Source organism: Hydrogenophaga sp. BPS33 (assembly GCF_009859475.1).
GTDB lineage: Bacteria > Pseudomonadota > Gammaproteobacteria > Burkholderiales > Burkholderiaceae_C > Hydrogenophaga.
On record NZ_CP044549.1, the window covers coordinates 5,869,594 to 5,926,067 of the forward strand.

50 protein-coding genes (2 of these 50 only partly in view) are annotated in these 56,474 nt (G+C 66.6%); 29 read left to right on the forward strand and 21 right to left on the reverse strand.

Annotation, left to right across the window (positions count from 1 at the left end; genetic code table 11):
• A protein-coding gene (locus tag F9K07_RS27215; RefSeq protein ID WP_159596365.1) for an SGNH/GDSL hydrolase family protein crosses the window boundary here: on the reverse strand, positions 1 to 723 show its 5' portion. Its footprint begins 381 nt before the window's first position; the window shows 723 of its 1,104 coding nt (coding positions 1-723); its start codon is at positions 721 to 723; its stop codon lies off the left edge, out of view.
• Positions 724 to 963: 240 nt separating this feature from the next.
• Positions 964 to 2,499 carry a D-alanyl-D-alanine carboxypeptidase/D-alanyl-D-alanine endopeptidase gene (gene dacB, locus F9K07_RS27220; RefSeq protein WP_159596366.1) on the reverse strand — a complete coding sequence of 512 codons (1,536 nt, stop codon included), beginning with the start codon at positions 2,497 to 2,499 and terminating at the stop codon, positions 964 to 966.
• A 118-nt stretch (positions 2,500 to 2,617) separates the two neighbouring features.
• Here dacB and tsaB point away from each other — a divergent pair, with 118 nt between their 5' ends.
• The 4 genes from tsaB (at position 2,618) to F9K07_RS32115 (ending at position 5,016) form a co-directional block, all read left to right on the forward strand.
• A complete protein-coding gene (tsaB, locus tag F9K07_RS27225; protein WP_159596367.1) occupies positions 2,618 to 3,397 on the forward strand; it encodes a tRNA (adenosine(37)-N6)-threonylcarbamoyltransferase complex dimerization subunit type 1 TsaB in 780 nt (259 codons plus the stop codon).
• 116 nt (positions 3,398 to 3,513) lie between these two features.
• Complete coding sequence (gene rimI, locus F9K07_RS27230) at positions 3,514 to 4,014, forward strand: ribosomal protein S18-alanine N-acetyltransferase (RefSeq protein WP_236582075.1); 501 nt, start codon at positions 3,514 to 3,516, stop codon at positions 4,012 to 4,014.
• Positions 4,015 to 4,064: 50 nt separating this feature from the next.
• A complete protein-coding gene (locus F9K07_RS27235; protein WP_159597130.1) occupies positions 4,065 to 4,838 on the forward strand; it encodes a uracil-DNA glycosylase in 774 nt (257 codons plus the stop codon).
• Between the two features lie 55 nt (positions 4,839 to 4,893).
• On the forward strand, positions 4,894 to 5,016 hold the full coding sequence (locus F9K07_RS32115; RefSeq protein WP_268894731.1) for a hypothetical protein: 123 nt from the start codon (positions 4,894 to 4,896) through the stop codon (positions 5,014 to 5,016).
• Positions 5,017 to 6,095: 1,079 nt separating this feature from the next.
• On the opposite strand, the gene F9K07_RS27245 is transcribed toward F9K07_RS32115, so the two are convergent.
• Positions 6,096 to 6,989, reverse strand: coding sequence for a DMT family transporter (locus F9K07_RS27245; RefSeq protein WP_159596368.1), 894 nt, complete (start codon positions 6,987 to 6,989; stop codon positions 6,096 to 6,098).
• A gap of 58 nt (positions 6,990 to 7,047) precedes the next feature.
• Between F9K07_RS27245 and pyrF the strand changes: the two genes are divergently transcribed.
• The 3 genes from pyrF to F9K07_RS27260 all read left to right on the forward strand — a co-directional run bounded on the left by pyrF (position 7,048) and on the right by F9K07_RS27260 (position 9,304).
• Positions 7,048 to 7,887, forward strand: coding sequence for an orotidine-5'-phosphate decarboxylase (pyrF, locus tag F9K07_RS27250; RefSeq protein ID WP_201451486.1), 840 nt, complete (start codon positions 7,048 to 7,050; stop codon positions 7,885 to 7,887).
• 74 nt (positions 7,888 to 7,961) lie between these two features.
• A complete protein-coding gene (locus F9K07_RS27255; protein ID WP_159596369.1) occupies positions 7,962 to 8,690 on the forward strand; it encodes a glutathione S-transferase family protein in 729 nt (242 codons plus the stop codon).
• A complete protein-coding gene (locus tag F9K07_RS27260; RefSeq protein WP_159596370.1) occupies positions 8,687 to 9,304 on the forward strand; it encodes a glutathione S-transferase family protein in 618 nt (205 codons plus the stop codon). The genes F9K07_RS27255 and F9K07_RS27260 overlap by 4 nt, the downstream gene beginning before the upstream one ends.
• A 15-nt stretch (positions 9,305 to 9,319) precedes the next feature.
• On the opposite strand, the gene F9K07_RS27265 is transcribed toward F9K07_RS27260, so the two are convergent.
• Positions 9,320 to 10,876, reverse strand: a complete 1,557-nt coding sequence (locus F9K07_RS27265) for a CYTH and CHAD domain-containing protein (RefSeq protein WP_159596371.1) — start codon at positions 10,874 to 10,876, stop codon at positions 9,320 to 9,322.
• Positions 10,877 to 11,079: 203 nt separating this feature from the next.
• Between F9K07_RS27265 and F9K07_RS27270 the strand changes: the two genes are divergently transcribed.
• Positions 11,080 to 11,319: a hypothetical protein gene (locus F9K07_RS27270; protein WP_159596372.1), complete on the forward strand. Its 240-nt coding sequence runs from the start codon at positions 11,080 to 11,082 to the stop codon at positions 11,317 to 11,319.
• Positions 11,316 to 11,645 carry a hypothetical protein gene (locus tag F9K07_RS27275; protein WP_201451487.1) on the forward strand — a complete coding sequence of 110 codons (330 nt, stop codon included), beginning with the start codon at positions 11,316 to 11,318 and terminating at the stop codon, positions 11,643 to 11,645. The genes F9K07_RS27270 and F9K07_RS27275 overlap by 4 nt, the downstream gene beginning before the upstream one ends.
• 7 nt (positions 11,646 to 11,652) lie before the next feature.
• On the opposite strand, the gene uvrA is transcribed toward F9K07_RS27275, so the two are convergent.
• On the reverse strand, positions 11,653 to 14,808 hold the full coding sequence (gene uvrA / locus F9K07_RS27280) for an excinuclease ABC subunit UvrA (RefSeq protein ID WP_159596373.1): 3,156 nt from the start codon (positions 14,806 to 14,808) through the stop codon (positions 11,653 to 11,655).
• A 164-nt stretch (positions 14,809 to 14,972) separates the two neighbouring features.
• On the opposite strand from uvrA, the gene F9K07_RS27285 reads away from it, so the two are divergent.
• The 4 genes from F9K07_RS27285 (at position 14,973) to F9K07_RS27300 (ending at position 18,121) form a co-directional block, all read left to right on the forward strand.
• A complete protein-coding gene (locus F9K07_RS27285) occupies positions 14,973 to 16,163 on the forward strand; it encodes an MFS transporter (protein WP_159597132.1) in 1,191 nt (396 codons plus the stop codon).
• Between the two features lie 144 nt (positions 16,164 to 16,307).
• Positions 16,308 to 16,802, forward strand: a complete 495-nt coding sequence (ssb, locus tag F9K07_RS27290; protein ID WP_159596374.1) for a single-stranded DNA-binding protein — start codon at positions 16,308 to 16,310, stop codon at positions 16,800 to 16,802.
• Between the two features lie 83 nt (positions 16,803 to 16,885).
• A complete protein-coding gene (locus F9K07_RS27295) occupies positions 16,886 to 17,545 on the forward strand; it encodes a response regulator (protein ID WP_159596375.1) in 660 nt (219 codons plus the stop codon).
• 144 nt (positions 17,546 to 17,689) lie between these two features.
• Complete coding sequence (locus F9K07_RS27300) at positions 17,690 to 18,121, forward strand: hypothetical protein (RefSeq protein ID WP_159596376.1); 432 nt, start codon at positions 17,690 to 17,692, stop codon at positions 18,119 to 18,121.
• A gap of 32 nt (positions 18,122 to 18,153) precedes the next feature.
• On the opposite strand, the gene F9K07_RS27305 is transcribed toward F9K07_RS27300, so the two are convergent.
• Positions 18,154 to 18,870 (reverse strand): hypothetical protein, encoded by a 717-nt coding sequence (locus F9K07_RS27305; RefSeq protein WP_159596377.1) that lies wholly within the window; start codon positions 18,868 to 18,870, stop codon positions 18,154 to 18,156.
• 437 nt (positions 18,871 to 19,307) lie between these two features.
• On the opposite strand from F9K07_RS27305, the gene F9K07_RS27310 reads away from it, so the two are divergent.
• From F9K07_RS27310 to F9K07_RS27320, 3 genes are all read left to right on the forward strand, one after another.
• Positions 19,308 to 21,440 carry a PAS domain-containing hybrid sensor histidine kinase/response regulator gene (locus F9K07_RS27310; RefSeq protein ID WP_159596378.1) on the forward strand — a complete coding sequence of 711 codons (2,133 nt, stop codon included), beginning with the start codon at positions 19,308 to 19,310 and terminating at the stop codon, positions 21,438 to 21,440.
• On the forward strand, positions 21,437 to 23,731 hold the full coding sequence (locus F9K07_RS27315) for a PAS domain-containing hybrid sensor histidine kinase/response regulator (protein ID WP_159596379.1): 2,295 nt from the start codon (positions 21,437 to 21,439) through the stop codon (positions 23,729 to 23,731). The genes F9K07_RS27310 and F9K07_RS27315 overlap by 4 nt, the downstream gene beginning before the upstream one ends.
• Positions 23,732 to 23,798: 67 nt before the next feature.
• On the forward strand, positions 23,799 to 24,509 hold the full coding sequence (locus F9K07_RS27320) for a ProQ/FinO family protein (RefSeq protein WP_236581629.1): 711 nt from the start codon (positions 23,799 to 23,801) through the stop codon (positions 24,507 to 24,509).
• Here the strand turns inward: F9K07_RS27320 and F9K07_RS27325 are convergent.
• Together F9K07_RS27325 and F9K07_RS27330 are read right to left on the reverse strand one after the other, a co-directional pair.
• A complete protein-coding gene (locus F9K07_RS27325; RefSeq protein ID WP_159596381.1) occupies positions 24,496 to 25,791 on the reverse strand; it encodes an FIST signal transduction protein in 1,296 nt (431 codons plus the stop codon). The genes F9K07_RS27320 and F9K07_RS27325 overlap by 14 nt on opposite strands.
• Positions 25,792 to 25,809: 18 nt before the next feature.
• Complete coding sequence (locus tag F9K07_RS27330; protein WP_159596382.1) at positions 25,810 to 26,697, reverse strand: PhaM family polyhydroxyalkanoate granule multifunctional regulatory protein; 888 nt, start codon at positions 26,695 to 26,697, stop codon at positions 25,810 to 25,812.
• 152 nt (positions 26,698 to 26,849) lie between these two features.
• On the opposite strand from F9K07_RS27330, the gene F9K07_RS27335 reads away from it, so the two are divergent.
• Positions 26,850 to 27,293: a VOC family protein gene (locus F9K07_RS27335; protein WP_159596383.1), complete on the forward strand. Its 444-nt coding sequence runs from the start codon at positions 26,850 to 26,852 to the stop codon at positions 27,291 to 27,293.
• Here F9K07_RS27335 and F9K07_RS27340 read toward each other — a convergent pair.
• The 8 genes from F9K07_RS27340 to F9K07_RS27375 are packed head-to-tail and all read right to left on the reverse strand — an operon-like array spanning position 27,290 to position 36,230.
• Positions 27,290 to 28,294, reverse strand: coding sequence for a TauD/TfdA family dioxygenase (locus F9K07_RS27340; protein WP_159596384.1), 1,005 nt, complete (start codon positions 28,292 to 28,294; stop codon positions 27,290 to 27,292). The genes F9K07_RS27335 and F9K07_RS27340 overlap by 4 nt on opposite strands.
• 7 nt (positions 28,295 to 28,301) lie before the next feature.
• Entirely contained in the window at positions 28,302 to 29,306 is a 1,005-nt protein-coding gene (locus tag F9K07_RS27345; protein ID WP_159596385.1) for an ABC transporter substrate-binding protein, read from the reverse strand.
• A 40-nt stretch (positions 29,307 to 29,346) separates the two neighbouring features.
• The gene (locus F9K07_RS27350; protein ID WP_159596386.1) at positions 29,347 to 31,071 is read right to left on the reverse strand and encodes an ABC transporter permease; all 1,725 of its coding nucleotides are present in this window, start codon (positions 31,069 to 31,071) and stop codon (positions 29,347 to 29,349) included.
• A complete protein-coding gene (locus F9K07_RS27355; protein WP_159596387.1) occupies positions 31,056 to 32,153 on the reverse strand; it encodes an ABC transporter ATP-binding protein in 1,098 nt (365 codons plus the stop codon). Before F9K07_RS27355 ends, F9K07_RS27350 begins: the two co-directional genes overlap by 16 nt.
• Positions 32,154 to 32,167: 14 nt before the next feature.
• Entirely contained in the window at positions 32,168 to 33,355 is a 1,188-nt protein-coding gene (locus tag F9K07_RS27360) for a mandelate racemase/muconate lactonizing enzyme family protein (protein ID WP_159596388.1), read from the reverse strand.
• The gene (locus F9K07_RS27365) at positions 33,352 to 34,206 is read right to left on the reverse strand and encodes a TauD/TfdA dioxygenase family protein (protein WP_201451488.1); all 855 of its coding nucleotides are present in this window, start codon (positions 34,204 to 34,206) and stop codon (positions 33,352 to 33,354) included. The genes F9K07_RS27360 and F9K07_RS27365 overlap by 4 nt, the downstream gene beginning before the upstream one ends.
• Positions 34,203 to 35,216 carry a Bug family tripartite tricarboxylate transporter substrate binding protein gene (locus F9K07_RS27370; RefSeq protein WP_159596389.1) on the reverse strand — a complete coding sequence of 338 codons (1,014 nt, stop codon included), beginning with the start codon at positions 35,214 to 35,216 and terminating at the stop codon, positions 34,203 to 34,205. The genes F9K07_RS27365 and F9K07_RS27370 overlap by 4 nt, the downstream gene beginning before the upstream one ends.
• Before the next feature lie 54 nt (positions 35,217 to 35,270).
• Entirely contained in the window at positions 35,271 to 36,230 is a 960-nt protein-coding gene (locus F9K07_RS27375) for a D-2-hydroxyacid dehydrogenase (protein ID WP_159596390.1), read from the reverse strand.
• 141 nt (positions 36,231 to 36,371) lie between these two features.
• On the opposite strand from F9K07_RS27375, the gene F9K07_RS27380 reads away from it, so the two are divergent.
• Together F9K07_RS27380 and F9K07_RS27385 are read left to right on the forward strand one after the other, a co-directional pair.
• Positions 36,372 to 37,184, forward strand: a complete 813-nt coding sequence (locus tag F9K07_RS27380; RefSeq protein WP_159596391.1) for an IclR family transcriptional regulator — start codon at positions 36,372 to 36,374, stop codon at positions 37,182 to 37,184.
• A gap of 17 nt (positions 37,185 to 37,201) precedes the next feature.
• Positions 37,202 to 38,368, forward strand: a complete 1,167-nt coding sequence (locus F9K07_RS27385) for an enolase C-terminal domain-like protein (RefSeq protein WP_159596392.1) — start codon at positions 37,202 to 37,204, stop codon at positions 38,366 to 38,368.
• Here the strand turns inward: F9K07_RS27385 and F9K07_RS27390 are convergent, their stop codons facing one another.
• On the reverse strand, positions 38,369 to 39,376 hold the full coding sequence (locus F9K07_RS27390; RefSeq protein WP_159596393.1) for a fumarylacetoacetate hydrolase family protein: 1,008 nt from the start codon (positions 39,374 to 39,376) through the stop codon (positions 38,369 to 38,371).
• A 199-nt stretch (positions 39,377 to 39,575) separates the two neighbouring features.
• Between F9K07_RS27390 and F9K07_RS27395 the strand changes: the two genes are divergently transcribed.
• From F9K07_RS27395 to F9K07_RS27410, 4 genes are all read left to right on the forward strand, one after another.
• Positions 39,576 to 40,454: an IclR family transcriptional regulator gene (locus tag F9K07_RS27395; protein WP_159596394.1), complete on the forward strand. Its 879-nt coding sequence runs from the start codon at positions 39,576 to 39,578 to the stop codon at positions 40,452 to 40,454.
• Complete coding sequence (locus F9K07_RS27400) at positions 40,451 to 41,725, forward strand: DUF3108 domain-containing protein (protein ID WP_159596395.1); 1,275 nt, start codon at positions 40,451 to 40,453, stop codon at positions 41,723 to 41,725. Before F9K07_RS27395 ends, F9K07_RS27400 begins: the two co-directional genes overlap by 4 nt.
• Positions 41,726 to 41,876: 151 nt before the next feature.
• On the forward strand, positions 41,877 to 42,161 hold the full coding sequence (locus F9K07_RS27405; protein ID WP_159596396.1) for a BTH_I0359 family protein: 285 nt from the start codon (positions 41,877 to 41,879) through the stop codon (positions 42,159 to 42,161).
• Positions 42,162 to 42,274: 113 nt separating this feature from the next.
• Positions 42,275 to 43,081, forward strand: coding sequence for a ChaN family lipoprotein (locus F9K07_RS27410; RefSeq protein WP_159596397.1), 807 nt, complete (start codon positions 42,275 to 42,277; stop codon positions 43,079 to 43,081).
• A gap of 16 nt (positions 43,082 to 43,097) precedes the next feature.
• On the opposite strand, the gene F9K07_RS27415 is transcribed toward F9K07_RS27410, so the two are convergent.
• On the reverse strand, positions 43,098 to 44,438 hold the full coding sequence (locus tag F9K07_RS27415) for an aspartate aminotransferase family protein (protein ID WP_159596398.1): 1,341 nt from the start codon (positions 44,436 to 44,438) through the stop codon (positions 43,098 to 43,100).
• 127 nt (positions 44,439 to 44,565) lie between these two features.
• Between F9K07_RS27415 and purU the strand changes: the two genes are divergently transcribed.
• Both purU and F9K07_RS27425 read left to right on the forward strand, forming a co-directional pair.
• On the forward strand, positions 44,566 to 45,414 hold the full coding sequence (gene purU / locus F9K07_RS27420) for a formyltetrahydrofolate deformylase (protein ID WP_159596399.1): 849 nt from the start codon (positions 44,566 to 44,568) through the stop codon (positions 45,412 to 45,414).
• A 19-nt stretch (positions 45,415 to 45,433) separates the two neighbouring features.
• Positions 45,434 to 46,300, forward strand: a complete 867-nt coding sequence (locus F9K07_RS27425; protein WP_159596400.1) for a LysR substrate-binding domain-containing protein — start codon at positions 45,434 to 45,436, stop codon at positions 46,298 to 46,300.
• 7 nt (positions 46,301 to 46,307) lie between these two features.
• Here F9K07_RS27425 and F9K07_RS27430 read toward each other — a convergent pair whose 3' ends face one another.
• Complete coding sequence (locus tag F9K07_RS27430) at positions 46,308 to 46,730, reverse strand: Hsp20/alpha crystallin family protein (protein WP_159596401.1); 423 nt, start codon at positions 46,728 to 46,730, stop codon at positions 46,308 to 46,310.
• A 205-nt stretch (positions 46,731 to 46,935) separates the two neighbouring features.
• Here F9K07_RS27430 and F9K07_RS27435 point away from each other — a divergent pair, with 205 nt between their 5' ends.
• From F9K07_RS27435 to F9K07_RS27445, 3 genes are read left to right on the forward strand one after another with little or no spacing between them, the layout of a single operon-like run.
• Positions 46,936 to 48,438 carry an FAD-linked oxidase C-terminal domain-containing protein gene (locus F9K07_RS27435; protein ID WP_159596402.1) on the forward strand — a complete coding sequence of 501 codons (1,503 nt, stop codon included), beginning with the start codon at positions 46,936 to 46,938 and terminating at the stop codon, positions 48,436 to 48,438.
• A 52-nt stretch (positions 48,439 to 48,490) separates the two neighbouring features.
• The gene (locus tag F9K07_RS27440; RefSeq protein ID WP_159596403.1) at positions 48,491 to 51,952 is read left to right on the forward strand and encodes a PAS domain-containing sensor histidine kinase; all 3,462 of its coding nucleotides are present in this window, start codon (positions 48,491 to 48,493) and stop codon (positions 51,950 to 51,952) included.
• Positions 51,949 to 52,434 carry a response regulator gene (locus tag F9K07_RS27445; RefSeq protein ID WP_159596404.1) on the forward strand — a complete coding sequence of 162 codons (486 nt, stop codon included), beginning with the start codon at positions 51,949 to 51,951 and terminating at the stop codon, positions 52,432 to 52,434. Before F9K07_RS27440 ends, F9K07_RS27445 begins: the two co-directional genes overlap by 4 nt.
• Before the next feature lie 40 nt (positions 52,435 to 52,474).
• On the opposite strand, the gene F9K07_RS27450 is transcribed toward F9K07_RS27445, so the two are convergent.
• Entirely contained in the window at positions 52,475 to 52,732 is a 258-nt protein-coding gene (locus F9K07_RS27450; protein WP_236581631.1) for an RNA-binding protein, read from the reverse strand.
• A 291-nt stretch (positions 52,733 to 53,023) separates the two neighbouring features.
• Here F9K07_RS27450 and F9K07_RS27455 point away from each other — a divergent pair, with 291 nt between their 5' ends.
• Complete coding sequence (locus F9K07_RS27455; RefSeq protein ID WP_159596406.1) at positions 53,024 to 55,939, forward strand: sensor domain-containing protein; 2,916 nt, start codon at positions 53,024 to 53,026, stop codon at positions 55,937 to 55,939.
• Between the two features lie 18 nt (positions 55,940 to 55,957).
• On the opposite strand, the gene F9K07_RS27460 is transcribed toward F9K07_RS27455, so the two are convergent.
• Positions 55,958 to 56,474: the 3' portion of a cupin-like domain-containing protein gene (locus tag F9K07_RS27460; RefSeq protein WP_159596407.1), read on the reverse strand. Its footprint extends 527 nt past the window's final position; 517 of the gene's 1,044 nt are visible here — the last part of the coding sequence; the start codon falls outside the window, past its right edge; the stop codon is at positions 55,958 to 55,960.

Genomic DNA, 56,474 nt, shown 5'->3' on the forward strand with positions numbered 1-56,474 from the left:
GGCCATGGCCTGCTTGAACTTTGGCGTGCGGGTGATGTCCGGCACGGTCAGCACAACGATGCGCTGAGCACCGCGGTTCAGCGCCTCGGTCACAAGCGCATCGACCAGCAGGTTGGCCAGTCGAGTGGCGTACAAGTCCCCCACTTGGTCGCGCGGCAGGCCGATCTTGTCATCTGGCGGCACCAACTCGTCCGCCAGACTATCGAAGTTGGCGTAGTTGCCAAGGATCCGACCGGTGGCGTAGTCTGCGGCAAGATCTGCAAAGTCGTTGCCACCACCATCCACGAGCAGCAGCTCCTGCTCGCCAAATGGGCTTTGTGCCCGCAAGTCCTTGAGCTGCTGCACCACCGAAATGGGCGTTGTGTCCTTGATCGATCCCCGTGGATTAATCGCGGCGCTCCCCACACCGTAACTGGTGCATGCCGCCGCTCCCGGCTTCAGTGCCGGCGTGTCGCCCGGTGCAGCGCCATAACGCGAACACAGGGCGGGAGCCGCAAGCGCGGACGCGACCCGATCGGTCCAGATCGGGTATGCGGGCGTTCCCTGAACGGTGAACTTGATGCCGAACGTGCCACTGTCGCTGAGGCTGTCGCCGACCACCTTCACGGCTGTGGTGACCGGCCCCGAAGGCGGGTTGGAGGAGGTGCTGGAGGATCCGCCTCCGCCGCAAGCGCTCAGGATCACCACCGCCGCGGTCGCCGCCAGACCAATACGCATATGCATGGGAATTCTTCCTCGTTGTTGGACGAAACGAAGCGACGAATTTGCCCGAGAAAGACGCGCGCGCGGGCGGCTTAGGCCATCTGACCAGCCCTACTTCCAGTTGGCCTCCAGGGCATTCACGGCGAATCCGCCCATTCGCTCGTGGGCGTGCGGCGTGAAGTGAAGGTCATCGGCAAACCGGTAGGTGCGCCATCCATCGGGACTGCTTGCACCGGCCAGGAAGGCGGGACTGCGGGAACCTCAGTCGGGCAGCGCCGCTGTCCATGCCAACAGCGCATCCAGCGCGGGCCGCGCGGCGGGCGCACTGGGGTGGTTGACGAAGGCCACCACCACGTACTGCGACCCATTGAGCGCGTTGACGTAGCCGGCAATGCCGGTCACATCGCGCAGCGTGCCGGTCTTGACGTAGGCGTTTCCGCGCGCCGCGCTGTTGCCACCCCGCCCCAGCCGCTGCGCCGTGCCATTGACGCCGACGACCGACAGCGAATCGACAAAGGCCATGCCTTGCGGATGGCGCGCGGCGTGCCGCAACAAGGCCGCCAAGGCTTCGGGGGTGACGCGCTCGTCGCGCGAGAGACCCGATCCGTTTTCCAGCACTGGGCCGGGCACGCGCCGGCCGAAGGTGCGCTGCCACCAATCGGTGACCACCTCTCGCGAGTACTCGAAACGCGCGGGGCGTGAGGGCACCAGGCGGTCCGCCGCGGACCCGGCGGCCACCACCACGGATCGGGCCATGGTCGTCTGCGGCACCGCCAATTGCCCCAGGGTGAGAAACACCTGCTGCGCCATCACGTTGTTGCTCCAACGGTTCACGTCGACGATCACGTCGGAAAGCGGCAGGGAGCGCGTTTCGTGCAGCAGCACGACCTCGGCCGGCATGGTGCCGTCGCGCACGGAGCCGGTAATGGCGCCGCCGCTGGCGCGCCACAAACCCTCCATGGCGCGCGCGGCGTAGCTGGCCGGCTGCTGGTAGGCCACGGGCCACTTGAGCTCACCGCAGTTCTGCGGATAGCGCCCCTCGAAGCGGATGGCATCGGGGTCGTCGAACCGCGCCCGCACGGTGCTGCGCCAGTCGCCGCAGGCCCCTCGCGAGAGCGGTACGGTGGCGTCGATCGCCAGCCCGGCCAGCGGTGGCTCGCTGATCACGGTGGCCACGCCGCTGGCCACGTCGGGCACGAAGGTGAGGATGACCGACTTGAAGTTGACCAGCAGGGCATCGGGCGTGGCGTTGTAGGGGCGCAGGGCCTCGCCATCGAAGGCACCGGGGTCGGTGAACGGCAGTTCGAAGGCGCTGTGGTCCAGCACCATGTCGCCCAGGATCACACGCACGCCTTTGGCCTGCAGCGCAAGATAGGCCTCCTGGATGCGCTCGAGCACCAGCTTGGGATCGCCTCCACCGCGCACGTACAGATTGCCGCGCAGGATGCCGTTGTCGACCACGCCATCGGTGTAGAAGCGCGTGTTCCAGGTGAAGTCGGGGCCGAGCATGTCCAGCGCGGCATAGGTGGTCACCAATTTCATGACCGACGCCGGGTTCACGGGTGCGCTGGCCAGGTGGCGCAAACGCTCGTGCGCATCGGGGGCCACCGACACCACCAGCGCCGAAAGCGCGCTGGCGGGCACCTGGGCCTGCTTCAATGCCTCGGCCACGGCCGGCGGCAGACCGGCACCCCGTCCCGGCATCTGCGCGCAGGCGGGCAAGGCGCAGGCGAGCAGCCACAGCGCGAACAGGCGCGCGAGGAAGGGGAATCGCAATGGCAGGAAACGTGTCGACATAGGCGTTTCATTATGAAACGCGCGGCTGCCCGCCGGGCCATGGCGAGGCCAATGGTGCGTCGACAGGACGGGCGGCTACCGCCAGAGCCGATGTCCACGGTCGCCGATAATCCACCCCATGCCTTCCGCTTCGCGCTTCCTCGCCATCGAAACCAGCACCGACACCCTGTCGGTGGCACTGGGCAGCGGCGCGGCCGATGCGCCGGCATGGCACCACGCAGGGCCCGGGGGCGCCATGGCGTCCACCACCCTGCTGCCGTTGGTGAGGCAACTGCTCGACGCCTCTGGCTGGGCGCTGAACAGCTTGGACGCGGTGGTGTTTGGCCGCGGCCCGGGGTCGTTCACCGGCCTTCGCACCGCCTGTGCCGTGGCGCAGGGCCTGGCCTACGGCGCGCAAGACGCCACACGCCCGGGTGGCCTGCCGGTGCTGCCGGTCGACACCTTGCTGGCGCTGGCCGAGGAAGCCCGCCACGCGCACGAACAGGCCGGGGAGCCCGCGCCGGACACGGTGGTCGCGCTGCTGGACGCCCGCATGAGCGAGCTGTACGTGGCGCCCTATGCCCTCGGCCCCGCCGGCTTATCGCCCCTGGCGCCACCGCGCCTGTGCGCACCCAAGGACCTCGCCGCGCATCTCGAAGAGACGGTGACCGGCCGCAGCCTGCTGGCCGGCAACGTGTTCGAAACCTACGCCGCCGACATGGCGCCCGTCGTGGGCCAGCGCCGACCGGCCCTGCCCACCGCCACCGCCTTGCTGCGCCTGGCGCCGCCCCTGTTCGCGCAAGGCGCTGCGGTGGCCGCGCGCGACGCCCTTCCGCTGTATGTGCGCGACAAGGTGGCTCAGACGACCGATGAACGCGAGCGCCTCCGCATGGCGGCCCAGGCGGCGGCGCACGGATGATCGCCACCATGGACCCTGCCGCGAAAAATGCGCCTGCGCCACCCACACGGGTCTGGCCGGCAACAGGTGAGGTGGCACCCACCCCCCGCAACGAACGCCGCATCGCCTTCGAGCCCATGACCGAAGCCGACCTGGAACAGGTGCACGTGCTGGAATCCGCCACATATGCCCATCCGTGGTCGCGCAAGCACTTCCACGACTCGCTGCAAGCGGGCTACCCGGCCGTGCTGCTGCTGGGTGAAGCACTGCCGCACGAACGGCAACCCCACGCGGCCCGCGCCGATGGCCGTTTGCTGCTGGGCTATCTGGTGGCCATGCCCGGCGTCGACGAAGTGCATCTGCTCAACGTCACCGTGGCCGCGGCGCACCAACGCCAGGGCTGGGCGCGCTTCATGCTCGATGCCTTGGCGCTGTGGTCGCGCGGACAGGGCGCGCATTGGCTGTGGCTCGAAGTGCGCGAGAGCAACACGCCCGCGCGCCGCCTCTATGAGCGCCATGGCTTTTCGCAGGTGGGACTGCGCAAGGCGTACTACCCGGCGGGCCACCAGCGCCGCGAAGACGCGGTGGTGATGAGCCTGAACCTGGCGCGTGCGACCATGGCGGAGGATCCTGCTTGAACACCGACAGCACCTCCTTCGTGCCCCAGCTCGACGCCCGCCAGCGCGCCATGCTGGCCGAAATGGGCGTGCGCGTCTGGGCACCGCGCCCTGCGCCGCCACCGTCGGCCGCCGAGCCGGTTGCCGCGCAGCCTCCCGCGCGAGCCCCGGCCCCCAGTGCCCCCCCGCGCCCAGCGCCTGCAGCCCCGGTAGCGGCCCCGCCCATCGCAAGCCCGGTGGCGGTGCGCCCACTCCCCAGCCCGGTGGACACGATGGACTGGCCCGCGCTGCGCGAGGCCGTGGCCGGGTGCGAGGACTGCGGGCTGTGCAAGAGCCGCAGGAACACCGTGTTCGGCGTGGGGGACACGCAGGCCGACTGGATGATCGTGGGCGAAGCCCCCGGCGAGCAGGAAGACCGGCAGGGCGAGCCTTTCGTGGGTGCAGCCGGCCAGTTGCTCGACAACATGCTGCGCGCCGTGGGCCGCAGCCGCACGGGCGAAGGCGCACAAGGCGCGTTCATCGCCAACGTGCTCAAATGCCGCCCACCCGCCAACCGCAATCCGCAGCCAGAAGAAGTCGCGCGCTGCGAACCCTACCTGGTGCGCCAGGTGAAGCTGGTGCAACCCAAGGTCATCGTCGCCATGGGGCGCTTTGCGGTGCAGTCGCTGCTCAAGACGACCGAACCGATCGGCCGACTGCGCGGCAAGGTGCACCGCTACGAAGGGGTGCCCGTGATCGTCACGTACCACCCGGCCTACCTGCTGCGCACGCCCGGTGACAAAGGCAAGGCCTGGGCCGATCTGTGCCTGGCGATGCACACGCTGGAAACAACCCCGGCCGCGTGAGCGGGTAAACAAGGACAGCGCGGCCCAAGCCGCGCGACCCCGTTAGACTCCAGCCATGCCTGCCACCACGACCTTTGCCACGTTCGCCCATGCCGGCGCGCGCCAGACGGTCGTTCGCCCGCTCCAGGCCCTCCCATGGGCCCGCTGCCGCCACCTGACCCTGGCCGCAGATTCCTGAGCCCGGCGATCCCCACCCCACGCACCTCCATCGCCGGGCCCCTCTTGGGTGCCATTGCACAACCCGCACGACCCGCGCGCTCCTCGTGAGCAGCGCCCACGCCTGGAAGCACGCCCGAGCACCGAGCGCGCGTGTTCCTGGCCACGACCCGCCCGCCGGTCCGCAGGACCGTGTTGCGGCCCTTGTCCGAACCCACGCCAGCGCCGCGCCAATGCAGCGGTGCGGCCACTCCAGCAGGAGTCACTCCATGGAACTCTCCAAATCCTTCATCAAGGCCAAGAACCCGTGCGCCAACGGCTTTCGCTGGTTCTTGCGCCACCACCCCGACGGCAACGACTACCAGCCCATGCTCGATGCGCTCGTGGCCGAGGGCCGCGTCGACGACGCCTGCTGGCTGCTGGCGCAGTTCGGCCCGACGCAGGCCACACTCCGGCTGGAGCGCCTGGATGTGGAAGCGATCGTGTTCGCGGGCTCGATCGAAGTCGCGCGCGACATCGACGTCGGCAGCGTGTTGCGCGCGGGTGGCCGCATCCACGCGGGCGGAAGCATCCGCGCGGGCCACGGGGTGACGGCCGGCAAAGCCGTGGTGGCCGGGGGCGCGCTGGAGACCACGACCCTGGACGCTGGCGATGACGTGCATGCGCGCGCCATCGAGATCCTGGGTGACCTGCGCATCGGCGGCCAGTTGCGCTGCACGCGCGACCTGGTGTGCGGACGCGATCTGCGCGTCGACCAACAGGTCCAGGTCGGCGGTGTGATGGTCGTGGCCGGTGCGCTGCAGGTCGGCCGCAACCTGCAGGTGCGCGGCGAGTTGCGCACCGGCGCGGCGATCCAGGTCGCCGGTGGCTTGCTGGCCAGCGAATCGGTCAGTTGCGGCTCGCACCTGGAGGTGGGCCTGGGCATCAAGGTCGGTGGTTCGCTCGTCGCCGGTGGTGCGATCCGGGCCGGCGAAAGCATTTCAGCGGTGGGCGACATCACCGCCGGTGGCGGCTACGGCGTGTTTGCCGGTCTGTGCGTGCAGCGCGAAGATTGGGAGACATCCGCCTTCGTCAGCGCGAGCACGGTGCCCGCGCAGTTGCTCAGCGGCCACTGGGTGGGCTCCTCCTGGGCCACAGCACCGCCGCTATCGCCACCAGCACCAGCAGCACCGCGGCCCAGTCCTGCCAATGCAGAACCTCGCCCAGCCACCACGCCCCGCTGAACACGCTGAGCACGGGAATGAACATCACCGACAGCGTGGAGGCGATCGGCGGCAGGTCGCGCGCGAGCGCCAGCCACACCACCTGGGCAAAGGCAAAGATGCCCAAGGCGTTGTAGACGATGGCGCCCCACACCCCGGCGCCGGGCCAACCCCAGACCTCGCGCTCGAACAGCAGCGCCAGGGCGGCCATCCACACCGTGGTCACGGCGGTGAGCCAGAAGGCAATGGCCAAGGTCGGCTGCGGCATCGACGTGTGGCGCAGCATCTGCGTGCCCACCGCCCACGAGGCCGCCGCCGCCAGCATCATCACCACGCCCACCGGGCTGCCCGCCATGTTCGTGAGTTCGTGCCACAACAACAGCGCCACCCCCGCGCCGGCAGCCGCCACGCCCACCCAGGCGCGGCCTGTCAGGCGCTGACCAAACCACCAGCCACCCAGCACCGCCGAGAACACGGGCATGGTGTAGCCCAGGATGGCCGCGCGCCCGCTGGACAACGTGGGGATCGCCAGGATCATCAAGGTGTGCCAGATGAGCATGTTGAACACCGTGAGGCGGGCCAGCTCGGGCCAGTGCCCGCGCCCGATGCGCAAGGGCACGCTGCGCCACCACAGGAAAAGCCCCAGCACCGGCAGGCCGATCCCCATGCTGATGGCGCGGAACGTGAGCGGGGGAAAGCCCGTCACGCCGAACTTCATGATCGGCCAGTTGAAGCCCCATACCAAGGTGATGAGAACCAGCAGGACAGCTTGTTGTCGGGTCAGCGTGTGCATGGCCGCAATCTTAGGAGTTCGCAGCGTCGCGCCGCAGTCGGCCCACTAAAATCGCCCGATGACTTTTCTCGACATGCTGCGCGACGCCGAGCGCCAGAACCGTTCCCTGTTGTGCGTCGGCCTGGACCCGGACCCCGCCCGCTTCCCCGCCCATCTGAAGAACGACGCGAGCCGCATCTACGATTTCTGCGCCGCCATCGTCGAGGCCACGGCCGACACCGCCATTGCCTTCAAACCCCAGATCGCCTACTTCGCCGCGCACCGCGCCGAAGAACAGCTGGAACGCCTGATGGCCCACACGCGCCGCGTCGCGCCACACGTGCCCGTCATCCTGGATGCCAAACGCGGCGACATCGGCAGCACCGCGCAGCAATACGCCATCGAAGCCTTCGAGCGCTACGGCGCCGATGCGGTCACGCTCTCGCCCTTCATGGGCTTCGACTCGGTCGAGCCTTACTTGCAGTACCACGGCAAGGGCGCGTTCCTGCTCTGTCGCACGTCCAACCCCGGCGGCGATGATCTGCAGAACCAACGCCTGGCCTCGATTGGCGGCGAGCCCCTGCTGTACGAACACGTGGCCCGTCTGGCGCAAGGGCCCTGGAATCTCAATGGCCAGCTCGGCCTGGTGGTGGGCGCCACGTACCCGGCCGAAATCGAACGTGTGCGCGAGATCGCGCCGACCTTGCCGCTGCTGATTCCGGGCGTGGGCGCGCAAGGCGGCGACGCAGTCGCCACCGTCAAGGCGGGCCTGCGCGCGCAAGGCGAAAACACCACCGGCCCGATCATCGTGAACTCGTCGCGCGCGATTCTGTACGCCTCGGCAGACGCCGACTTCGCCGACGCCGCGCGCCGCGTGGCGCTGAAAACGCGGGACGAACTCCACGCCGCTCGCACGTAGCCTGCGCGACAGGCGGCGTGCCGCAGAGGGCGCTAGGATGCCGGAGCCCGCTTGCATCAATGGGACCGCCGCGCATGATCGACCTCTACACCGCCGCCACGCCCAACGGACACAAGGTGTCCATCGCGCTCGAAGAACTGGCATTGCCGTATGCGCTGCGCGTGCTCAACCTGAGCCAGGGCGAACAGCGCCACCCCGTCTACCTGAAGATCAACCCCAACGGCCGCATCCCGGCCATCGTCGACCACGACGCCGGTGGCTTCGCGGTCTTCGAGTCCGGCGCCATCCTGATCTACCTGGCCGAGAAGACCGGCCGCCTCATGCCAGGCGACGCGCAAGGCCGCTCGCGCGTGCTGCAGTGGCTGATGTTCCAGATGGGCGGCATCGGCCCGATGATGGGACAGGCCAATGTGTTCTTCCGCTATTTCCCCGAGAAGATTCCAGCCGCCATCGAGCGCTACCAGGGCGAATGCAAGCGACTGTTCCGCGTGCTCGACGGCCACCTGGCGCAGCACGAGTACCTCGCGGGCGACTACTCCATCGCCGACATCGCCAACTGGGCCTGGGTGCGCACCCACCGCTGGTCGGGCGTGGACATCGACGACCTGCCGCATCTCAAGCGTTGGCGCAACGCGATCCGCGCCCGGCCGGCGGTGCAGCGCGGCATCGAACAACCCGCGGCCACGATGGACCTTGAGCGCGATGGCGATGCCGGTGCGCAACGCTTTGCCGAGGAAGCGCGGCGCATGGTGGAAACCGGCGCGAGCCTTCAGGCCGGCACGGGCGCAAAGGGCGCGGCATGAGGCTGTATGTATCGCCGCGCGCACCCAACCCTCGCCGGGTGTTGATGTTCCTGGTGGAGAAAGACATCAACGGCCTGGAACTCATCAACGTCGACCTGAACGCACAGGAACACAAGACCGCCGACTACCGCGCCAAGAGCCCGTTGGCGCGCGTGCCCGCGCTGGAGCTCGATGACGGCCGGGTGCTCACCGAGACGCGCGCCATCTGCACCTGGCTCGAGGGCCGCTACCCGCAGCCCAACCTGATGGGCCGCAACGCCGACGAGCGCGCCTTCATCGAGATGGCCGACCGCCGCGTGGAGTGGTATCTCATGCTGCCGATGGCGAACGCGATCCGCCACACGCACCCCGGGCTGGCGCCGCTGGAGCAACCGCAATTCCCGGACTTCGGACAATCGCAATTGCCCAAGGCGCGCGAGACCGCCGCCTGGTTCGATGGTGAGCTGCAACGCCAGCCCTGGGTGGCGGGCGAGCGCTTCACCATTGCCGACATCACCGCCTTCTGCGCCGTGGAGTTCGCACGGCTGGCGCGCTTTCGGCCCGGCGATGAAGGTTTGCACGCGCTTCAGGCCTGGCGCGATCGCGTGGCCGAACGGGCGAGCGCAAGAGCTTGATGGCCCTGGCGCCCGTCAACGGTCGCCGCACCGCCTTTCAGTGCGCTCCAAGGCGCGCTCCATGGCCGGCAGCTTGGGCAACTCGAGCCGAAGCTCCTCGGCGAGAGCCTCCTGCCAGCGCTGCACCCAGGCACCTGCAAGCCTGGGTGGCAAGGCCGCCAACAGCGCCTGTGCGGTGCTGAGGTCGTTCAGGTGGCCCAGCAGCGCTTGCGCATCGGTCAGCATCGCCGTGCTGCGCGCGACCTCCTTGGACGGCAACACACTGGCCAGCAGTTCCTGCGCATAGCGCAGCTTCTTCAACACGATGCGCAGCGCGTGCCGGCCTTCCGGACCGGCCCGTCGTGCGACGCGTGCGGCCTTCGCCAGGGCAAGGTGGCGTTCGCGCACAGCGCCTCGGGCCCACGCGGCCAGAGGGCGTCGCGACGGCCCGGGGTCCACCGCCCCCAGCGCGAACACGGCACGCGTGAACGCCAGCAGGCGCAAGGCGTGCGCCGAGCCACCCAGGACATCGGCCGCACGCCGGCCCGCGTCCAGGCGCAGCGCGTGCACGTGGGCCAGAAAGTCCGCCGGCGGCCCTGCACCGTCACCGCTGGCGACGTTCCAGTCCGCCAAGCGCTCGGTGACGAACACATCCCAATCGCGCGCACCGCCCAGCACACGGGCCACCAACCGCCATTCGCTCGACCAGTGCGCCACGAACCGCCGAGGCAGATGGCCCCGGAACACGCGCAGCGCGGTGCGCAGACGCCGCAGCGCGACGCGGCATTGGTGCAGGAACTCCGGCTCCGGCAGGTGGCCATCGGGCCCCGGGGGCCACACCCCCCGTTCATTGGCCTGCAGATGCGCCAGGCAATCCAGCGCCACGGCGCGAAACGCCAGCACGGGATGCATGTCCACTTCGAGCGCGATGGGCGAGGCCTTCACCGGCTGCAACCGCTCGCCGGAGAACAAGGCATAACCGCGTTCGGCCTTGCTGCGCTGCGCCGGCAGCAGGCGCAAGCCGTTGGCGGCCTGGCCCGTGGGCCCCAGCGCAAGGGTATGCGCCAGATCGAACAACGCATCGACCGGGCCGCTCTTGAGTTCCAGCTCCAGTTCCAGGATGCGCTGGCGCGGGCCGCCTCCGGCGGTGCCGGTGGTGATGAAGCCCTGGTCGAGCGCCAGTTCCACCACGGCCTCGCCATGTCTCACGGTCCAGCTGCGACGTGTGAAGTCGGTCCGGAACACCGGCACCAGTTGCCAGGCCACCTGCGTGAGTTGCGGCGCCAGGGCCTCGTCATCGACCAGCGCGGCGAAATCAAATTGGCCGGGTCGGCATACCGCCTCCCATTCACCTCGGCGCGACAACCCGCCCACCGACGTTCCCGCGGTTTTGACCGTGAGCAACGTGCGGCGACCCACGCGGCGCTCGCGCACCGCCATGCGCTGCGCGCGCAGGGCCAGGGTAGAGGTGTCGAAATAGGTGTTGAACAGTCGCTCGCGGTGCGCGGGCTGCGCGCGCAGGAGCGCGTGCTCGAGCAGGCGCGGCAGATCGTCGGGATGCAGTTCCAGTTTGAGTTCGGTTTCGACAGGCATGGACCAGGGAATGGGCAAGGAGCGTGAAATGCAGGTAGTCTGCCGCCGGATCGCGAATCCATCTATCGCGGACGCCAAAAATCTCCCGGCCCGTGCCGATTTACGCTTTGTAACGACCACGCGCGACCGCCGGCTCAGAATCGCAGCAGGCCATGCCCTGAGAGGCCGGTCATTGGACACGGCCATTCAAAAATACAAACCCCATGCACAACACCTCTGCACTGCGCTTCGCCCTCCCCGCCATGCTGCTCGGCCTGGCGCTGACCGCCAGCCCACCGGCCCTGGCTGAAAAACCCGACCGAGACGACAGACACGGTGGCAAACACGACAAGTACCAGAAGCAAGACAAGCGCGATAAGCACGGCCCGTCGCACCGGGACGAGCGCCGCGATGACCACCGCCCCCGCGAAGTCGTGCGGCGCCGTCGCCGGGCGTGTCGGTGAACATCCAGATCGGCGGCTATTTCGCGGAACCGCAGCGACGCGCGGCGTATGCGTACTACGAGCCCCGGTTCAAGGCTGGCAAATGCCCACCGGGCCTGGCGAAGAAGCACAACGGCTGCATGCCGCCCGGCCAGGCGAAGAAGTGGCGCATGGGCTCGCCACTGCCACACGACGTCGTCTACTACCCGGTGCCCAACAGTGTGGCCGTGCAGATCGGCCTTCCGCCAGCGGGCTACAAATACGTGCGTGTCGCGGCCGACATTCTGATGATCGCCGTGGGCACATCGATGGTGGTCGACGCGATCGAAGATCTCGGCCGGTTCTGAATGCTTCTCACACGGCCAGCAAGCGCTTGAGGTAGTGCCCCGTGTGGCTTTCGGCGTGTGCTGCCACGGCTTCAGGCGTTCCTTGCACCACCACCGTACCCCCGCCGGAGCCGCCTTCGGGCCCCATGTCGATCACCCAATCGGCGGTCTTGATCACGTCCAGGTTGTGCTCGATCACCACGATGGTGTTGCCCGCGTCGCGCAGCTGGTGCAGCACCTTGAGCAGCAATTCGATGTCGGCGAAGTGCAGGCCGGTGGTGGGCTCGTCCAGGATGTAGAGCGTGCGCCCGGTATCGCGCTTGCTCAGCTCCAGCGCGAGCTTGACGCGCTGCGCCTCGCCGCCCGAGAGCGTGGTCGCGCTCTGGCCGAGCTGGATGTAAGACAGCCCCACATCCAGCAGCGTCTGCAACTTGCGGTGCAGCGTGGGCACGGCGCCAAAGAAGGCGTGCGCCTGCTCCACCGTCATGTCCAGGATCTGCGCGATGTTGCGGCCCTTGTATTGCACGTCGAGTGTTTCGCGGTTGTAGCGCCGGCCACCACAGACCTCGCAGGGCACGTACACGTCGGGCAGGAAATGCATCTCCACCTTGACCACACCGTCGCCCTGGCAGGCCTCGCAGCGGCCGCCGGCCACATTGAAGCTGAAGCGGCCCGGCCCATAGCCACGTTCGCGCGCGGTGGGCATCTCTGCCATGAGTTCGCGGATGCCCGTGAACAGGCCGGTGTAGGTGGCGGGGTTGCTGCGCGGCGTGCGGCCGATCGGCGACTGGTCGACGTTGATCACCTTGTCGAAATGCTCGATGCCTTCGATCGCGTCGTGTGCCGCCGGCTCGTCGTGCGAGCGGTAGAGCGTGCGCGCCACGGCGGCGTAGAGCGTGTCGTTGACGACAGTGGACTTCCCCGACCCCGACACGCCCGTGACGCAGGTGAGCAGCCCCACCGGGAAGGTCACGTTCACGCCCTTGAGGTTGTGGCCGCGCGCGTTGAGCACGCGGATCTCCTGCAGCGCCCCGAGCGTGGCCTGGTGCGCGGCCTCGCGCGCGGCGCGGCGTTCGGCGGCCGGGCTGGGCGCAAAGCGCGGTTTGGCGGCAACGGGTTTGGGCGTCTCGCCGCTCCTGACCACCGGCAACCAGGGCGTGCGCCGGGACGGCACGGCAATGCGGCGCGCGCCGCTGAGGTATTGGCCGGTGAGCGATTCGGAGGCCGCCATGATGTCGCTGCAACTGCCCTGCGCCATCACCCGCCCACCGTGCACGCCCGCGCCGGGGCCCATGTCGATCACGTGATCGGCGGTGCGGATCATGTCCTCGTCGTGCTCGACCACAAGCACCGTATTGCCCAGGTCGCGCAGGTGCTGCAGGGTGGCGATGAGGCGGTCGTTGTCGCGCTGGTGCAGACCGATGCTGGGTTCGTCGAGCACGTACATCACACCCGTCAGTCCGCTGCCAATCTGGCTGGCCAGGCGGATGCGCTGGGCTTCACCGCCGGAGAGCGTGTCCGCACTGCGGTCCAGGCTGAGGTAGTTCAAGCCCACGTCGTTGAGAAACTTCAGACGCTGGCGGATTTCGTTGATCACGCGAGCGGCGATGTCACCCTTGGCGCCCTGCAGCTCCAGCGCCTTGAAGTACGCCAGCGATTCGCCGAGCGTGATGTGGCTGATCTTGTAGATCGGCTGCTTCTGCTCGCCTTCGCCGACGAACACATGGCGTGCCTCGCGGCGCAGGCGCGAGCCCCCACACTCCGGGCAAGGCTGCACGGCGCGGTAGCGCGCCAGTTCTTCGCGCACGGCAGCGCTGTCGGTCTCGCGGTAACGGCGCTCGAAATTCCGGATGATGCCTTCGAAGGGGTGCTTCTTGCTCACCTTGCGGCCGGCGCGCTCACCCGATTCGAGCGCGTAGCTGAACTTCACCTCTTCTTCGCCCGAGCCGTACAGCAGCACCTGCTGCACGCGCTCGCCCAGGCTTTCCCATGGCGCCTCCGCATCAAACTTGTAGTGCGCGCCCAGGCTTTCGATCATCGCGAAGGAATAGCCGTTGCGCCGGTCCCATCCTTTGATCGCACCGCTGGCCATGCTCAGCGATGGGAAGGCGACCACGCGAGCCGGGTCGAAGAACTCGGTGTGTCCCAATCCGTCGCAGGTCGGGCAGGCGCCCATGGGCGAGTTGAAGGAAAACAGGCGGGGTTCCAGTTCGCCCACGGTGTAATGGCACATCGGGCAGGCGAAGCGCGCTGAGAAACCGTGCTCGCGCGGTGCCGGGCCTGCGCCTTCGGCGTCCATTTCCACCGCGAGCGCGCGGCCATCGGCCAGCCGCAACGCGGCCTCGAAACTCTCGGCCAGCCGCTGGCGCAAGGGATTCACTCCCTCTTCCTCGCCATCGAAGCGCACCTTGATGCGGTCGATCACCACGTCGATGTTGTGTTTCTCGGTTTTCTTGAGCGAGGGCAGCGCTTCGGCCTCGAGCACCACGCCGTCAATCCGGAACCGCACGTAGCCCTGCGCCTGCATGTCGGCGAACAGTTCGAGAAACTCGCCCTTCTTCTCGCGCGCCACGGGTGCGAGGATCATCAGGCGCGTCCCTTCGGGCAACGCCAGCACCGCGTCCACCATCTGCGCCACGCTCTGAGCGGCCAGCGGCAGGCCGTGGTCCGGACAGTGCGGCGTACCGGCCCGCGCATACAGCAGGCGAAGGTAGTCGTGGATTTCGGTGACCGTTCCCACCGTGGAGCGGGGGTTGTGGCTGGTCGCCTTCTGCTCGATGGCGATCGCCGGCGACAGGCCCTCGATCAGGTCCACATCGGGTTTGTCCATCAACTGGAGGAACTGCCGGGCGTACGCCGACAAGCTCTCCACGTACCGGCGCTGGCCTTCGGCGTAGAGCGTGTCGAAAGCCAGGCTGGACTTGCCCGAGCCCGACAGACCGGTGATCACCACCAGCGAATGCTTCGGGATGTCGAGGTCGACATTCTTCAGGTTGTGCGTGCGCGCGCCGCGCACTGTGAGGAAAGCGCTGGCATGCCGCAAGGCGGCAACCAGGTAGCGCGCATCGGGCTCGGACACGGACACGGCTGAGGGAGTCGTCACGCCGGTCGATCCCGTCGATATCGGGGCCGGGTTCAAGTTCTGGTTCAAGGCGCTTCGGGTGTGTGGAGGGCAACCGAGCATGATAAGCCGCCAACGGGCGGCGAACCCACCTTCCAGCGGCCACCTGCCATTCGCCGACAATACGCCCTCCGCCCGCTTGGGCCCTGCCCAACCCCGCTCCCGTGCCTTCTCTGAGCCCCACCCCCGCCGCCACGGCAGACGCCCCCCCACCCGACGCGGCCCGCATGACCCCGGCCGAACGCCGCGCGAGCGCCTCTCTGGCGCTGGTGTTTGCCTTGCGCATGCTCGGCTTGTTCATCGTTCTGCCGGTGTTCGCCCTGGAGGCGGCGCGCCTGCCCGGCGGCGACGACCCCGCCCGGGTGGGCTTTGCCATGGGCCTCTACGGCCTGACCCAGGCCTTCCTGCAGATGCCCGTGGGACTGGCCTCGGACCGCTACGGCCGCAAGCCCGTCATCGTCGCCGGCTTGCTGCTGTTCGCGCTGGGCAGCGGCATCGCCGCCTGGGCGCCCGATCTCACCTGGCTGGCGATCGGCCGCGCGGTGCAGGGTGCTGGCGCCATCTCCGCCGCCGTGACCGCATTTCTTGCCGACGTCACGCGCGACGCCGTGCGCACCAAGGCCATGGCCATGGTCGGCGCCAGCATCGCCTTGATGTTTGCGCTGTCCCTGGTGTTGGCTCCGATGCTGGCCGGCTGGATCGGCCTGTCCGGCATCTTCGCCGTGACGGGCGTGCTGGCCCTGCTGGCCATCGCGGTGGTGATCTGGGTCGCGCCGCCCGAGCCGCGCGAACACCGGCCATCGGACTTGCAGCAAGTGCGCACCAGCCTGGCCGAGGTGCTGCGCGACCGAGGCCTGCTGCGCCTGAACCTCGGGGTGTTCGTGCTGCACGCGGTGCAACTGGCGATGTGGATGGCCGTGCCCGCCATGCTGGTGTCGGCGGGCCTAGCCAAAGCCGATCACGCTCATGTCTACCTGCCGGCCGTGGCCGCATCGCTGCTCGTCATGGGCGGTGTGCTGTTCCCCATGGAGCGCAGGGGCCATCTGCGAACCGCGTTCCTGGTCTCCATTGCCTTGATCGGCGTGGTGCAACTGGCACTTTGGGCGCTCGCGGGCGCGCAGCCGGGCCTGTGGACGCTGGGCGTGCTGCTTTTTGTGTTCTTCATCGGATTCAACACACTGGAAGCCAGCCAGCCCAGTCTGGTGTCGCGGCTCGCGCCCGTGCACGCCAGAGGGGCCGCTCTGGGCGTGTACAACACGCTGCAATCCGTCGGATTCTTCGTCGGTGGCGCGGCCGGTGGCTGGCTGGTGCGCGCCCATGGCGCGCAAGGCCTTTTCGCCGCCTGTGCCGCAGCCGTGCTGGTGTGGCTGCTGGTGGCGTGGCCGATGCGCGTGCCGCCTCCCGCAAACCGGCGCTGAGAACGCATCGTCCATGGCACATGGTGGTGCAGGCCGGCACCAGAGTCTCCAGGGAGTCGGCCGGCACTTGCGGCACAATGTCAGACCGTTTCTCGTCCGTGCCCCACCCAGCTTCAGCGGCACCCTCTTCAGGACATCACCACCATGGCATCCGTCAACAAAGTCATCCTCGTCGGCAATTGCGGCCGCGACCCCGAAATCCGCTACCTGCCTTCGGGCCAGGCCGTGGCCAACGTCAGCGTGGCCACCTCCAGCCGGCGCAAGGACCGCAACAGCGGCGAGATGATTGAAGACACGCAATGGCATCGCGTGACGTTCTATGACCGACTGGCTGAAATCGCCGGCGAATACGTCAAGAAGGGCCGCCCCATCTATGTCGAAGGCCGATTGAAGTACGGCAAGTACACCGGTCAGGACGGCATTGAAAAGAACACCGTGGACATCATCGCCACGGAGCTGCAGCTCCTGGGCGGCCGTGAAGGCATGGGCGGCGGCGACGAAGGCGGCGGTGGTGGAGGCTACTCGCGTCCTGCGGCCGCGCCTCGGGCCCCTGCCCCGGCGCCTCGACAAGCGCCAGCCGCCGCGCCCGCGCGCCAATCCAGCGGCTTCGATGACATGGACGACGACATTCCGTTCTAAACGTCCACCGACGCCTTGGCAACCGATCAACGCCCGCCACACTGCATTGGGCATGATCGTTCCACCATCACGGCACACCGCACATGATCAAAGTCGTCGTCGCTGAAGATCACGCCTTGGTTCGACAAGGCATTGGCATGCTCCTCAGTGCCAACGGCGACTTCAAGCTGGTGGGAGAAACCGCCTTGGGCAGCGAGGTGGAAGCGCTGGTGCAGCAGCACCGCCCTGACTTGCTGCTGCTCGACCTCGCGCTCGGCGACAGCTCGGGCATTGAAGTGGCACGCAAAGTCAAGCGGGCAGTGCCGCAAACGCGCGCACTGATCGTCACCGGCAACGTCTATCCCGGCTCGGTGACCAATGCCTTCGCGGCCGGCGCCGACGGTTTCGTGCTCAAACACGAACAGGGCGATGAGCTCCTCGGTGCGATCCACGCCGTGCTGTCCGGCAACAGGTACATCAGCCCGCAAGTGGCCAAGGCCATGAGCGCCTCGGCAAGCCACTCCCCCGAAGGCCCCGAGGTCTCTCAGACGCTCACACCGCGAGAGCAACAGATCGTTCGGTTGATTGCCAAGGGCAGCAGCAACCAGGAAATCGCGGATGCCCTGCACATCAGCGTGCTCACCGCCCGCAAGCACCGCCAGAACGTCATGATCAAGCTAGGCCTGCACAACGGCGCGGAGATTGCGGCGTACGCCATCAAATCGGGCCTGTCCGAGGCCCCCGACGTCAGCCGCAACCTCTAGCGGACCAAAAAAGTAACCAAAAATAGTGCACCTGCATTATTGAGCGTCGCATCCGCCCCCTCCATACTTTGCCCACGGTTGTCGCTCCCTCGCCGATGTCGTCGGTGGATGCGATCGAGATGAACAAGGCAAATGAGGCAGGCCATGAAAGTGATGAGCGCAGTAGCCCGAGGTGTGATCAAGTGCATGGGCTTCAAGCATGACGTACCGACGTCCGCACACCATACGGAAGCTGGCGACGACATCGACTCCGAACTGAGTCCTCTCTCGATCCCCGAAGACTACAAGTCGCTTATCTCCTATTGCTTTCGCAGCGTTGGCCTGACCGAGGACCACGTGTCCATCAGTGTGCATCCCGTCGGTCAGCGGCCATCCGGACTGGAAATCTATGCTGCGTTCGTCAAAGTCATGTGCCGGGACTCGTCAACGACGACCCTGCTCAATGAGATGCCGCACATCGAGAAGATGATCGACCGCGGAATTCGCCGCAGCGACATGCCCCGCTACAGCAGCTTCGCGGGCCTCTGGTTTCAATCTTCACCGGAACAGGGCGGTTCTTCCGCCACGATGCACTGAGACCCAAAGCCGGTGGGCTCAACCGGCCTCGGTCACGACAGACCCAGCCGCTTGGGCAGCAGCCCGGCCAAAGCGTACAGCGTGTCGCGTGCAACACAGGCCCGCATCTTTCTCTGCATCAGCTCGCGCCGCCGTTGGCTGTGCTCCAACAGCGCCGATGCCAACTCATGAGCTTCGAGCACCCCCACTCGAAACCCGTTCTCCGCGTTTCGCAGCGTTTCACCCGCCCGCGCAACCCTGGCGGTAGTTGCGGTGACATCGGCCGCTGCTTTCTTGTAGCGAGCCAGCTCCTCCGAGAACGACACTGGCGCCCGTTTTTCGATGGGTATCGACGCATTGAAAAGGGCCAGTCGTTGCAGCTCTTCAGATTCGATTGGCTCAAAGCGAGGCTCCTCGCCTTCGAGCTGCACAGGCAACAACCTCGTCAAATGGGTGAACGCGGATCCGGCCAAATTCCAGACCTCGCCCGCCATCATCAGCGACCTTCGCACTTCGGTCAGGCACTGCTCGAGTTTGCGCAGGTCTGGAGGCTGCATGCTGCCTCTGCGCGCGGGGGCCACGTGCCTCAACCGTTCGAGCGAGGACTGCACATCCAGCAGATTGAGCAACTGAAGCCGCGACGTATTCAACCGATACCCGGCCTTGAGCGTGTTCAGCAGTCGCTTGTTAAGGCCATCGGACGTGTTGTGACTCCCGCCCGCCAAACGCACCCGCGCATCCAGTGCAACGAGCTGCAGCACGGTGCGCATATTCGAGGATGGCCGGGGTGCAAACGTCTCTATCGAGGGGAATCGGCCCGCAGGGGGAAGGCTGTTGCCTTCGTCCAAACGGCCAGGCTCTCTGCACAACACCAACATCTCGACTCTCCAGAAATTCAATGGATCCCGGGGTCGGTGCGCATGAGGCGAATAGGCCAAGAGGCTGGCATTCCGGGAAGAGCACGCAGTGTCCAATCGAGCCACGCCAGGATCAATAACGCGATTGCACTATTTGTCGGTCTGCGCCGCATCAAGGCGCGCCAGCGTGCGCTACCATGCTTTGCCCCAATCGAGCCCGTTCAACCAACGTGACGTCCAACCCCAAGATTCCTTGGAGATTTGTACCGGGCCTCGGGGTCAGCCTGCGGGCGGACGGTACGCTGCTGGACGCCACGGACGGTTTTCTCGAACGGATGGGCATGCCCCCAATGACAGCCGCCACATGGTTGCAAACCCTGGCAGGCCCATCGCGCGACGCACTGCTGTCGGCCCTGAAACATCCGCACGACTTCGAGCTGCACCTGGAATGCCTCGGCGCCGAGGACGGCGGTTCGGCATGGCTGGCATGCACGGCTTGGTGGTCGCCCGAGCACGGGCACCACACGTGCTTCCTGGCGGACGTCAGCGCCGCCGAGGACGCGCGCCGCGCCGCACAAGGGTTCTCGCAGCGCTTGCGAATGCTCTTCGAGCACGTTCCGATGATGGTGGCGTATTTCGGTCCACGCCCCGGCGCGCGATGTCTGTTTGCCAACCAGCAGTTCGCCGAAATGCTCGGTTGGGATGAAAGATCGATCCTTGACAGGTCCGCCAGACGCGTGGTGGGCAGGGCCCTGCTGCGAGAAGTTTTCCAGAATGCCCGCCCGTTGTTCCAACAACGCCTTACCGTGGTTTTCCAGTGCAGCGCCAAGGCGCCAGACGGACACTGCAAGCGACTGGAGGTCACGATGGTTCCCGACATCGGCGCAGGTGGCCACGTCATCGGGACCCATGTCCTGATGACGGATGTCACCGATGCACACCTGGCCGAAGCTGCCTTGCGCGAGTCGCAAGACCGCCTGTCCAAGTTCATGGAAGCGAGCACGGAAGGGGTGCTGTTCCACCGCGATGGCGTGATCACGGACGCCAACCCCGCCGCGTGCAAGCTCTACGGCGCGGACCTGTCCTCTTTGCTGGGCAAGAGCATCTTCGACTTCGTCACACCCGATCACCTGGGCACAGCCCTGCGCACCGTCGCACTGCCCACCGACGCGCGCCTGGAGAGCGAGATCGTCACCGCCCAGGGCGAGCGCATTCCCGTGGAAGTGATCGGGCGCTCCTTGCTGCGCTTTGGCGAGCAACTGAGCATGGTGATCCTGCGCGATATCCGCGACCGCCGCCAGGCCCAGGTGCGCATTCAGGAACTCATCATGGGCTTGCGCACCGAGAAGGACCGCGCCGAGGGGGCCGACCGCGCCAAGTCGGTCTTTCTGGCCGCAGCCAGCCACGATCTGCGCCAGCCCATCCACGCCCTGGGCCTGTTCCTCACCGCGCTGCGCTCCATGGCCCAGGCCCCCAGCGTGCCAGCTGCCGAGCTGGGCCTGATCTGCCGGCGCATGCAGGCTTCGCTCGACGGCCTGGGGCAGTTGCTCAACATGCTGCTGGATGTCTCTCGCCTGGATGCCAACGCGGTAGAGGTCACCCGAGGCCCCTCCAGCCTGGCCCAGCTGTTGGCCGAGCTCGATCAGGAGTTCCAACCGCTGGCGCAGGAGAAGGGCTTGCGCTTGCGCATGGTGGACAGCGCCTTGTGGGTACACACCGATCTCACGGTGCTGCGCCGCATCCTGGCCAATCTGCTGTCCAACGCGGTGCGCTACACCCACCGCGGACGGATCTTGCTGGTCTGCCGCTCGCGCGCCCAGGAGGTGGAGATCCAGGTCTGGGACCAGGGCATCGGCATTGCCGATGAGCAGCGCGAGGCGATTTTCGAGGAGTTCTATCAGATCGGGCCGTCCACGGCGCGCAACCACGAGTCGCACGGCATGGGCCTGGGTTTGTCCATCGTCAAGCGCTCGGCCCAGTTGCTGCAGGCGCCGCTGCAGGTGCGCTCACAGCCAGGGCACGGCTCGATGTTCTCGATCCGCCTGCCTCGCTGCGAGGCGCCTGCCCAGGCGCTGGGCACTGCCTCGGAGCCCGCCTACGCGCGCACGGCCAACAGCCGCGGTGTGCTGGTGATCGATGACGATGCGCAGGTGCTCCATGCCATGCACAGCGTGCTCACGGCCTGGGGCCATCGCGTCTTCTGTGCCCACTCGCCCGATGAGGCCGTCCTCATGGCCGCCCAACACGGAACGCAGATCGATGTGCTCATCTCCGACTACCGTCTGGGCGGCGTGGTCACCGCCGTGGAGACCATCCAGGCCGTGCACACATGCCTGCAGCGCGAGATCCCCACCTACATCCTCACCGGCGATACCTCCCCCCAGCGCATCCAGGAAGCTTCCATCCTCGGCTTCCCGCTCGTGCACAAACCCGTCGATGCCCATACCTTGCGGGCCGTCATGATGGACGCCGCGCTGTCATGAGCCAGGACACGTTCTCACCGCAGCCAGACGCCGCGCCGAACCACGCCTGGTGGCAGGCATTGCCAGGCCTGGTCTGGGTCGTGGCCGACAGCGGAGAGGATGTGTATGTCAGTCCAGCGTTGATGGAGAGGGCCACCAGCGCCAACACCCGGTCGTTCCAGGAGCGGCTCACGGCCCAGGCACGGCAGGATGTGTTCGACTGCATGGCCCGCCGCACCGATTTTCAGTTGGCACTGGAGTGCTCTTCGGACAGTGATGCACTTGGGGCGTTCTCGCGCCAATTCGATTGCTCGTCCAAATGGATGCCCGAGGAACGTGCATTCTTGTGCGTGTTGGTGGACGTTTCCTCCGCTCGACAAGCGGCACGGGAGTGCCGCGCCCAAAGCGACTTCCTGGACCGCTTCTGCAATGCCTTGCCGGCCATGCTCGCGTACTACGACTTCGCCATGAAGTGCCAGTACGCCAATCGCCACTACGCCGAGCTGTATGGCTTTACCGAAAGATCGATTCTGGGCAAACCTCTGAGCGAGGTCGTGGGCGAGATCGATCTGCAGACACGCCCGTTGCGAAAACAAACCTACACAGAAAGCCGCACGACCCATTTCGAACGGCTGTTCATGCGCCCGGGTGGCATCCGGTGGGTGCGCGGCATCATCCAACCACTGATGGACGCACAAGGCCGGCGCATCGCGAGCGCCTCCATGAACCAGGATGTGACCTCTAGGCATCTGATCGAGCGCGCCCTGGAAGCCTCCGAGAGCCGCCTGTCCAAGTTCATGGAAGCGAGCACGGAAGGGGTGCTGTTCCACCGCGATGGCGTGATCACGGACGCCAACCCCGCCGCGTGCAAGCTCTACGGCGCGGACCTGTCCTCTTTGCTGGGCAAGAGCATCTTCGACTTCGTCACACCCGATCACCTGGGCACAGCCCTGCGCACCGTCGCACTGCCCACCGACGCGCGCCTGGAGAGCGAGATCGTTACCGCCCAGGGCGAGCGCATTCCCGTGGAAGTGATCGGGCGCTCCTTGCTGCGCTTTGGCGAGCAACTGCGCATGGTGATCCTGCGCGATATCCGCGACCGCCGCCAGGCCCAGGTGCGCATTCAGGAACTCATCATGGGCTTGCGCACCGAGAAGGACCGCGCCGAGGGGGCCGACCGCGCCAAGTCGGTCTTTCTGGCCGCAGCCAGCCACGATCTGCGCCAGCCCATCCACGCCCTGGGCCTGTTCCTCACCGCGCTGCGCTCCATGGCCCAGGCCCCCAGCGTGCCAGCTGCCGAGCTGGGCCTGATCTGCCGGCGCATGCAGGCCTCCCTCGACGGCCTGGGGCAGTTGCTCAACATGCTGCTGGATGTCTCTCGCCTGGATGCCAACGCGGTGGAGGTCACCCGAGGCCCCTCCAGCCTGGCCCAGCTGTTGGCCGAGCTCGATCAGGAGTTCCAACCGCTGGCGCAGGAGAAGGGCTTGCGCTTGCGCATGGTGAACAGCGCCTTGTGGGTACACACCGATCTCACGGTGCTGCGCCGCATCCTGGCCAATCTGCTGTCCAACGCGGTGCGCTACACCCACCGCGGACGGATCTTGCTGGTCTGCCGCTCGCGCGCCCAGGAGGTGGAGATCCAGGTCTGGGACCAGGGCATCGGCATTGCCGATGAGCAGCGCGAGGCGATTTTCGAGGAGTTCTATCAGATCGGGCCGTCCACGGCGCGCAACCACGAGTCGCACGGCATGGGCCTGGGTTTGTCCATCGTCAAGCGCTCGGCCCAGTTGCTGCAGGCGCCGCTGCAGGTGCGCTCACAGCCAGGGCACGGCTCGATGTTCTCGATCCGCCTGCCTCGCTGCGAGGCGCCTGCCCAGGCGCTGGGCACTGCCTCGGAGCCCGCCTACGCGCGCACGGCCAACAGCCGCGGTGTGCTGGTGATCGATGACGATGCGCAGGTGCTCCATGCCATGCACAGCGTGCTCACGGCCTGGGGCCATCGCGTCTTCTGTGCCCACTCGCCCGATGAGGCCGTCCTCATGGCCGCCCAACACGGAACGCAGATCGATGTGCTCATCTCCGACTACCGTCTGGGCGGCGTGGTCACCGCCGTGGAGACCATCCAGGCCGTGCACACATGCCTGCAGCGCGAGATCCCCACCTACATCCTCACCGGCGATACCTCCCCCCAGCGCATCCAGGAAGCTTCCATCCTCGGCTTCCCGCTCGTGCACAAACCCGTCGATGCCCATACCTTGCGGGCCTTGATGGACGCACCCGGGAACGCCACTGTTGCGCGCGGGCTGGCATGATGGCGCGCTTTTCATGCGCGAATTCTCTTTTTTCCGCGCCCGCCTTCCACTACGATCCATCCGCTTCATGAGTTCTACCGATCCTCTCCCCAGCCGCCAAGGCGCGGCCGCCCCCCGTCTACCGGCTCCTGCGCGCGCCGATGCGCGCACGCCGCGCGGTCAGCGGCGTGCACCGAACGCCGGACGCGAGCACCCGGTGCTCCAGCAGTTGGCCGAACTCCATCCGCAGCTGTTTGGGGAGACCCCCTTGCCGCTGAAGCGCGGCATCTTCCAGGACTTGCTGGAGGCGCATGCCGGCGTGCTGGAGGGCGAATCGCTGAAGGCGGCCCTCGCCCTGCACACGCGCTCCACGCGCTATCTCACCGTGGTGGCCTCGGGCCAGGCCCGTCACGATCTGGCGGGGCAAGCGGTGGAGGCCTTGGCACCCGAACACGTGCACCACGCGCTGATCGAGGTGTTTCGCCGCCGGCATAGCCGCACCCGGGAGGATGTGCGGCCCAAACTGCGCCAGCGCATTGCGCAGGCGTTCGAAGCATCGGGCCTGGGCCGCGAGGCCTACGCGGCCTTGGTGGCGAGCCGGGACGAAACCGTGAACGAGATCACCGCCGATGCGCTGGCCGAATCCGCCAGCCGCACGGCGCGCGACGCGGCGCTGCTGCGCGCCTTCGATGCCAGCGGGCAAACGGTGGAGGCCTTCGCCGACATGTATGGCATGCCGGTGCAGGAAGCGCGGCGCACGCTGGAGCGGGCGCGCGGCGTCAGCCTCAAGGCATCGTGAACACGGTCAGCACGCCGGTGTAGCCGTAGAGCCGGTGGTGTGCGATTTCGCCACCGGCAAAAAAGCCCACCAGCGGCACGTCGCCCAAGGCACGGCGCACGGTTTGCAGCTCGGCGCTGGGGCTGCCGAAATGGGGACCCCCACGCCCGGAGCAGCTCACATACACCGCGCCCGCGACGCGGCGCGCGGGGTGGGGAGCGGCGTCCACGTCGGCAGCGACCAGCGAGCTTGCGGCCACCAGGCTGAGTTCTTCGGGTTCGAGTTCTTCGCGCACCTCGGCGCACACGCGCACGAGGTCGGCGCGCGCGGCGGCCACGTTGCGCTCGCAGAACGCCATGCGCGTGCCCACCGGCGCGACGTCGGCAATGGCCACGCCACGGCGACCCGGGTCAAGCCCGATAAGGTGGCGCACCAGCACCTCGGTGCCGAACTGACCCCGCACACGCGGTGCAACGACCGGGTCACCTTGCCCGGATGCGGGCGACGACAGACCCACCAGCGTGGCGCGCAAACGCGGCATGGCCTCTTCGGGCGCGTCGAGCGAGATCACGCGCTCGCGCAACAGCACGTCGAGCGCGGGTTCGTCGTCAAGCATGAGCACGAGGTTGCCGTCGGACGCGGTCACGACGCGCTCGCGGTCCACGGGTTGCGCGCCCTGCGTGACACGCGAGATCAGGCCGACATCGGAGCCGAAGGCGACGCCGCTCAAGCCGCCATGGAACACCCCGCTGACCGCACCCTGGCCGCTCAGGTTGCCGACGCTGCCCAGCGAGAACTGCACGCTGGGGCCACGGCTGCTGGCCAGACCGCCGAACACGTAGCCACTGTGCGTGCGCTCGGCCATTTCGGCGATGAGTTCGGGCAGTTCCGGCGTGCCGCCATCCGCATGCACCAGCGCGGTATGGGCGACGAAACCATCACCCTCGCTGGAACGCCCGCTGGCCGACAGCGGCGCGACACCGCTGAAGACGCGGTATTGGTCGGGGCGAAGATCGCACAGCATCAGGCTGAGCGCGGGCTCGTCGAAGTACTCGACGTTGTTGGCCGACACGCCCACGCCGACAGTGCCCGCCCAGTCGGTCACTTCGGGCAATTCGGCACTCAGGTGTTCGAGAATGGCCTGGGCCTCATCGGCGTAGTGGTCGGTGATGTAGAGCAGCGCCAGCGGGGGTGACTTGGCGTAGTCGGGCAGCGCCATCTGCGCGCGCAACTGGGCGAGCACGAGGGCTGCGGCCATGCGCCATTGCGGATGGGTGGCGTGGGCGTAGGGAAAGAGTTTCATGGTCGGATGTCCGTGCGCTCAGCGGCCGCGGGCGGGCTTGCGCGGTGCGGCGGATGCCGCAGCCTTCTTGACGGGCTTCTTCTTGGCCGGTGGCTGGCGTTCGCCGACGGCTCGCACGGCCGCACGTCCCGCGCCAGCGGCAGCTCCCACGTTGCGCGCCACGGTGTCCGTCAGATTGCGCGCGGCCTTGCCGGCCGCGCCGGTGGCGGTCTTCACCGCACGGTCGGTCAGGCCCGTGGCCATCTGGCGCGTGGTCTCGAGCGTGGTCTGCTTGGCCACGTCCTTGAGGGCGTTGCCCGCGATCTGCTGGAACTGCTGCGACAGCGCGCCCCACCATTGCATCGGGTCCACCACACCGCCGGCGGAAGGTGCGCCAGCGGCAGGCGCTGCGGCCTTGCGCTGTGCCTTGTTGCGCGCGCGGGCCGGCGGCGGTGCCGGTTCGTCCGTGGGTGCCGGTTCGTCCGTGGGTGCCGGGGCGTTGCCGTAGGTGCGCGGCGGCACCTCGAGCCCGGCGAACGGAGTAGGCGCCGGGGCGGGCGCGCCGGTGAGGCCGGACAGTGCATCGGCGGCCTTGATCTTCAGTGCGTTGGCCACGTCGCCCATGCTGAAGTTCATGGACTTGAGCGTGGACAGCGTCATCTTCTGCACCTCCAGCGCCTGGATGGTCGCGCCCAGCGCCTTGGCGTTCTGGTCGAGCCAGAAGTGCACGGCCTTGAGCTCCTCGATGCGCTTTTCCAGGTCTTCCACGTTGAAGGTGGGGGCCACCCAGTTGCCCAGATTGGGCAACTGGGGAATGTTCTGGCTGATGCCCTGCGCCACCCCACCCGCGGCCTGGCCGGCGAGGTTTTGCAGGAACTCGAAGCCGGGGACGAATTTGCCGAAACCGCTGCCGGGGGCGTCGCTCATGGAGGTCTCCTGTGGGTTCGTCGTCGTCGGCCGTCCGCACCGTCGCGATGCGGGTGGCATTCACGCAAGGATGCCACACCTTTGTGCACATGGGGGTGGGCGAAGTCCATGAATTCGGACAAAGCCGCGTCTTCGACGGCACACTAGCGCTCATGCACGATCCCACGTCCAAGCCGCTGCGCACACGCAGCCTGTTCCACTTCGCCTTCAACGTCACCGACCTGGAGACCGCACGCCGCTTCTATGGCGGCGTGCTCGGCTGCACCGAAGGGCGCAGCACCGCGACCTGGGTGGACTTCGATTTCTTCAGCCACCAGATCTCGCTGCACCTGGGTGAGCCACTAAAGACCGCGCGCACCGGCCATGTCGGCGAACACCTGGTGCCCATGCCGCACTTCGGTCTGGTGCTGTTGCTGCCCGACTGGCAGGCGCTGGCCGCGCGGCTGCAAGCCGCGGGTGTGGATTTCGTGCTACCGCCGCAGGTGCGTTTCGAAGGCCAGCCGGGCGAGCAGTGGACGATGTTCTTCTGCGACCCGTTCGGCAACCCGATCGAGGTCAAGGGCTTCGCGTCTCTGGAACAGGTTTACGCCAGCTAAGACGCGGCTTTGTCGCGGTATTCCGCGTAGACCAGGTCGTAGACCCGCGCGCGCTCGCGGAATTCCGGCACCACCGGGCGCGAGGCGTGCGCCGTGAGCCACAGGCGCAACAGCAGGCGCGGATGCGCCGGGTCGTCCTCGTAATGCGTGCGCGAGTGCAGTTGGGTGAAGTTGTGCCAGATCAGCATCTCGCCGGGCTCCAGGTGGAAGCGCAGCGCGAGGTCGTCTCGCTCGGCGGTCTGGGAGAAGAACGTCAAGGCCTCGTCCAGCGCCGGCGGCAGACTGGTGCCTTTGAGCCTGGCCGCCGCGCGCATGAAGCTGGCGGCATACATGCAGCTCACCACGCCGCCCACGTCGCAGAACACCGGAATCGCGGTGGCGGTGAGCGGGTGGCGGCTGGCCTGCGCTTCCGGAATCGCCATCACCGCACCTTCGTACAGCGCGGGCAGCAGCTCGGGGCGCTCGGCCCGGATGGCGTTGTGGATGGCGAGCGAGCTCACCAGCGCGCTCTGCCCACCCTTCCTGGCCTTGCGGATGCACATGAGGCCCACCACTTCGTACGAGTCGGTGTGCATCACCAGCTCGCCCGAGCTGCGGTAGCCACGCGAGACCGGGTCGTTCGGGTCCTGTTCGACGCGGCCGAGCTTGTCGCCGGTGCGGCTTTGCACCGCCGGCACGCCCAGGTGCGTGCCAATGGCCCAGTAGATGCGCTCCATGTCCTTCGCCGCATACCGTTCGGGTCTCACGCCGCGCAGCAGCACCACGCCACGGCCGTCCATGATCTCGCGGCGCACGTCCTCGGCCAGGCGCACCAGGGCGGGCTGCGTGACCTGCGCGCGGGTGACCGCTTGGGGCGCCAGGTGAGCAGTCTCTTGCAGCAAGGCGTCGAATGCGGCGAGCTCGGCGTCGCTCAAGGTGCGCACCAGCGCCTCCTGGCTGCCCAGGGCAGCGCTGGTCCAAGCGGCGGGGTGTTCGATCGGCTGGTCGTGGATCGCGGTCATCACGCGCTCACTTCGCCACGCCAAGGGCGCGAGCCATTTCCTGCTTGCGCTGTTCGCTCACATCGAAGCGCATCTGCACGCCATCGCGCACCGGCACGCAGCCGTTCTTGCCTTCGGGGTCGCCCGCCAGCGAGGTCGGCGCGACGCTGCAATACAGCTTCATGCCTTCTTCCGAAAACAGAAAGTTCGCGTACAGGCGCGCCGCATTGGGGTGCGGCGCCTTGGACGGAATGCCGAAGGAGCGCGCGGAGATCACGGCCGGGTCCTTCGGGTAGGCCACCGCGATCGGGGCCTTTTTGGCGATCAGGCCGCTGGAGAAGGCGGTGAAGGTCGGCGCGTTGAAGGCCACCGCGCCGGCCGCCACCATCTGCACGCCCGAAGCACCGCTTTGCGTGACCTTGTAGTTCTGCGCCGCCACCTTGCGCAGGTAGTCCATGCCCAGCCGCCGTTCCACCGCGTCGAGCCAGCCGAGGTAGTTGTCCGCCACCTGCGGGTCGGTCAGCAGAAAGCGGCCTTTCCACTTGGGGTCGGCCAGGTCCGCCCAGGTCTTGGGCACATCCTCGGGTTTGATCTGCTCGGTGTTGTAGACCAGCGCCACCACGTCCAGGGTGTGCAGGATGAAGTTGGGCTTGATGTATTCCTTGGGCCAGCGTGCCAGGCTGGGCACGCCATCGGGTGTGAGCGCGGCGAAGCGCTCGGGTTTCGATTCGAACGGGATCGGCGAGCTCACGCTCACGATGTCGGCCTGCACGTTGTTGGCATCGGCCTCGACGTTGAAGCGTTGCATCAACGGACCGGTGGGAAACCGGATGTAGGAGCCCTTGATGCCGTATTTCTTTTCAAAGCCGGCGAGCATGGCCTTCTGGCGCGCCTCGTCGTCGGAGGAATACATCATCAGTGCGCCCTCGGCCCTGGCCGCGGCGATCAGAGTGGCGGATGGCTCCTGCTGCGCGTGGGCCGTGCCCAGCGCCAGCATGGCCGCAAGCGTTGAAACAGAACAGCGAATCGTCATGACATGTCTCCTTCGTTTTAAGGGGTGAACCGAGAGCTAGCTAGCCGCTTTGCCCGTAGCGCGGCCGGCCATACACCAGCACGATCGACAAGGTGATGGCCGAGACCACGCCGATCAAGCTGCCGACGGCGGCCAGCTGGGAATAGGTGCCGTTGTCGAACAGGGTGAGGATCAGGTAGCCGATGACCGGGTTGTGCGGACCGGCGAGAATCGCCGCCGCGTTCAGCTCGCCCAGCACCAGCGCGAACACCGAGGCCCAGCCTGCCGCTAGCCCGGGCAGGATCAGCGGCAGCTGCACCGTACGGAACACACGGCCCGGCCCGGCGCCGGCCACACGCGCGGCCTCCGTCAGTTGGTTGCCCACCTGCTGCACCGACGACTCCGCTGCGATGGTGGCCGAGGGCAGGTACACCGCCAGGTAGGCGATCAGCAGGATGAGCGAGGTGCCCGCGAGCGAGAACGGCGTGAAGCCAAAGGCCACCAGCACACCCACGGCGAACACAATGTGTGGCACAGCCGAGGGCACCTTGGTGGCAATGCCCAAAAACTTCTCCAGCATGCCACCAAGTTGTTTGGCCATGACCGCGATCAGGCCTGCGATCAGCACCACGCCGGTGGAGGTGAGCAAGGCGAGCACGGCGCTGTTGATCACCGCCTGGCGCGGCATGCCCGACTGCAGCAGCTCGCCGAAGTTGGCCCAGCTCAGGTCGGCCCACACGATGGTGGGCCGCCAGTACGGCTGCAGCGCGACGATGAAGAGCGCGATCAGCGGCAGCACGCTGGTGAGCACCACATAGAGCACGATCAGCGCGCGCGCCGGCCCGCGCCAGCGGCCCAGCGCCAGCAGATTGGGCCGCACGCCCATGCCGCCGATCTGCGCCGAGCCGCCGCGCGAGGCCACGTGCCGCTGCAGCATCCACAACAGTCCGATGAAAACCATCAGCGTCAGGCCGATCACCACCGCCTGGCCCAGCTTGGGCGGGTAGGCGAAGTGCAGCAGGCGGTAGATGTAGACCGAGAGCACTTCGATGCGCGCGGCCGAGCCGATGAGCGCTGCAATCGAATAGAGGCCAACGCTGGAGATCATGCAGATCAGCACCGAGGAGCCCACCGCGTGTTTGATCGAGGGCAGCGAGACCTCCCAGAAGCAGCGCAACCGCCCCTTGCCACTCATGCGCGCGGCCTCTTCCAGCGACGGGTCCAGGTTGCTGAACGCGGCTGCGGCCACCACGTAGACGTGTGGCACACCCCACAACACGTACAGAAACACCATGCCGCTCCAGCTCTGGATCGCAATGCTGTCCGGCTCGATCGGCAGGCCCACGGTCTGCAGCGCGGCCACCAGCGGCTTGGCCAGAAAGCCCGCGCGCGGATCGGCCAGGAACAACCAGCCGATCGCCATGGCCACCGGTGGCAGCAGCAGCGGAATCACGGGCAGCAGGCGCGAGAACGAGCCCCAGCGTGCGTCCGTGCGCTCGATCAGCCACGCAAAGAACACGCCCAGCGGCACCGAGATGGTGGTGGTCGCCAAGGCCAGAAAAACGGTGTTGCGCACCGCGCGGTGCAGTGCCGGATCGGAAAACGTCTCCACCCAGGGCCGCAGGTCGAAGCGGCCCTCGGGCATGACACCGCGCAGCACCATGATGCCGATCGGGTAGAACACCAGCACGAAGGCCAGGAGCACGATGGCCACAGCCAGCGCGTAGGTGGCCCAGCGGCCGATGGCCAGGCTGTGCGAGGCGGGTGCGCTCAGTTCGGCAGCCATCGCATGTGCTCCTGTGGCAACACCAGGCCGATGGTGTTCCCCGGCGACAGCGGCAGATCCTGCGCTGCGTCCGCGCCGATCCAGGCCACCATCTCGTTGTCGTGCACGCGCAAGCGGCACTCCACACGCGCACCCAGGTGGATCACGTCGCGGAGGGTGGCGCTCAAGGGCGCGTCGGGCGCGGAGGTGAGCACCACGTTCTCGGGGCGAATGCCGAGCCAGCCACCGTCGCCTGCGTTGGCCACGCCGGGCAAGGCGAAACGCCCCACCGGCGTGGACACCGCGCCACCCGCCTCCACCACGGCCGGCCAGCGGTTCATCTCGCCCACGAACTCGGCCACGTAGAGCGAGGCCGGCTGCGCGTAAACGTCGCGCGGTGCGGCGCTCTGGCGGATCTTGCCCGCATCCATCACCACCAGCGTGTCGGCCAGCTCCATCGCCTCTTCCTGGTCGTGCGTCACATAGATGCCCGCAAATTGCGTGCGCGATTTGAGCTCGCGCAGCTCCGCGCGCAAGCGGCGCCGCACCTTGGCGTCCACGTTGGAGAGCGGTTCGTCGAAGAGGATGAGCGAGGGCGAGGCGATCAGCGCGCGCGCCAGCGCCACGCGCTGCTGTTGCCCGCCGCTGAGCTCGCTGGGGTACCGGTGTCCCAGGCCCGCCACGCCGAGCTTGTCGAGCATGGCGTTCACTGGCGCCTCGAAGGTTTTCGCGCGCCCGCGTGCCGAGCTCAACGGGTAGGCCACGTTCTGCGCCACCGTCATGTGCGGCCACAGCGCATACGACTGGAACATCATGCCGATGCGCCGGTCTTCGGGTGGCACGAACACGCCGCTGTCGGCATCGAACACGGTGCGTTCGCCCAGGCGTATCGAGCCCGCGTCGGGCTTGTCCAGGCCTGCCACGCTGCGCAGCAAGGTGGTCTTGCCGCAGCCGCTGGGGCCGAGCAACACCACCAGCTCGCCGGCCTTCACCGTGAGGCTCACGCCGTCCACCGCGGTCACCACGCTGGGCTGTCCGCCGGAGCCGCGTCCGCGGTAGCGGCGCACCAGATCTTTCACTTCGACCACAGGGGTGTTGCTCATCGTCGTCTCTGCTGTCATCGCACCACCGCGTGCGCGCGTGCCACGTCTTCGTTGATGTCCATGCCCCAGCCCGGCGCGTCGTTGATCAGCAGCTCGCCGTCGACGATCTCCAGTGGTCGCGTAACCAGATCGCGGCGCCAGGGCACTTCGTCCACGTCGAATTCGAGCACGCGGAAGTTCGGGATCACAACGCAGAAGTGCGCGGTGATCGCGGTGCCGAGCTGGCTGAAGGTGTTGTGCCCGGCGACGTTGACCTCGAACGCCTCCAGCAAAGAGGCCATGCGCAGGGACTCGATCAGGCCGTTGTAGACCACGTCGATGATGGCCACGTCCACCGACTGCGCTTGCGCGAACGGTAGCAACGCGCGCCGGCCCAGGATGGTCTCCAGCGAGGCGATCGGCGTGCTGGTGGACTGGCGGATGGTCGAGAGCGCGGGCGCGCTCGCGGTGTCGATCTCCAGCCACATCATGTCGAACTTCTCCACCGCTTTGGCGATGCGGCGAAAGCCTTCGGTCTTGTAGTTGAAGTTCAGATCCATCATGAGCGCGACCCCAGGGCCTGCGCCTTCGCGCAGCGCGGCCAGCTGGTCCACGATGTCGCTCACCATCCAGGCTTCGATGTTCACTTCGAATGGACCGGCTCCACGCGCCACCGAGGGCGCAGCGCCCTTCAGCCGCGCCGGGTCGAGCAGCAGGCGGTTGGTTTTGAGCGCCTTGTAGCCACGTTGTGGCACCAGCGCCGCAGCGGCCTTGAGGTCGTCCAGGCAACGCACCGCGGGTTCGCCCACCACCTCTTCGAAGATCTTCGGGTTCTTGGCGCGGTACATGCCGAAGTGCGACCAGTACAGCGGCAGGCGCCGCCGCAGCGCGCCCCCAAAGAGCGCATGCACCGGCACCCCGATGGCCTTGGCCTGGATATCGAGCAGCGCGTTTTCATACGCGCCGATGGCCAGCGATTGCAAGCCAATGCCCACGCCTTGGGTGGTCTGCCGCAGCTTGGCACAAATGAGGCCGGCGCTACGCGGGTCTTCGCCGATGAGCTGCCGGCCCATGGCCCGCACCAGGGCGGTGAGGCCTTGCCGGGCGCGCTCTTCGCTGAACTCGGACCAACCGACAATGCCCTCGTCGGTGCTGATCTTGATGAAGGACCAGACGTCCCATCCACCATCCACGTGGAAGTCTTCAATCTTCGTGATCTTCATGCGCCGGGCTCGAGTTCGCGGTCAAACGGCGGGCCTTCCACGACGATGCGGTGCATCACGCGCTCACCGGCTTCGTAGTCGTTCACCGCGAAATGCCAAGTGTGGTAGTTGTCCCAGAAGGCCAGCGAGCCTTTCTCCCAGCGGAAGCGGCAGAAGAGTTCGGGGTGTTGCGACTGCTGGTAGAGATAGTCCAGCAAGGGTTTGCTCTCTTCTTCGGTCCAGCCTTCGAAATGGCGTGTGTAGCTCGGGCTCACGTAGAGGATGCGGCGCCCGCTCTCGGGGTGGCGGATCACCACCGGGTGCACCACATCGGGGTCGGGCGCGCGGCCGGTCTTCATGCGCGACTGCACGTTGGCATTCGAATGCACCGCGCGCAGACCGCGCAGCGTTTTCTGCAGGCCGGGCGAGAGCCGGTCGTGCGCGGCCGACATGCTGGCCCACAGCGTGTCGCCGCCGAAGGCGGGCACTTCGCGGCACAGCAGCATCGTGCCCCAGCTCGGGTTGGGCCGGTAGACCTGGTCGGTGTGCCAACTGCCGCCGACATTGCGCCCCATCTCCGCGTCCTTGCGCACTTCGGCGATCACGGTGGTGCCGGCCAGCGCCGGGATGATGCCGCTGTCGGGCCGCACCGGTTGGCCGAACCGGCGCGCCAGCGCCTCGTACTGCGCCGAATCCAGGGTCTGGTTGCGGAAGAACACGACGCCATGCTTCACCAGGGCGGCACGGATCTGGGCAATGACTTCGGCGGGCTGCGGTTCGGACAGGTCGATGTGGCGGATCTCGGCACCCACGTGTTTGGTGACCGGCACGACCTCGATGCCGACCGCCGGGCGCTCCATCACCGCGCTCACTTCGAACCTCCTTGCGCCCGCTCGTAGGCCTCGCGGAAACCGGTGCGCGCGATCACATCGCCATAGCGCTTGTGGTCGGCCTGAACGATCTCGGCAAATTGTTCGGGCGACACCACATCCGGTTCGAAACCCAGCGTGTCGTAGGCCTCCTTGCCGCGTTCAGAGCGAGCTACCTGCGCAATCGCCTCGTTGAGCTTGCGCACGATCGGCGCGGGCGTTCCAGCGGGTGCGAACACACCCATCCAGTCCTGCATCATCAGCGGATAGCCCAGTTCGGTGAACGTGGGCACGTTCGGCAGAAAGCGCGAGCGCTCGCGGCGCGTGACCGCCAGGACGCGGGCCTGGCTGTTCTTCACCAGGGGCAGTGCGCTGGCGATTGGCATGATCACGGCCGGCACGTGGCCTCCGACCAAGTCCTTGATAGCTGGCGCATCGCCCTTGTACGACACATTCTCCAGCGGCACCTTGGTGATCAGCGAAAGCGTGGAGCCGGCCAGGTGCTGGCTCGAGCCGGTCTGCGCACCGTACAGCGCCATCTTGGGATTCTGCTGGGCCCACTTCAGGTACGCCTCCACCGTGGTCAACTCCGCAGGCGCGCCCGGACCCAGCACCAGCGTCATGCCCGAACGGCCGGTGATGGCCACCGGAATGAAGTCCGTCAACGGGTTGTAGGGAAGCCCTTTGACGATGTGTGGCGTGACAACGATGGGATAGGCTGGCGACAGGAACGTCAGCCCACCGTCGCGGGCACGGCTGTTCTTCACGTACTCGTAGGCGATCACGCCACCGCCACCGGGCTTGTTCTCCACCAGCACGTTGTCGGCGTAGAGGCCGCGCAGGCCGTCGGCGAAGAAGCGCGCCATCTTGTCGGTGGCCCCACCGGCGGGCGAGCCCACGATGATGGTCGACGTCTTGAGCTGCTCCTGCGCCCACGCGAGGGCGGGCGAGAGTGCCAGCCCCAGGGCGATCTGGCGGCGGCGCGGGTCGATGCGGCGGTGGGAACGGTTCATGGGTATGTCTCCTGCTGTCTGTGTTGGAAAGGAATGTCTGAAGCTCACAGCTGCTCACAACTCGACCGTGTGCTGCAGCGGCTCGCCGGCCTGGAAGCGCTTCACGTTGTCCACCACCACGCGGGCAATGCGCACACCGGTCTGCGTGCTGCCCGCGCCAGCGGTGTGTGGCGAGATCAGCAGGTTGGGCGCGCGCCACAGGGGGTCGTCGGCGGGCAGGGGTTCGGGGTCGGTGACGTCGAGAAAAGCGCCCGCGAAGTGGCCGCTTTCCAGTGCGCGCCTCAGTGCCACCGGGTCCACCGTTTCGCCGCGCGACACATTGGTGAAGTAGGCACCCTTCTTCGTGGCGGCGATCGCTTGTGCATCGATCACATGGCGCGTGCCGGGCACCGACGCGATGGTCACCGCCACCACATCGGCCTTGGCCAGCGCGTCGTGCAGGCGCTCCAGCGGGTAGGCCTCGTCGAGCAGGTCGTCGCGCTTGCCCGAACGCGACACGCCCACGAGCTTCATGCCGAAGCCCTTGGCGCGCTGCGCAAGTTCGCGGCCGATGTTGCCGTAGCCCACGATCACCATCGTGCGCGCCTCGACCGACATCAGCGGCGGATCGAACTCCTTGCTCCAGCGTTGCTGGCGGCTGCGGTCCATGATGTCGCCGATGCGCCGCACCATCGCGAGCACCATGGCCATGGCGTGCTCGGCCACGGCGGGCGCCACCGCGCCGCCCTGGTTGGTGATCACGATCTGTGCCGGCACGCCATGCGTGAGCAGGCCGTTCACGCCAGCCGTCACCGCCTGCACCCACTTCACTCGGCAACCGTCGCGCTTCAAGGCATCGGCGATCGCCTTGCCATCGGCACCCCGCGGGTCGGAAATCACCAGGGCATCGGCGTCCTGCACATGCGCGGCGACCTGGGCCAGGTCTTCGCAGTCGATGAGTTCCACGTTCGGGGCCGTCTGCAGTGCCTTGAGCACGGGAGGGCGCGCGACCTTGGAAGCAAAAACAATTCGCATAGAAGCTTTCATAAAGCCTGGACAGGCATTCAAAAATCAATAGACTCGTTCATTAAACGAGCGGTGTTTTTTCATGTCAAACAATGTGTCCACATATTGAACACCTCATCAAAAATCAATTCAAACGAAACTGCTGTCTCCATGAATACCCTGAGAAAGACCCCGGCCAAGAAGCGTGCGAGCCCGGCGGCGCGGTCGCTGCACGCAGAGGCTTTGATCGAACCCGAGGTCAAAACCTTGGGCAAGGCCCTGCAAGTGCTGGAAGCGGTGGCGCAGATGCCGCACCCGCCCACCATCAGCGAACTGGCCTTGAACGTCGGCATCTCGCGCCCCACGGCGCACCGCCTGGTGCAGACGCTGGCGGCCATGGGCTTCCTGCAGCAGGTGCCCAATGAAACGCGCTGGAGCATCGGTTTTTCGGTGCTGCCGCTGGCCGCCGAGGTGCTGGACCGAAACCGCCTGCGCGTGGGCGCATTGCCGCACCTGCAGGCACTGGCGCTGAAGATGAACGCACGCGTGAACCTGGGCATCCTGCACCGCGAGCAGGTGCTGCTGCTGGGCGGCGCGGAGAAGCCCACGCTGCCCACGATCTACTCGCGCTTCGGCCGCGCGATCCCGCTGCATTCGAGCGGTCTGGGCAAGGTCATCCTGGCGCATCTGCCGCCCGAGCGCGCCGAACAACTGCTCAAGGCCAACCCCATGACGGCGCGCACGCCACAGACCATCACCACGCTGGCGGCCATGCGACAGGAACTCAAGGCCATCCGCGAGCGCGGCTACGCCACCGAGAACGCCGAGAACACGCCCACCTCCAGTTGCGTGGCCGCGGCCATCCTGGACGGCAACGGTTTTCCGATCGGCGCGGTGAGCGTGAGCGGGCGTTCGCTCGAACTGCTGGTGCCGCAGGCGCACGACGTGACCGGCGCGGCCGAGCTCATCGCCCACCTGTTGTAAGACGAGGCCGCACCGCCATGAAGATCCAGTCCATCGAACTGTGCCAACTGGCGCTGCCCGCACGTACGCAGCGCACCACGCCGCGCCGCGCGAGCTACAACCAGAGCGCCAAGCGCGCGTTCCCGATCAACAAGTACCCCGAGTTCCCGCGGCAGTTGCGCAAGATCCCGGGCGAGGTCGCTCACGAATGCTGGATCAAGGTCAGCGCCGAAGACGGCACATGGGGCGCTGGTGTGTGCCACTGGGGACCGTTGATCGCGCCCCTGGTGCGCGAGCACTACGCGCCGCTGCTCGTGGGACGCGACTGCTTCGCTATCGAGTTCCTCAACGACCTCATGTGGCGTTCGACGCAGCGCTTCGGCGGCACTGGCCTGGCGATGGTGGCGCGCAGCGGGATCGACCTGGCGCTGTGGGACCTCAAGGGCAAGCTTCTGGACACGCCGGTTTACAGCCTGATCGGCGGTCCTTGCCGTCCGCACATCGACTGCTACTGCACCAGCGACGACCTCGACTGGTCGATGGAACTGGGATTCAAGGCCTTCAAGATCAGCAACCCGGTGTTCCACGAAGAAGGCACCGAAGGGCTGCAACGCATCGAAGAAAAGATCGCGACCGCACGCGAGACCGTGGGCCCGACGGCCGACCTGATGTACAACCCGGTGATGTCGTTCAACGTGGAGTTCGCGGCACGGCTGATGGAGCGCCTTCTGCCATTCGGGTTGCGCTGGATCGAAGAGCCGCTGATGCCGCACGACACCGATGGCCTGGCGCAACTCAAGCGCGCCGTGCCCAGCCTGCCGATCGCCACGGGCGAGGACCACAAGGGCCGCTACGCGTTTCGCGAACTGGTCGACCGGCGCTGCGTCGACGTGCTGCAGCCCGAGCTGCGCTGGGGCGGCGGGCTCTCCGAAGCACTCAAGATCTACACGTTGGGCGAAGCGGCCGGCCTCTCGACCTTTCCGCACTCGGGTGCGGGCTTGCCCTTTGGCCAGCACTTCCACTTCGCCATGCCGGAAGCGTCGCTGGCCGAGTTCTGGCTGGCCTCGGACCCGGGCGTGCCACTGGAAGAAGCGGCCAAGATCCCGGGGGTGGCCGTGCCCCACGACGGCAAGTTGATCCCCTCGGACGCGCCAGGCTTCGGCATGGATCTCAAGCCCGAGTGGCTGGTACCAGCCTGGACTTGATCAATCGGGGGACGAGATCTTCTGGTCGATCGCGCCGAAGACACTCTGCCCGTCCTTGCCCTTGACCTCGATACGGATGGTGTCGCCGAACTTCATGAACTCGGTGGACGGCTTGCCGTCGAGGATGGTCTCGATTGCACGCTTCTCGGCAATGCAGCTGTAGCCCTTGGGCCAGTCCTTGCGGCCGTCGACTTCCACGCCCTTGTTGCTCACCGTGCCACTGCCCACGATCGAACCGGCGCGCACGTTGCGCGTCTTGGCGATGTGCGCCACGAGCTGGCCGAAGTGGAAGGTCATGTCGGGCCCGGCTTCGCACATGCCGACCTTGCGGCCGTTCCAGGTCGACTGCACCGTGAGGTGCACACGGCCGCCCTGCCAGGCATCGCCCAGTTCGTTTGGCGTGACCGCGACCGGGCCGAACGCCGTGGCCGGCTTGCTCTGGAAGAAGCCAAAGCCTTTGGCCAGCTCGGCAGGGATCAGGTTGCGCAGCGACACATCGTTGGCCAGCATCAGAAGCCGCACACCGTCCAGGGCCTGGTCGGGCGTGGCGCCCATGGGCACGTCACCGGTGACCACCGCGATCTCGGCCTCGAAATCGATGCCGAAGTCTTCGCTGGGCACGACCACGTCGTCACACGGGCCGATGAAATCGTCGCTGCCGCCCTGATACATCAAGGGGTCGGTGTAGAACGACGCTGGCACCTCGCTGTTGCGCGCCGCGCGCACGAGTTCGACGTGGTTGATGTAGGCCGAGCCGTCGGCCCATTGGTAGGCACGCGGCAGCGGCGCCATGCACTGCGCCGGGTCGAAGGGAAACGCATGCCGCGCCTTGCCCTGGTTGAGCGTGACGTACAGGTCGTGCAATTGCGGGCTGATGAAGTTCCAGTCGTCCAGCGCCTGCTGCAGCTTGTGCGCAATGCCGGTCGCATAATGGGCCGTGCTCAGGTCCCGTGAGACCACCACCAGTTGTCCATCGCGCGAGCCATCCTTGTACGTGGCGAGTTTCATGCAATTCTCCTGCTCTCAGGGGTTGGGAAGCATGCGGGAACGGCCCGCGTCAGAATTACGGATAGTGAAATTCATTCACCTATGCGTAAAATCCGAATTCTAGACCAAAGGCCACACGGCACACGCCGTCACAAGCTCGGTGGCCTGTGCTGGAACCCGAGGCCTGATCGCACCTCCAACCCCCGTGACCGTCCTGCACATGCCCGCTGCCCAACGCCCCGTTGCCATCGATGTCGAAACCCGCGAAGACGCCGAGCCCTTGCGCACCGGCATCCAGTCGGTCGAAGTCGGCTTTGAATTGCTCGACGCGCTGGCGCAGGCGCCCGGCGCATTGATGCTGCGCGACCTGGCCGCCGCCGCGCGCATGAGCGCGGCCAAGGCCCACCGCTACCTGGTGAGCTTCCAGCGCATGGGCCTGGTGATGCAGGACCCGGTGAGCACGCGCTACGACCTCGGCCCCGCCGCCTTGCGCCTGGGCTTGGCCAGCCTCTCGCGCATCGACGCGGTGAAGCTTGCGCGCGAGCGCATCGATGCCCTGCTGAACGAAACCGGCCACACGCTGGCGATCGCGGTCTGGGGCAACCAGGGTCCCACCATGGTGCACTGGACCGAAGCCCCGCAGACGGTGCCGGTCACCTTGCGCCTGGGCGACGTGATGCCGCTGCTGACCTCCGCCACGGGCCGTTGCTTCGCGGCCTTCATGGGCCACGAGGGCCGCGATGCGCAACGCATCGCGCCGATGCTGCGCGACGAGTTGGCACGCCTGAAAAAGCTGCCCCTCAACAGCGACCTGCCCCGCCTGGATGTGCCGTTGAACATGGCGCAAGTGCAAACCCTGCTGGAGGACACGCGCCGCCACGGCATGGCCCGCGTGGTGCACAGCCTGCTGCCTGGTGTCGCCGGCTTTTGCGCCCCTGTGTTCGATGCCCAGGGACGGCTCGCGCTCGGCCTGGTGGTGCTCGGCTCGGTGGCCACGCTGGACACCGACCACGAAGGTGCGCCCGCCGCCGCCTTGCTGCGTTGCGCCCGCCAGCTCAGCGCCGACCTGGGGCACCGCCCCACGCCAAGACGCCCGTGACACGTCTTCTCCTCTCTCCCTCCCCGCGCTGGCCCGTGCTGGCCATGCTGGTCTCGGTGGTGCTGGGTCTGCACCTCGTCTTGTTGGCCGGTGGCATCCACCTCCATGTGCCAGGGGCCGAGAAGGCCGAGCCCACGCGCCCTGAGGCCGCCTCGCCACACCCGGCGAACAACGACCCGGACCACGCCCCTCCACTGCTGTCCGTGTCCAACGCAGCGCCCGTGCACGTGAGCACCGTGCGCTGGATCGTGCCGACGCCCGCCCCCGCCGCCACACCCGTTGCCGCGCGCCGGTCCGACAAGCCCAAACCTGTCGCGCGCGCCGCGCCACCGGTACATTGGGTTCCCGTGGAAGCGCCAGCCCCTGCGGAAACGCCGGACACCGTGACAGTGGCCGAAGCGGCAACCCACGAACCCGCGCCCACCGACACCAGCGAGAGCGCCGCGCCGCCCGCGCCGCAGGCCGCCTCGGCGGCGGCAGACGCGGTCGCTGTTCCCCCCTTGGCGCCCGAGGCGCCCGCCGTGGCCACCGACCTTCCTTCTCCCGCCGAAACGCTCGAAACGGCACCGGCCGACAGCGACACGCTGGTGGCCGCCGCCCCAGCAAGCCAAAGCACCTCCGCCGTGAAACTGCCGCCGGCCCAACCACCCGGCAGCATGCGGCTGCAATACGACGTGGACGGCAGCATCAAAGGCCTCCACTACAAGGCCGAGGGCCTGCTGGACTGGAGCGTGGCCGACGGCCGCTACAACGCGCGACTCGACATGCGCGTGATGCTGTTGGGCAGCCGCTCGCAGTCCAGCACCGGCCGCATCGGCCCCAGCGGCCTCATGCCCGAACGTTTTGCCGACAAGAGCCGCAGCGAGAAGGCGGCCCATTTCGACGCCGCGCAACAGCGCATCCGTTTCAGCAACAACGCACCCGAAGCGCCCTTGCAACCGGGCGCGCAAGACCGCTTGAGCCTGTTCATGCAATTGGCCGGCCTGCTGCAAGCCCGTCCCGAGACCTACGCGAGCGGTCAGACACTCACCATGCAAGTGGCGGGCACGGGCGACGCACCGGTGTGGCGGTTCGACATCGGCGAAGAATCCACGATCCGTGTCCCAGCTGGGGAATTCCGCGTGCGCCACGTCGCACGCCAGCCACGCAAGGAGTTCGACAGCACGGTGGAAATGTGGCTGGCGCCGAGCCTGGGCCACATGCCGGTGCGCTTGCGCATCACGCAACCCAACGGCGACGTGGCCGATCAGAAACTGCGGCAGATGCCGTAGGACAAGCACGCGTTTGTGCCCAAAAACACACGCATCTTGAAGTCGGGCGGAACGTCACCACGTAAAGCTACATCCAAACTGCAAATCGGCGCGTATTTACCGATATAACGTCTGTCAGGAACGCAGGTTTCTGTATTCAAGGATTTCAGTCATGCACATGCTTTACGACTCAGATGCCTTCGCTGTGGTCCATATCCTCGCCAATGCCCCGGTCGAGGGCGAGTCCGAACAGGTCGAAGGCCCGCAAATTCCCCGCCACGGCTTCGAGATCGTGGACAAACGCTCGGGCAAAGAGGTGTACCTCGATGGCTCCTGGGCCGAGATGTTCCAGCAGCAGATCACCGCCTGGCAGCAAAACATGCCGTCGCAGGAAGAGGTGGAAGACACGCTGGAGGGTTACGCCACACTGGCGCAAATGCCCGTCGTCATGCATTGACCAAGCCCCGCTCCACGCGACGAGCCCGGCACCCGCCGGGCTTTTTCATGGGCGCTCGGTCAGCATGAACCGGCAGCACCCGCCATCGTGCGCCAAGCGCTTAGTATCCGCGCATGATCCGTCGAACCGCTGCCGTACTCGCTTTGGGCATGGCCTTGCTGACGGCCTGCGCGCACCGCCCGCCCCAGACCGTGCCCGATCTGCTGGCGCGCGTCATGCCGACCTCGGTGCTCCTGCTCGGCGAGCAGCACGATGCGCCTGACCACCAGACGCTGCAACGCGACGTGGTGCAGGCCCTGGCCCGGCGCGGCCAGCTGGGCGCGCTGGTGATGGAGATGGCGGAACAAGGCCGCAGCACACAAGGTCTGTCCAGCGATGCCGATGAAGCGCGCGTGCGCGAAGCCTTGAACTGGACCGAACAGACCGGCTGGGCCTGGCCGGTGTACGGACCGGTCGTGATGGCCGCCGTGCGCAGCGGCGCGCCCGTCATCGGTGGCAACCTGCCGCGCGCGCAGATGCGCAGCGCCATGGGCAATGCCGCGCTCGATGGCCACGTCAGCGCCAGCGTCCTGCAAGCGCAGCGCGACGCGATCCGCGAGAGCCATTGCCAACTGCTGCCCGAGAGCCAGATCGCGCCCATGGCGCGCATCCAGGTCGCGCGCGACCAGGCGCTGGCGCAAACCGCGGCGCAGGCCGTCATTCCCGGCAAGACCGTGTTGCTCGTGGCCGGCAACGGCCACGTGCGGCGCGACCTGGGCGTGCCGCTGCACTTGCCCTCCACCGTAGGCCATCAGGTGGTGATGGCGCAATCCCGCACCGACACCGGGACCGGCGCACAGCCAGCCGATCAGGTCTGGCAGACACCCGCGCTGCCCCCGCACGACCACTGCGCGGAACTCCAGCAGCAGATGAAGCGCTGAGCGCGGTCGTTCGGCCTCAGCCCAGCCGCTGGATCGCGTCGGCCAGCGCGCCCACCAGGGTCTCGATCTGGGCCTTCTCCACGATGTAGGGCGGCGCAAGCACCAGGTTGTCGCCCGCGTTGCGCACCAACGCGCCATGGTGGAAGCAGTCCAGGAACACATCGAACGCGCGCTTGCCCGGCTGCCCCGCCAGCGGCGCCAACTCCACGGCCGCCGCCAGGCCATAGCTGCGGATACCGATCACATGGGGCAAGCCCTTGAGCGCGCTGTGCATCGCATCGCCCAGCACCTTGCCCATCTCGCCCGCGCGGGCAAACAGGTTTTCTTCGCGGAACAGGTCCAGCGTGGCGAGCGCGGCGGCGCAAGCCACCGGGTGACCCGAGTAGGTGTAGCCGTGGAAGAACTCGATCGCATGGTCCGGGGCGCTGCTGTGCGCGGCCATCATGCCGTCGTAGATGCGGTCGGTGCACACCACGCCACCCAGCGGGAACACGCCGTTGGTGACGGCCTTGGCGAAGGTCAGCATGTCGGGCTGCACGCCATAGTGGTCGGACGCGAAAGCCGTGCCCAGGCGGCCAAAGCCGGTGATGACTTCGTCAAAGATCAGCAGGATGCCATGCTTGTCGCAGATCTCGCGCAGGCGCTTGAGATAGCCCTGGGGCGGCACATACCAGCCCGCGCTGCCCGCCACGGGTTCGACGATCACCGCGGCCACGTTGCTCGGGTCGTGCAGCGGCAGGATGCGATTTTCCAGTTCCGCGGCCAAATCTTCGTCCCACACGGGTTCCGTGTTGTGCACGAAGGCGTGCTTCACCGGATCGTGGATGAAGCGCAGGTGGTCCACGCGCGGCAGCAGCGCCGCGCCGTACACCTTGCGGTTGGCCGGAATGCCGCCCACGCTCATGCCGCCAAAACCCACGCCGTGGTAACCCCGTTCGCGGCCGATGAAGATGTTGCGGTGCCCTTCGCCGCGCGCGCGGTGGTAGGCCAGCGCCACTTTCATCGCCGTGTCGGCGGCTTCGCTGCCGGAGTTGCAGAACAGCACCTTGTTGAGGTCCCCCGGCGCCATCGCCGCGATCCTCTCGGCCGCGCGGAACGCCTTGTCGTTGCTCACGCTGAACGCCGTGCTGTAGTCCAGCGTGTCGAGTTGCTGCTTGATCGCCTCATTGATCGGTCTGCGGTTGTGGCCCGCGCCCACGCACCACAGGCTGGAGATGCCATCGATCACCTGGCGCCCATCGTGCGTGGTGAAGTGCATGCCATCGGCCGCCACGAAAACCCTCGGATCCTTCTGAAAGCTGCGGTTCGGCGTGAATGGCAGCCATTGGTGGTCCATGCGTAGATCTTGGTAGGCCATGCGGGCGTCTCCTGCGACAAGGGAAAAAGGAAGCTCGAATTCTGACACTGCGACCCTGCACCGAGGGCGCCACTGCCAAGCGCAGCTCCAGGCCCACTGCGCTCCTTGCTGCGACAATGCGCACGCCATGCTCCATACCTACGTCCTCACCCTGTCCTGCCCGGACCGCCCGGGCATCGTGCATGCCGTCTCCGGCTTCCTGCTCGAACACGGCGGCAACATCGAAGAAGCCGCGCAGTACAACGACCACGCCACCGGCCTGTTCTTCATGCGCGTGCAATTCGCCTGCAGCCAACTCACCCAGGACAATCTGCGCACCCACCTGCGGACCTTTGCCGACCCGTTCGGCATGCAATGGAGCCTGCACGCGCTGGCCGAACCCATGCGCACCGTGATCTTCGTGAGCAAGGAAGGCCATTGCCTCAACGACCTGCTGTTCCGCTGGAAAAGTGGCCTGCTGCCACTGGACATCCGCGCCATCATCAGCAACCACCGCGACTTCTACCAACTGGCAGCGAGCTACAACGTGCCCTTCCACCACATCCCGGTGACGGCCGCGACCAAATCGCAGGCCGAGGCCAGGCAACTGGAGATCATCCGTGGAGAAACCGCGGAACTGGTGGTGCTGGCGCGCTACATGCAAGTGCTGAGCAACGACCTGTGCCGCGAACTCTCGGGCAAGGCGATCAACATCCACCACAGCTTTCTGCCCAGCTTCAAAGGCGCCAAGCCTTACTACCAGGCGCACGACCGTGGCGTGAAGCTCATTGGCGCCACCGCCCACTACGTGACGGCCGATCTGGACGAAGGCCCGATCATCGAGCAGGACGTGGCACGCGTGGACCACACCGACGCCGTGGAAGACCTGACCGCGCGTGGACGGGACACCGAGAGCCAGGTGCTGGCCCGGGCGGTGAAGTGGCACGGCGAACACCGCGTGCTGCTCAACGGACACAAGACGGTCGTGTTCAAGTGAGCGCCACCGCGAGCGCCGCATGACCATCCGCATTCCCCCGATCCAGTGCCTGTTGACCTTCGAGGCGCTGGCGCGGCTGCGCAGTGTCACGCAGACGGGGGACGAGCTCAACGTCACGCCCAGTGCGGTGAGCCATCGGGTCAGGCAACTCGAGCAGATCCTGGGTGTCAAGCTGTTCGGCCGTGCCGATTTTTCACTGACCATCGAAGGCAGCGAATACCTGGCGCACGTGCGCGAAGGCCTGGGCATCCTGCAACGCTTTCCGGGCGGCACCACCGCCCCTGGAAAACGCAAGCTCAGGCTGGCGGTCACGCCCACCTTCGCACGCTCGATCCTGATGCCGCGCCTGCGCCAGTTCACCGAGGCCTATCCCGAGATCGACCTCACCTTGCAGGTGTCGATCCCCTTGCTCGATGTGGTGGCCGAAGATGCCGATCTCACCGTGCGATTCGGGACGGGCCGCTACGCCGACGTCGAACACACCTGTCTGCTCAAGGACGAGGTGACACCGCTGGCATCCCCCGCCTACATCCGGGAGAACGGCCCGTTCGATGCACCGGAGGATCTGCAACGCGCGGCCCTGCTGCGCAGCCCGCTGGAGCCCTGGCGCACCTGGTTCGCGGCGCACGAACTCGACTGGCCAGAGCCCCAGGAAGGTTCGTCGTTCAACGACATCGGCCTGATGTGCGATGCCGCTGCTCAAGGCCTGGGCGTGGCTCTGGTACGCCTCAAGCTGGGCGCACCGTGGATCGAGAACGGCTCGCTCGAGCGCCTCTCGGAACGCAACATCCCATCACCCCACGCGCACTACCTGTGCTGGCAGGCGGGCGCGATGGAACGGTGGGAATGCGCGGCGTTCGCCGAGTGGCTCAAAAAGAGCGTTTAGGAGACGATCACTCGATCGTCAGGCGTTGTGCGGACGCGGCGGTCTTCTTGGGCAGCGTGAGCTGCAACACGCCGTTCTCGTATTTCGCCTTGGCGGCGCTGTTCTCGACGTCGACCGGCAGTTGGAAGCTGCGCGACACCGCGCCGTAGTAGCGCTCGCTGCGCAGCAGCTTGCCACCCTCGCTCTGGCTGTCCTGCTGCTTGATTTCGGCGCGCAGCGTCACCAGCTTGCCATCGACGTGGACCTGGATGTCGTCCTTGGACACACCGGGCACTTCGGCTTGCAGCGTATAGGCGTCTGGCGTCTCCTTCACGTCGACGCGGATCTGCGTGGGCAGGCCGTCGCCGTGCAAAGGCTTCACATAAAACGCGGGCGAAGCATCGTTGAAGAAGTCATCGAAAAAACCGCGGCGTGCAATGAGGCTGTTCATGAAAAAGCTCCTGATGAAGGTTGGATTCCAGGAACGCGACGCGCGTCCTGCGATGCACAAAACATGATGACGCCCCACTGGATTTCAAGAGCCGTTCGACCGCGCCCATGGCCGTGTTCACAAGACCCTGCAAGATTCTTCACACTACGCGCAGGCGTTTGGCCTAGACTGCCAAAGCCCTTGATTTCTCCGCGCACACCCCGACATGAACGCCCCCCCGAAACCCAACGAACACGCACCACTGCAGCGGGCCAGTCGGCAGGCCACCGTGGTGCACGCGCTGCAAGCCGTGGTGCCCAAGCACGCCCTGCTCTGGCACAGCGAAGACACCGTGCCCTACGAATGCGATGGCCTCACCGCCTACCGGGAGCGCCCGCTGGTGGTGGTGTTGCCCGAAACCGAAGAGGAGGTGGCCGCGGTGCTCAAGACCTGCCACGGCCTGAACGTGCCGGTGGTCGCGCGCGGCGCCGGCACCGGCCTGTCGGGCGGCGCCATGCCCCACGCACAGGGCGTCACGCTCTCGCTCGCGAAGTTCAACCGCATCGTGCGGGTGGACGCGCGCTCGCGCACAGCGGTGGTGCAAGCCGGCGTGCGCAACCTGGCGATCTCCGAAGCCGCAGCGCCGCTGGGCCTGTACTACGCGCCCGATCCGAGCAGCCAGATCGCCTGCACCATCGGCGGCAACGTGGCCGAGAACTCCGGCGGCGTGCACTGCCTCAAGTACGGCCTGACGCTGCACAACGTATTGGCGGTGCGTGGCTTCACCATCGAAGGCGAGCCTGTCACCTTCGGCGGCGACGCGCTCGACACCCCCGGCCTGGACCTGTTGCCGCTGGTGATCGGCAGCGAAGGCATGCTCGCCGTGGCCACCGAAGTCACCGTCAAGCTCGTGCCCAAACCCCAACTGGCGCGCTGCATCATGGCCAGCTTCGACGACATGCGCAAAGCCGGCGATGCAGTGGCCTCGGTCATCGCGGCCGGCATCATTCCGGCCGGGCTGGAGATGATGGACAAACCCATGACCGCGGCGGTGGAAGACTTCGTGCACGCGGGCTACGACCTGGATGCAGAAGCCATCCTGCTGTGCGAGAGCGACGGCACACCGGAAGAAGTGGCCGAAGAAATCGAACGCATGAGCGCGGTACTGCGCAACTGCGGCGCCACCGCGATCGCCGTCAGCCGAGACGAAGCCGAACGCCTGCGCTTCTGGAGCGGACGCAAGAACGCGTTTCCGGCAAGCGGGCGCATCAGCCCCGACTACATGTGCATGGATTCGACCATTCCGCGCAAGCGCCTGGCCGACATCCTGCTCGCCATCGCCGAGATGGAGAAGAAGTACGGCCTGCGCTGCGCCAATGTGTTCCACGCAGGCGATGGCAATCTGCATCCGCTCATCCTGTTCGACGCCAACGACCCCGACCAGTTGCGCCGCTGCGAGCAATTCGGCGCCGACATCCTGGAAACCAGCGTGGCCATGGGCGGCACGGTCACCGGCGAACACGGCGTGGGCGTGGAAAAGCTCAACAGCATGTGCGTGCAGTTTTCCACCGAAGAAAACACACAAATGTTTGGCTTGAAACGCGCGTTTGATACCAACGGGCTACTCAACCCGGGCAAGGTCATCCCGACCCTGCAACGTTGTGCTGAGTATGGTCGGATGCTGGTGCGCGCGGGGCGGATTTCTCACCCGGAGCTGCCCCGCTTCTGACTGTCAAATATCACGCCGTGCGCCGTATACCCTGGGGTAAAGTGGCGCACGCATGAGCACGACTTTCCCGCCGCCCAACCGGCGTTCCAGCGCCCAACGGCCCGAGAAGGCGGCCGAGGAACGCGAGCGCGCGCTCCTGCTGGAACTGGAGACGCTGCGCGCGGAAAACGAACACTTGCGCCGCAGCTACGCGCAGCAGCTCAGCGGCCAACGCCAGGACGAAGCGCGTGGCCAGGGCAACACACCCTCGCAGGCCGACCTTCCCCTGTCCCTGACGCTGGACACCGCGTCGCCGGCGGACGCACTGCAACTGGAATACGAAGCCCTGACAAGCGTCTTCCCGATCGGGATTTTTCGCACCGATTGCGCGGGCCTGCTGACGCACGTCAATGAGAAGTTGCAGAGTCTCTTTGCACTGTCGCGCAATGACTTCCCCAATTTCGGCTGGCTCAAGCGCGTCCACCCCGACGACCTGGAGCGCGTGCAGGAACGGTGGGCGCACGGCATTGCCACCGGTGAAAGCCTCAGTGTCGAATTCCGTCTGGTGCGCCCAGACAACGACATCGCCCATGTGCTGGTGCGCAACGCGGCATTGCGCGATGCCCATGGCGCCATCACCGGCCAGCTCGGCTTCATACAGGACATCACGCAGATGCGCACGCTCGAAGCCGACGCGCGCATCAAGGACGAGCTCAACCGGCAGATCGTGGCCAGCAGCCCCGACTGCATGAAAGTGCTGGATCTGCAGGGCCATGTGGTGCAGATGACGGCCCAGGGTTGCAGGCTGGTCGAAGTGGACGACTTCGAAGCGGTGCGCAACAGCGACTGGACCACCTGGTGGTCCGACGACGGCGCCACGCTGGCCCGTGAGGCACTGGAGAGCGCGCGCCAGGGCAAAGGTGCTCGCTTCGTCGCCTTTGGCACGACCTTCAAGGGCACGCCGAAATGGTGGGACACCATGGTCACCCCCATTGGCGATGTCCAAGGCCAGCCCGTGATGCTGCTGGCGGTGTCGCGCGACATCACGGCGTTGCACCGGCAACAGGAGGAAATCAACGCCGAGCTCGAGGCGCGGGTGCGCCAACGCACGGAAGAGCTTGCCGAGGCCAAGGAACGTGTGGCCCTGGCGTTGCGCGACGCGCAGATGCTCTACAACCAGGCACCCTGTGGCTACCACTCGCTCGATGCCCATGGCACGGTCGTGATGATGAACCGCACCGAGCTCGAATGGCTGGGCTACGAACGCGAAGACGTCGTCGGTCGCTTGCATTTTCGCGATGTCATGCTGCCCGAGCAGCTGGACATGGCCAGCGAGCGCCTGGCCCGCATGCGGCGAGGCGAGAAACTCGAGCCATCCGAAGTGACCCTGCGCCGGCGCGACGGAAGCACCTTCCTGGCCCTAGTGAGCAGCACCGCTGTGCAAGACAGCCAGGGTCGCTTCGTGCGCTCGAACAACATGGTAATCGACATCACGGCGCGCAAGGCCGCCGAGAACGCGTTGGCGGCGCAAGGCAACTTCCTGCAAGCCATCACCAACAGCGTACCGGCGCAACTCGCCTTCTTCGACCGAGACCTCGTCTGCAGGTTCGCCAATGCCAGCTACGCCCGCTGGTCCCGGGGCGATGCCCGCCAATTGATCGGCAAGCATCTGCGGGAGATCGCGCGCGCCGAAGACTTCGAGGCCTCCCGCGCAAAGCTCACGGCCGCCCTCGCTGGCGAGATACAGCGCTTCGAAGGCGAACGGGCCTTCCCCGACGGCCATGGCTTCTACGCCAGCATCGAATACACCCCCTATTGGGAAGCCGGCCAGGTGCAGGGCATCATCATCCAGATGCTCGACATCTCGGAGCGCAAGGCCTCCGAAGACCAGGTGCGCGAGGCCAACCTGCAGCTCAACGACGCCCTGCGCCATTCGCAGGCGCTCTACAACCAGGCGCCCTGCGGCTACCATTCCCTCGACATCACCGGCGCCGTCGTGTCCATGAACGACACCGAGCTGGAGTGGCTGGGCTACACGCGCGAAGAGGTGGTGGGCAAGCTGAACTTCCGCGCGTTCATGCTCCCGCATCAGGCCGATCTGCTCGACCGACGCTTGCAACAGGTCCAGAGCGACGACGCCCTTGAAGCGCAGGAATACACGTTGCGCCGCCGCGATGGCACCATCTTCCACGCGCTGCTGTCGTCGTCTGCCGTGCGCGACAGCGAAGGCCGCTTTCTGCTCAGCAACACGACCGTGGTCGACATCACGGAGCGCAAGCGGATCGAAGAACGCGTGGTGCATCTGAACGAAGAATTGGAAAACCGCATCAGCGAACGCTCCACCGAGCTGCTGGAAAGCGAGCAACGCTTCCGCCTGATGGTGGACAACCTGCGCGACTACTGCATCTTCTTCCTGGACTCCGACGGCATCATCACCCACTGGACCGACAGCGCCCAGCGCATGGACGGCTATTCGCCCGCCCAGATGACAGGCCGCCACTATGGCGTGCTGTTCGATCCTGCCAACCCGGAATACGGCGAGGTCAGCGCCAACCAGATGCTGCGCCTGGCCGCCTCGCGCGGACAGCACGAACTGCACAACTGGCACAGCCGCAAGGATGGCTCGCAGTACTGGTCCCACTCGGTGCTGATCGCACTGCGCGACGACAGCGGCGAACTCAAAGGCTTCGCCAAGATCAACCGCGACATGACCGACGCGAAGCGGCTCGACGATCTGATGCGCAACATCAACGACGAGCTGGAGAACCGCGTGGTGGAGCGCACCGAGCAGTTGCTGGCCGCCAACAAGGACCTGGAGTCCTTCTCCTACTCCGTCTCGCACGACCTGCGCTCACCCTTGCGCCACATTTCCAGCTTCGTCAGCCTGCTGGAGGAACATCTCGGGGGCAAGTGCGACGAGGTCAGCGCCCGGTACCTGAGCACCATTGGCAATTCCGCGCGGCACATGAGCCAGCTCATCGACGGACTGCTCGCGTTCTCTCGCCTGGGCCGCTCGGCCGTGAACCTGACCGCGGTGGACTTCACCTTGCTGGTGGACGCGGTCGCCAACCAGATCGGACACGACACCGAGGGCCGCGTCGTGGACTGGGTCATCGCGCCCGACCTGCCCGTCGTTCAAGGTGATGCGCTGCTGCTGCGCGAGGTGTGGGCCAATCTGTTGGGCAATGCCTACAAATACACCCGCCCGCGTGAAAGAACCCGCATCGAGGTGGGGTGGAGCCTGGACCCGATGGTGGGCTACACCTTCTTTGTCCGTGACAATGGCGTGGGTTTTGACACAAAATACGCGCAAAAACTGTTTGGTGTTTTTCAGCGTCTGCACCGGGCCTCGGAGTTCGAGGGCACCGGCATCGGCTTGGCACTCACGCGGCGCATCATTGAGCGGCACGGCGGCACCATCTGGGCTGAAAGTCAGCTTGGCGAAGGCAGTGTATTCTATTTTTCACTACCTTTTGAAAAGGCGTCCGGCTTCGAGCTCCCACACGACTCGATGCCTGCTGCCCTGGAACCATGAGCAAAACCGCCGACGCCATTCTCCTTGTTGAAGACAATCCGGACGATGCCGAATTGACCAAGCTGGCGCTGGCCCGCCATGGGCTGGACGGCAGGGTGACGCACGTGTCCGACGGCATGCAGGCGCTGGACTACCTGCACCGCCGCAACGGCTTCAGCAACCGCTCGGGCAGCAACCCCACGCTGGTGCTGCTGGACTTGAAAATGCCGTTGCTCGACGGCATTGGTGTGCTCAAGGAAATCAAAGGCTCGGACGCTCTGCACAACATTCCCGTGGTGGTGCTGACATCGTCCACCGAACCGAGCGACCTGCTGCGAGCCTACGACGCCGGCACCAATGCCTACATCGCCAAGCCCACCGAGTTCTCGCAGTTCCTCAGCGCCATGAAGCATGTGTGCGAGTTCTGGATCAACATCAACCAGACCTCGCCCCAATTGCCCAGCGCTGGCGTGCGCACCACGGACTTTGGCGATTTGATCTGACGGCGCTCGACGCCGCCGGGCTGCGTACCCACCGCGGGCGTCAGTAAATGTCGGAGTCCGCCCATTGCGACGACGGGCCGTCCTCGGCGGTCACGGGCACATTCAGGTTGAGCACGAAGACCACTTCACCGCCGAACCGCCCGACGCCCAAACTCTTCATGAGCTGGAGCTCCTGCTCCGGACGTTCCATGCGCAGAAAGCAGATCGCCTGTTTCGTGCCTTCGTGCATGGCCGTGAGAATGTCCAAACGTGTGATGCGGCCAAACTCGCTGCACAAGGTGTGCAGTGCGGACTTCAAACTGGAAACGTCGCTGTATTGTCTGAGTTCTGCGAGAGTGCTCACAATCAAACCCCTCAAAATTTCGATGCACGGTGCCGATATGGGAAACAGCAGTGCGCAGTGCTGCGGTTCGACAAGGGCGTATGTTAGAACACAAGCAACAAAGCCTAACATTTTTGTTACAAATACCTGCCCAAGCCACCCTTGCCGTGCAGAAATTCACGCGCTCTTGCGAACATAGTCCGCATACAAGCAATCTCCATGACAAAGCGCGCGGTGCCGAGCGCTGAACAAACCTCCCTCGACCCCATGCCCGATTCCGCCGTTGACCACCCAGATGCGCAAACCGCTCCCGTGCTGCAAGAGGAGCTGGGCCGCCTGGTGGAGATGGCAGCGTGCATGCAATCGACCGAAGGCGCCTTGCTGATCGATGCCTCGCGTTCACCCCCACAGGTGTTGAGCGCGCACGGCGTGCCCCCCGCAGCCCTCCCGGCGGTCCTGTCCGCCTGCGCGAACTGCCTGGCAGAGCCCGCGGCGCAGGCGTGGCTGCCCACATCCGGCGCCGATGCGCAGCCGTACCGGTATGGCCACTGGTTGCCGCTGCCGACCCACGGCGGCGCCACAGGCCTGGCGCTGTTGCTGCTCGACCGGTCGCCGCGCGCGCAGCCGGCGCCAGACGCCCCAGCGCAGCAGCTTCTGGCGCGCCATGCGTCGGAAGTGCTGGCGCTGGCGCGCCGCTGCGAGCATGCCGAACAGTACAACGCCAGCGTGCTGCGCGAGAGCGAAAGCCGCCTCAACCTGACCGAACACACGGCAGGCGCGGGCAGTTGGTCGCTGCAGCTGTCCACCCACGAGGTGGTCCACTCGGACGAGTTCGCCACCATCATGGGACTGAGCGACCACCACCGGGTCCGCAATCTCGAGGACATGGTGCAGCGCTACACCCCCGAATGGCGCAATGGCATCCGCCAGCGTCTGGAGCGCTGCGCGCAGCATGGCGAGGGGTTCGACGAAGAGATCCAGATCACGGTCGATGGCGGTCCCGCGAAGTGGGTGCGTACCGTGGGCAACGCGGTGCGGCGCGCCAACGGCGAGATCGCGCGCATCCAGGGCGCCATCCAGGACATCTCGGCGCAGAAGCAGGCGCAACAGGACACGCTGCGCCTGGCCATGCGCCTCACGACCACGCTGGCCAGCATCACCGAAGCGTTCGTCACGCTGGACCGGCAATGCTGCTTCACCTACCTCAACCAGGAAAGCGAGCGCCTGCTGCAGAAAACCACGGGCGATCTGCTGGGCATGGAGGTCTGGCAAGACTTCAGCCCGGCGTTGGCACAACGTCTCAGGGACCAGTTGACCAAGTCGCTCCACACCAACCGTCGCGTGGAGTTGGAAGACTATTTCCCGACACTGGGCAAATGGCTGGAGGTGCGGGCCTACCCCTTCGCCGAGGGCTTGGCGGTGTATTTCCGCGACGTGACCGAACGCCGCCGGTCGCAGGAACAGCTGATGCTGCTGGAGACCAGCGTCTCCCGCCTGAACGACATTGTGGCCATCGCCGAAACCGCCACCGGCAGCGAGCTGGAGCCGCGCATCGTGTTCGTCAACGATGCCTTCGAGCAGCACACCGGCTACAGCCGTGCCGAAGTACTGGGGCAGACGCCACGCATGCTGCTGGACCTGGACCCCACGATCACCAAGCTCAGCGAGTTGGGGCGCAGCCTGCAGCAGACGCGGCAGGCGCGCACCGAGCTGATGGTTCGGCGCAAGAACGGCGCGATGTTCTGGGTCGAACTCGAAGTGGTGTCGGTGCAGGCCACGGCCGAAGACATCACGCACTGGGTGGCGGTGGGCCGCGACATCACGCAGCGCAAGACGGCCGAGGACATGATCCGCCACCTGGCGTTCTACGATGCGCTGACCGACCTGCCCAACCGGCAACTGCTCCTGGACCGCCTGCAGCAGGCGCTGGCCGCGTGCGCGCGCTCGGGCCAATACGGCGCGCTGATGTTCATCGACCTCGACAACTTCAAGATCCTGAACGATTCGCTGGGCCACCACATGGGCGACCAGTTGCTGCAGAAGGTGGCCCAGCGGCTCACGCGCAGCGTGCGCAAGACCGACATGGTGGCGCGCCTGGGTGGCGACGAATTCGTGGTGATGGTCGATGACCTGAGCGCCGACCCCGACGCCGCTGCCTACAAAGCCAAGGCCCTGGGCGAAAAGGTGCTGCACACGCTGCGCGAACCTTTCCAGCTCACCGGCGGCCACCAGCACTTCGCCACACCCAGCATCGGTGTGACCTCGTTCAACGGTCAGCAGAGCGACGTGGGCGAGTTGCTCAAACAGGCCGACCTCGCGATGTACCAGGCCAAATCGCTGGGGCGCAACACCCTGTGTTTCTTCGATCCGGCCATGCAGGCTTCCGTGAGCGCCAATGCCACCGTGAGCTCGGAACTGCGGGTGGCGCTCAGCGCCAACCAGTTCGTCGTCTACTACCAACCTCAGGTGGACCGCGTGGGCGTGATCACCGGTGTGGAAGCCCTGGTGCGCTGGCAGCACCCCGAGCGCGGCCTGGTGTCCCCCGCCGACTTCATTCCCGTTGCCGAGGACACCGGCCTGATTCTGCCCCTGGGGCAATGGGTGCTCGAAACCGCCTGCAACCAGCTGGCGGCCTGGGCGGACAGCGCCCAGACGTCGAGCCTGAGCATCGCGGTGAACGTGAGCGTGCGCCAGTTCCGCCATCCCGACTTCGTCGACATGGTGGTCGACGCGATCAAGCACACCGGCATTCGCCCGCACAAGCTCAAGCTGGAGCTCACCGAGAGCCTGCTGGCCGACCGCATGGAAATCACCATCAACAAGATGGGCATGCTCAAGGCGCTGGGCGTCACGCTGTCGCTGGACGACTTTGGCGTCGGCTACTCGTCCCTGTCGGTGCTCAAGCGCCTGCCGCTGGACCAGCTCAAGATCGACAAGGGCTTCGTGGCCGATGTCTTGACCGACCCGAACGACGCGGCCATCTCGCGCGCCATCATCGCGTTGGCGCAAAGCCTGGGCTTGCAGGTGGTGGCCGAAGGCGTGGAAACCCAGGAGCAACGCGATTTTCTGGCCTATCAGGGCTGCGACCAGTTTCAGGGGCATCTCTTCGCCAAACCACTGCCCATCGAGGCGCTGGACGCGCTGCTGCACACCACCAGCTCGGGCATGATGATCCTGTCCTGAGCGGCGACGGGGCCCGCCTCACCAGTTGGTGATGCCCGGGTTCTGGAACGGGTAGTGGTTGGGCACGGCGAGGTTGGAGAACGAGAACGACAGGCTCACGTCCAGCGCGGTGACCTGGTGCCACCAGCCCAGCGGCAGGAACACCGTCTCTCCGGGCTCCACCACCACCTCCAGCACCGTGGCCTGCTCGAACAGGGGATAGCGGTGCAGGTCGGGCCGGTCGATATCGATCGGGCTGTAAACCTCGAAGTGGTTGTACAGCAGCGGTGTTTGCAACGGCGAGATGAAGCGCCAGCGCTTGCGGCCCACGATTTGCGTGTGGCACAGCATGAGCGTGTCGTGGTGAAGGGGCGTGACGGTGCCCGCGGGGCCGAACCAGAACGAGGAACGCTGCGACAGCTGGCTGCGGTCACAGAACCCGGGCAGGCTGCCGATGTCGGCCAGGATCGGCGCGAACTCGGGGCGGCTGAGCATTTCGTTGTTGGCAGTGAGGTAGTAGTCGTTGGTCACGCCGCCGGCCAGCACCTGGTCCACG

Bases quoted from the DNA above. Each gene is read 5' to 3' on its own strand.
- rimI (WP_236582075.1), top strand. From the start codon at position 3,514: ATGACCGAAGCCGACCTGGAACAGGTGCACGTGCTGGAATCCGCCACA.
- F9K07_RS27295 (WP_159596375.1), top strand. From the start codon at position 16,886: ATGATCAAAGTCGTCGTCGCTGAAGATCACGCCTTGGTTCGACAAGGC.
- F9K07_RS27405 (WP_159596396.1), top strand. From the start codon at position 41,877: ATGCACATGCTTTACGACTCAGATGCCTTCGCTGTGGTCCATATCCTC.
- F9K07_RS27350 (WP_159596386.1), bottom strand. From the start codon at position 31,071: ATGGCTGCCGAACTGAGCGCACCCGCCTCGCACAGCCTGGCCATCGGC.
- F9K07_RS27380 (WP_159596391.1), top strand. From the start codon at position 36,372: ATGAATACCCTGAGAAAGACCCCGGCCAAGAAGCGTGCGAGCCCGGCG.
- F9K07_RS27355 (WP_159596387.1), bottom strand. From the start codon at position 32,153: ATGAGCAACACCCCTGTGGTCGAAGTGAAAGATCTGGTGCGCCGCTAC.
- F9K07_RS27435 (WP_159596402.1), top strand. From the start codon at position 46,936: ATGAACGCCCCCCCGAAACCCAACGAACACGCACCACTGCAGCGGGCC.
- F9K07_RS27260 (WP_159596370.1), top strand. From the start codon at position 8,687: ATGAGGCTGTATGTATCGCCGCGCGCACCCAACCCTCGCCGGGTGTTG.
- purU (WP_159596399.1), top strand. From the start codon at position 44,566: ATGCTCCATACCTACGTCCTCACCCTGTCCTGCCCGGACCGCCCGGGC.
- F9K07_RS27325 (WP_159596381.1), bottom strand. From the start codon at position 25,791: ATGAAACTCTTTCCCTACGCCCACGCCACCCATCCGCAATGGCGCATG.
- F9K07_RS27455 (WP_159596406.1), top strand. From the start codon at position 53,024: ATGCCCGATTCCGCCGTTGACCACCCAGATGCGCAAACCGCTCCCGTG.
- F9K07_RS27335 (WP_159596383.1), top strand. From the start codon at position 26,850: ATGCACGATCCCACGTCCAAGCCGCTGCGCACACGCAGCCTGTTCCAC.
- F9K07_RS27385 (WP_159596392.1), top strand. From the start codon at position 37,202: ATGAAGATCCAGTCCATCGAACTGTGCCAACTGGCGCTGCCCGCACGT.
- F9K07_RS27310 (WP_159596378.1), top strand. From the start codon at position 19,308: ATGACAGCCGCCACATGGTTGCAAACCCTGGCAGGCCCATCGCGCGAC.
- F9K07_RS27410 (WP_159596397.1), top strand. From the start codon at position 42,275: ATGATCCGTCGAACCGCTGCCGTACTCGCTTTGGGCATGGCCTTGCTG.
- F9K07_RS27430 (WP_159596401.1), bottom strand. From the start codon at position 46,730: ATGAACAGCCTCATTGCACGCCGCGGTTTTTTCGATGACTTCTTCAAC.
- F9K07_RS27345 (WP_159596385.1), bottom strand. From the start codon at position 29,306: ATGACGATTCGCTGTTCTGTTTCAACGCTTGCGGCCATGCTGGCGCTG.
- F9K07_RS27360 (WP_159596388.1), bottom strand. From the start codon at position 33,355: ATGAAGATCACGAAGATTGAAGACTTCCACGTGGATGGTGGATGGGAC.
- F9K07_RS27270 (WP_159596372.1), top strand. From the start codon at position 11,080: ATGCACAACACCTCTGCACTGCGCTTCGCCCTCCCCGCCATGCTGCTC.
- F9K07_RS27395 (WP_159596394.1), top strand. From the start codon at position 39,576: ATGCCCGCTGCCCAACGCCCCGTTGCCATCGATGTCGAAACCCGCGAA.
- F9K07_RS27390 (WP_159596393.1), bottom strand. From the start codon at position 39,376: ATGAAACTCGCCACGTACAAGGATGGCTCGCGCGATGGACAACTGGTG.
- F9K07_RS27375 (WP_159596390.1), bottom strand. From the start codon at position 36,230: ATGCGAATTGTTTTTGCTTCCAAGGTCGCGCGCCCTCCCGTGCTCAAG.
- F9K07_RS27315 (WP_159596379.1), top strand. From the start codon at position 21,437: ATGAGCCAGGACACGTTCTCACCGCAGCCAGACGCCGCGCCGAACCAC.
- tsaB (WP_159596367.1), top strand. From the start codon at position 2,618: ATGCCTTCCGCTTCGCGCTTCCTCGCCATCGAAACCAGCACCGACACC.
- ssb (WP_159596374.1), top strand. From the start codon at position 16,308: ATGGCATCCGTCAACAAAGTCATCCTCGTCGGCAATTGCGGCCGCGAC.
- F9K07_RS27440 (WP_159596403.1), top strand. From the start codon at position 48,491: ATGAGCACGACTTTCCCGCCGCCCAACCGGCGTTCCAGCGCCCAACGG.
- F9K07_RS27340 (WP_159596384.1), bottom strand. From the start codon at position 28,294: ATGACCGCGATCCACGACCAGCCGATCGAACACCCCGCCGCTTGGACC.
- F9K07_RS27285 (WP_159597132.1), top strand. From the start codon at position 14,973: ATGACCCCGGCCGAACGCCGCGCGAGCGCCTCTCTGGCGCTGGTGTTT.
- F9K07_RS27245 (WP_159596368.1), bottom strand. From the start codon at position 6,989: ATGCACACGCTGACCCGACAACAAGCTGTCCTGCTGGTTCTCATCACC.
- uvrA (WP_159596373.1), bottom strand. From the start codon at position 14,808: ATGCTCGGTTGCCCTCCACACACCCGAAGCGCCTTGAACCAGAACTTG.
- F9K07_RS27235 (WP_159597130.1), top strand. From the start codon at position 4,065: ATGCTGGCCGAAATGGGCGTGCGCGTCTGGGCACCGCGCCCTGCGCCG.
- F9K07_RS27370 (WP_159596389.1), bottom strand. From the start codon at position 35,216: ATGAACCGTTCCCACCGCCGCATCGACCCGCGCCGCCGCCAGATCGCC.
- F9K07_RS27265 (WP_159596371.1), bottom strand. From the start codon at position 10,876: ATGCCTGTCGAAACCGAACTCAAACTGGAACTGCATCCCGACGATCTG.
- F9K07_RS27445 (WP_159596404.1), top strand. From the start codon at position 51,949: ATGAGCAAAACCGCCGACGCCATTCTCCTTGTTGAAGACAATCCGGAC.
- F9K07_RS27300 (WP_159596376.1), top strand. From the start codon at position 17,690: ATGAAAGTGATGAGCGCAGTAGCCCGAGGTGTGATCAAGTGCATGGGC.
- F9K07_RS32115 (WP_268894731.1), top strand. From the start codon at position 4,894: ATGCCTGCCACCACGACCTTTGCCACGTTCGCCCATGCCGGCGCGCGC.
- F9K07_RS27320 (WP_236581629.1), top strand. From the start codon at position 23,799: ATGAGTTCTACCGATCCTCTCCCCAGCCGCCAAGGCGCGGCCGCCCCC.
- F9K07_RS27330 (WP_159596382.1), bottom strand. From the start codon at position 26,697: ATGAGCGACGCCCCCGGCAGCGGTTTCGGCAAATTCGTCCCCGGCTTC.
- F9K07_RS27305 (WP_159596377.1), bottom strand. From the start codon at position 18,870: ATGCGCACCGTGCTGCAGCTCGTTGCACTGGATGCGCGGGTGCGTTTG.
- F9K07_RS27425 (WP_159596400.1), top strand. From the start codon at position 45,434: ATGACCATCCGCATTCCCCCGATCCAGTGCCTGTTGACCTTCGAGGCG.
- dacB (WP_159596366.1), bottom strand. From the start codon at position 2,499: ATGTCGACACGTTTCCTGCCATTGCGATTCCCCTTCCTCGCGCGCCTG.
- F9K07_RS27415 (WP_159596398.1), bottom strand. From the start codon at position 44,438: ATGGCCTACCAAGATCTACGCATGGACCACCAATGGCTGCCATTCACG.
- F9K07_RS27255 (WP_159596369.1), top strand. From the start codon at position 7,962: ATGATCGACCTCTACACCGCCGCCACGCCCAACGGACACAAGGTGTCC.
- pyrF (WP_201451486.1), top strand. From the start codon at position 7,048: ATGACTTTTCTCGACATGCTGCGCGACGCCGAGCGCCAGAACCGTTCC.